This window comes from Gemmatimonadota bacterium, assembly GCA_026702745.1.
Taxonomy (GTDB): domain Bacteria; phylum JAAXHH01; class JAAXHH01; order JAAXHH01; family JAAXHH01; genus JAAXHH01.
Genome location: JAPPBT010000016.1, coordinates 1 through 52180, shown reverse-complemented (window position 1 = coordinate 52180; position 52180 = coordinate 1). Strand labels below are relative to the sequence as shown.

Annotated in this window: 44 protein-coding genes and 2 tRNA genes; 24 read left to right on the top strand and 22 right to left on the bottom strand. The window is 62.4% G+C overall.

Going from position 1 to position 52180, the window contains the following annotated elements; all coding sequences use genetic code 11:
* The 3 genes from OXH56_02550 to lpxB all read right to left on the bottom strand — a co-directional run.
* The coding region (locus OXH56_02550) for a hypothetical protein (GenBank protein ID MCY3554180.1) at window positions 1-1190 on the bottom strand (1190 nt) is incomplete at its 3' end.
* Window positions 1191-1229: 39 nt separating this feature from the next.
* Window positions 1230-1889, bottom strand: a complete 660-nt coding sequence (locus OXH56_02545) for a lysophospholipid acyltransferase family protein (GenBank protein ID MCY3554179.1) — start codon at window positions 1887-1889, stop codon at window positions 1230-1232.
* Window positions 1876-3366, bottom strand: coding sequence for a lipid-A-disaccharide synthase (gene lpxB / locus OXH56_02540; protein ID MCY3554178.1), 1491 nt, complete (start codon window positions 3364-3366; stop codon window positions 1876-1878). The genes OXH56_02545 and lpxB overlap by 14 nt, the downstream gene beginning before the upstream one ends.
* Window positions 3367-3466: 100 nt before the next feature.
* Between lpxB and OXH56_02535 the strand changes: the two genes are divergently transcribed.
* The 3 genes from OXH56_02535 to OXH56_02525 are packed head-to-tail and all read left to right on the top strand — an operon-like array spanning window position 3467 to window position 6536.
* On the top strand, window positions 3467-4498 hold the full coding sequence (locus tag OXH56_02535; GenBank protein ID MCY3554177.1) for a beta-propeller fold lactonase family protein: 1032 nt from the start codon (window positions 3467-3469) through the stop codon (window positions 4496-4498).
* A 5-nt stretch (window positions 4499-4503) separates the two neighbouring features.
* Window positions 4504-5838, top strand: coding sequence for an HlyD family efflux transporter periplasmic adaptor subunit (locus OXH56_02530; GenBank protein MCY3554176.1), 1335 nt, complete (start codon window positions 4504-4506; stop codon window positions 5836-5838).
* A gap of 23 nt (window positions 5839-5861) precedes the next feature.
* Window positions 5862-6536, top strand: coding sequence for an ABC transporter ATP-binding protein (locus tag OXH56_02525; protein MCY3554175.1), 675 nt, complete (start codon window positions 5862-5864; stop codon window positions 6534-6536).
* A gap of 104 nt (window positions 6537-6640) precedes the next feature.
* Here the strand turns inward: OXH56_02525 and OXH56_02520 are convergent, their stop codons facing one another.
* From OXH56_02520 to OXH56_02500, 5 genes are all read right to left on the bottom strand, one after another.
* Window positions 6641-8419, bottom strand: coding sequence for a peptide ABC transporter substrate-binding protein (locus OXH56_02520; protein ID MCY3554174.1), 1779 nt, complete (start codon window positions 8417-8419; stop codon window positions 6641-6643).
* A gap of 100 nt (window positions 8420-8519) precedes the next feature.
* Window positions 8520-10130: a peptide ABC transporter substrate-binding protein gene (locus OXH56_02515; protein ID MCY3554173.1), complete on the bottom strand. Its 1611-nt coding sequence runs from the start codon at window positions 10128-10130 to the stop codon at window positions 8520-8522.
* A gap of 218 nt (window positions 10131-10348) precedes the next feature.
* Window positions 10349-11332, bottom strand: a complete 984-nt coding sequence (locus tag OXH56_02510) for a M23 family metallopeptidase (GenBank protein ID MCY3554172.1) — start codon at window positions 11330-11332, stop codon at window positions 10349-10351.
* A gap of 186 nt (window positions 11333-11518) precedes the next feature.
* Entirely contained in the window at window positions 11519-15607 is a 4089-nt protein-coding gene (locus tag OXH56_02505) for an Ig-like domain-containing protein (GenBank protein ID MCY3554171.1), read from the bottom strand.
* A gap of 29 nt (window positions 15608-15636) precedes the next feature.
* Window positions 15637-16422, bottom strand: coding sequence for a phytanoyl-CoA dioxygenase family protein (locus OXH56_02500; GenBank protein ID MCY3554170.1), 786 nt, complete (start codon window positions 16420-16422; stop codon window positions 15637-15639).
* A gap of 190 nt (window positions 16423-16612) precedes the next feature.
* Between OXH56_02500 and OXH56_02495 the strand changes: the two genes are divergently transcribed.
* Window positions 16613-17788, top strand: a complete 1176-nt coding sequence (locus OXH56_02495; GenBank protein ID MCY3554169.1) for an amidohydrolase family protein — start codon at window positions 16613-16615, stop codon at window positions 17786-17788.
* On the opposite strand, the gene OXH56_02490 is transcribed toward OXH56_02495, so the two are convergent.
* Window positions 17785-18942, bottom strand: a complete 1158-nt coding sequence (locus OXH56_02490) for a Gfo/Idh/MocA family oxidoreductase (protein ID MCY3554168.1) — start codon at window positions 18940-18942, stop codon at window positions 17785-17787. The two genes, OXH56_02495 and OXH56_02490, sit on opposite strands and share 4 nt — an antisense overlap.
* Before the next feature lie 234 nt (window positions 18943-19176).
* On the opposite strand from OXH56_02490, the gene OXH56_02485 reads away from it, so the two are divergent.
* Complete coding sequence (locus tag OXH56_02485) at window positions 19177-19605, top strand: hypothetical protein (GenBank protein ID MCY3554167.1); 429 nt, start codon at window positions 19177-19179, stop codon at window positions 19603-19605.
* 49 nt (window positions 19606-19654) lie between these two features.
* Here OXH56_02485 and OXH56_02480 read toward each other — a convergent pair whose 3' ends face one another.
* Complete coding sequence (locus OXH56_02480; GenBank protein ID MCY3554166.1) at window positions 19655-20221, bottom strand: DUF1697 domain-containing protein; 567 nt, start codon at window positions 20219-20221, stop codon at window positions 19655-19657.
* Between the two features lie 255 nt (window positions 20222-20476).
* Here OXH56_02480 and OXH56_02475 point away from each other — a divergent pair, with 255 nt between their 5' ends.
* From OXH56_02475 to OXH56_02415, 13 genes are all read left to right on the top strand, one after another.
* Window positions 20477-21442: a hypothetical protein gene (locus OXH56_02475; GenBank protein MCY3554165.1), complete on the top strand. Its 966-nt coding sequence runs from the start codon at window positions 20477-20479 to the stop codon at window positions 21440-21442.
* A 4-nt stretch (window positions 21443-21446) separates the two neighbouring features.
* Complete coding sequence (locus tag OXH56_02470) at window positions 21447-22070, top strand: hypothetical protein (protein ID MCY3554164.1); 624 nt, start codon at window positions 21447-21449, stop codon at window positions 22068-22070.
* 190 nt (window positions 22071-22260) lie between these two features.
* Window positions 22261-23460: an MFS transporter gene (locus OXH56_02465; protein ID MCY3554163.1), complete on the top strand. Its 1200-nt coding sequence runs from the start codon at window positions 22261-22263 to the stop codon at window positions 23458-23460.
* 234 nt (window positions 23461-23694) lie between these two features.
* Window positions 23695-25155 carry a hypothetical protein gene (locus OXH56_02460; protein ID MCY3554162.1) on the top strand — a complete coding sequence of 487 codons (1461 nt, stop codon included), beginning with the start codon at window positions 23695-23697 and terminating at the stop codon, window positions 25153-25155.
* A 59-nt stretch (window positions 25156-25214) separates the two neighbouring features.
* Window positions 25215-26417, top strand: a complete 1203-nt coding sequence (locus OXH56_02455) for a Gfo/Idh/MocA family oxidoreductase (protein MCY3554161.1) — start codon at window positions 25215-25217, stop codon at window positions 26415-26417.
* A 93-nt stretch (window positions 26418-26510) separates the two neighbouring features.
* Entirely contained in the window at window positions 26511-27875 is a 1365-nt protein-coding gene (locus OXH56_02450) for a hypothetical protein (protein MCY3554160.1), read from the top strand.
* 150 nt (window positions 27876-28025) lie between these two features.
* Window positions 28026-29144, top strand: a complete 1119-nt coding sequence (locus OXH56_02445) for a hypothetical protein (protein ID MCY3554159.1) — start codon at window positions 28026-28028, stop codon at window positions 29142-29144.
* Between the two features lie 237 nt (window positions 29145-29381).
* Window positions 29382-30257 carry a phytanoyl-CoA dioxygenase family protein gene (locus OXH56_02440; GenBank protein ID MCY3554158.1) on the top strand — a complete coding sequence of 292 codons (876 nt, stop codon included), beginning with the start codon at window positions 29382-29384 and terminating at the stop codon, window positions 30255-30257.
* A gap of 74 nt (window positions 30258-30331) precedes the next feature.
* Window positions 30332-31132 carry a nucleoside-binding protein gene (locus OXH56_02435; GenBank protein MCY3554157.1) on the top strand — a complete coding sequence of 267 codons (801 nt, stop codon included), beginning with the start codon at window positions 30332-30334 and terminating at the stop codon, window positions 31130-31132.
* A 122-nt stretch (window positions 31133-31254) separates the two neighbouring features.
* Complete coding sequence (locus OXH56_02430; protein MCY3554156.1) at window positions 31255-32295, top strand: zinc-dependent alcohol dehydrogenase family protein; 1041 nt, start codon at window positions 31255-31257, stop codon at window positions 32293-32295.
* A 34-nt stretch (window positions 32296-32329) separates the two neighbouring features.
* A complete protein-coding gene (locus OXH56_02425) occupies window positions 32330-32932 on the top strand; it encodes a DUF899 family protein (GenBank protein MCY3554155.1) in 603 nt (200 codons plus the stop codon).
* 70 nt (window positions 32933-33002) lie between these two features.
* Window positions 33003-34109: an ankyrin repeat domain-containing protein gene (locus OXH56_02420; protein MCY3554154.1), complete on the top strand. Its 1107-nt coding sequence runs from the start codon at window positions 33003-33005 to the stop codon at window positions 34107-34109.
* Window positions 34110-34134: 25 nt separating this feature from the next.
* Window positions 34135-35079 (top strand): D-2-hydroxyacid dehydrogenase, encoded by a 945-nt coding sequence (locus tag OXH56_02415; protein ID MCY3554153.1) that lies wholly within the window; start codon window positions 34135-34137, stop codon window positions 35077-35079.
* An 83-nt stretch (window positions 35080-35162) separates the two neighbouring features.
* On the opposite strand, the gene OXH56_02410 is transcribed toward OXH56_02415, so the two are convergent.
* Genes OXH56_02410 through OXH56_02400 form a run of 3 tightly spaced genes read right to left on the bottom strand, consistent with a single transcriptional unit; the run spans window position 35163 to window position 37928 of the window.
* Window positions 35163-36248, bottom strand: coding sequence for a DUF3500 domain-containing protein (locus OXH56_02410; protein MCY3554152.1), 1086 nt, complete (start codon window positions 36246-36248; stop codon window positions 35163-35165).
* A gap of 45 nt (window positions 36249-36293) precedes the next feature.
* Window positions 36294-37193 (bottom strand): amidohydrolase family protein, encoded by a 900-nt coding sequence (locus OXH56_02405; GenBank protein MCY3554151.1) that lies wholly within the window; start codon window positions 37191-37193, stop codon window positions 36294-36296.
* Between the two features lie 12 nt (window positions 37194-37205).
* Window positions 37206-37928, bottom strand: coding sequence for a phytanoyl-CoA dioxygenase family protein (locus tag OXH56_02400; GenBank protein ID MCY3554150.1), 723 nt, complete (start codon window positions 37926-37928; stop codon window positions 37206-37208).
* Window positions 37929-38127: 199 nt separating this feature from the next.
* Here OXH56_02400 and OXH56_02395 point away from each other — a divergent pair, with 199 nt between their 5' ends.
* Both OXH56_02395 and OXH56_02390 read left to right on the top strand, forming a co-directional pair.
* Window positions 38128-38757 carry a dTDP-4-dehydrorhamnose 3,5-epimerase family protein gene (locus OXH56_02395; GenBank protein MCY3554149.1) on the top strand — a complete coding sequence of 210 codons (630 nt, stop codon included), beginning with the start codon at window positions 38128-38130 and terminating at the stop codon, window positions 38755-38757.
* 72 nt (window positions 38758-38829) lie between these two features.
* A complete protein-coding gene (locus tag OXH56_02390) occupies window positions 38830-39306 on the top strand; it encodes a hypothetical protein (GenBank protein ID MCY3554148.1) in 477 nt (158 codons plus the stop codon).
* A 63-nt stretch (window positions 39307-39369) separates the two neighbouring features.
* Here OXH56_02390 and OXH56_02385 read toward each other — a convergent pair whose 3' ends face one another.
* From OXH56_02385 to OXH56_02350, 8 genes are all read right to left on the bottom strand, one after another.
* On the bottom strand, window positions 39370-40254 hold the full coding sequence (locus OXH56_02385; protein MCY3554147.1) for a sugar phosphate isomerase/epimerase: 885 nt from the start codon (window positions 40252-40254) through the stop codon (window positions 39370-39372).
* 89 nt (window positions 40255-40343) lie between these two features.
* Complete coding sequence (iolD, locus tag OXH56_02380; GenBank protein MCY3554146.1) at window positions 40344-42233, bottom strand: 3D-(3,5/4)-trihydroxycyclohexane-1,2-dione acylhydrolase (decyclizing); 1890 nt, start codon at window positions 42231-42233, stop codon at window positions 40344-40346.
* A 92-nt stretch (window positions 42234-42325) separates the two neighbouring features.
* Window positions 42326-43489 carry a Gfo/Idh/MocA family oxidoreductase gene (locus tag OXH56_02375; GenBank protein ID MCY3554145.1) on the bottom strand — a complete coding sequence of 388 codons (1164 nt, stop codon included), beginning with the start codon at window positions 43487-43489 and terminating at the stop codon, window positions 42326-42328.
* Window positions 43490-43595: 106 nt separating this feature from the next.
* A complete protein-coding gene (locus OXH56_02370; GenBank protein MCY3554144.1) occupies window positions 43596-44828 on the bottom strand; it encodes an Nramp family divalent metal transporter in 1233 nt (410 codons plus the stop codon).
* The gene (locus tag OXH56_02365; protein MCY3554143.1) at window positions 44825-45757 is read right to left on the bottom strand and encodes a sugar phosphate isomerase/epimerase; all 933 of its coding nucleotides are present in this window, start codon (window positions 45755-45757) and stop codon (window positions 44825-44827) included. Before OXH56_02365 ends, OXH56_02370 begins: the two co-directional genes overlap by 4 nt.
* Window positions 45754-46839: a Gfo/Idh/MocA family oxidoreductase gene (locus OXH56_02360; GenBank protein MCY3554142.1), complete on the bottom strand. Its 1086-nt coding sequence runs from the start codon at window positions 46837-46839 to the stop codon at window positions 45754-45756. The genes OXH56_02365 and OXH56_02360 overlap by 4 nt, the downstream gene beginning before the upstream one ends.
* A gap of 81 nt (window positions 46840-46920) precedes the next feature.
* Window positions 46921-46994 (bottom strand) — tRNA-Arg (locus OXH56_02355).
* 73 nt (window positions 46995-47067) lie between these two features.
* Entirely contained in the window at window positions 47068-47811 is a 744-nt protein-coding gene (locus OXH56_02350) for an outer membrane beta-barrel protein (protein MCY3554141.1), read from the bottom strand.
* A 257-nt stretch (window positions 47812-48068) separates the two neighbouring features.
* Between OXH56_02350 and OXH56_02345 the strand changes: the two genes are divergently transcribed.
* Both OXH56_02345 and OXH56_02340 read left to right on the top strand, forming a co-directional pair.
* Window positions 48069-48422, top strand: a complete 354-nt coding sequence (locus OXH56_02345; GenBank protein MCY3554140.1) for a helix-turn-helix transcriptional regulator — start codon at window positions 48069-48071, stop codon at window positions 48420-48422.
* Window positions 48423-48435: 13 nt separating this feature from the next.
* Window positions 48436-49455 carry a hypothetical protein gene (locus tag OXH56_02340; GenBank protein MCY3554139.1) on the top strand — a complete coding sequence of 340 codons (1020 nt, stop codon included), beginning with the start codon at window positions 48436-48438 and terminating at the stop codon, window positions 49453-49455.
* Between the two features lie 137 nt (window positions 49456-49592).
* Here OXH56_02340 and OXH56_02335 read toward each other — a convergent pair.
* A tRNA-Arg gene (locus OXH56_02335) sits at window positions 49593-49666 on the bottom strand.
* 168 nt (window positions 49667-49834) lie between these two features.
* On the opposite strand from OXH56_02335, the gene OXH56_02330 reads away from it, so the two are divergent.
* Both OXH56_02330 and OXH56_02325 read left to right on the top strand, forming a co-directional pair.
* On the top strand, window positions 49835-50650 hold the full coding sequence (locus tag OXH56_02330) for a hypothetical protein (protein ID MCY3554138.1): 816 nt from the start codon (window positions 49835-49837) through the stop codon (window positions 50648-50650).
* 1 nt (window position 50651) lies between these two features.
* A partial coding sequence (locus OXH56_02325; GenBank protein MCY3554137.1) for a helix-hairpin-helix domain-containing protein occupies window positions 50652-52180 on the top strand: 1529 nt, incomplete at its 3' end.

Genomic DNA, 52180 nt, shown 5'->3' with positions numbered 1-52180 from the left:
ACGACCCTGCCGCCCCCGGTCCGCAGCAGGGCCGCGGCGCTCGCCCGGACGTTCTCGGTGTGGGGGCCGAAGAGGACCGGAATGCCGCATGCCGCGGGTTCGAGCAGGTTGTGGCCGCCGAGGGGAACCAGCGTGGCGCCGACGTAGGCCATGTCCGCGGCGGCGTACATGACCGCCAGTTCGCCCATAGTGTCCAGGATGATCACGTCGAGGTGACTGGAGACCGGATCGCCCGTGGCGAGCGGATCGCCCGTACCGTCCATATCACCCCCACCGTCATGACCGCCTACCCCGCGTGCTCCATCCATCCGCGTCCGACGGGCGAACTGCAGGCCGGCCGCCTTCAGCATCTGCTCGGCCGGGGGTATGCGCCGGAGGTGCCGGGGCGCCCAGATCATCTTTACATCCGAATACCGTTCCCGTACGCGTACGAAGGCCGCCAGTACGGCGCGTTCCTCTTCAACGGGCCGGGGGCAACCCGCCATGATGACCGGCTCGGACGCGGACAGGCCGAGTTCCAGGCGCAGCGCTTCCCGCCCGGGGTCCTTCTGATCGGCGGCCAGGTCGGACTTGACGTTCCCGGTCACGCGGACCCGGCCGGGGACCGCGCCGAAGGCTATGAACCGTTCCCCGTCGAGCGCATGCTGGACGCCTACGACGGCTAACTGCCGCAGCATGTGCCTGAACAGCGGCTTCACGAAACGGTTACGCGCGAGACTGCGATCCGACATGCGGCCGTTGACCAGGGCCACGGGGCAGTCATGAGCGGCAGCCGCTCCGAGCATGCCGGGCCAGAGTTCGCCTTCGAGCAGGACCAGCGCGCGGGGGCGTACCCGCCTGAACACCGGACGGACGATGAAAGGCGCGTCGAGGGGCGCCAGTCCGAAGTACCGGGCCTGGGGTACGTGCTTCCTGGCATAGTCCAGACCGGTTTCCGTAATCGTGGTGACCAGCACCTGGTAACCGGGGTGGCGTTTCGCGAATCCTCCAATCACGGCCGCCAGGCCGGTGGCTTCGCCCACGGACGCGCAGTGGAACCAGATTACCGGCCGGTTTTCTCCGTCGGGTACGAGGGGCCGCTGACCGAGCCGCTGGCGCATCCCGTACCGGTCCAGGATGGACAGGCAGACCAGGACCGGCGAGAGCAGCACGGTCAGCGCGGAATACAGTAAAGTATAGACAAAGACCATGTCAGGGACCTGTCGCTTCGTCACGAATCTGCCGGGTAATCAGGACGCGTCCAGGCTTCGTCCGGCGGTTTCCCTCGCTTCCAACAGGCGTCTCTGTAGTTCGGCCCGGTAGGGTTCGAGACGCTCGACCGATGCGTCTGCGGGTACGGTCAAGGGTTCTCCGAAGGCGATCGCCGTCTTGGAAAAGGGGCGTGGGACCATGAACCGGTCCCAGCTCGAAAGCAAGCACGCCTTGTGCGAAGCGACCGCGAAGGGCACGATGGGCAGGCCGGACCTCCCGGCGATGATCAGCGTGCCCGGTTTGACCTGGAGACGGGGACCCCGGGGACCGTCCACGGTTACCCCCAGGTCGTCTCCGGCCGCACCGACCGCCGCCATGCGGAACAAGGCGCGCGTTCCGCCCCGGGTAGACGATCCTCGAATGGTCCCGTATCCCATGCACTCGATAGCCCGGGCAATGAACTCACCGTCCCGGTGCTGGCTCACCAGTACCTGAATTCCCTGCCGGCGAAAAGCATAGGTGGCCACCAGCAGGCCCTCGTGCCAGAAGGCGTACAACACCTGCCCGCCGCCTTCCCGGGCTTGCTCAAGATACTCCGCGCCGATCCTGTGGATGGTGAGCGACCTTCCAAGCAGACCAATGGCGCCGGCGCTCAGTTTTCCGATCAGAGTATATACGGGGCTTTCAATGCCCGCCATCGGCTTTCCCTTCCCCGCACGGTCCGCTTTCCTCGCGGGGTCCACTTTCCCCGAGCGGCCCGCTTTCCTCGCAGGGTCCACTTTCCCCGAGCGGCCCGCTTTCCTCGCGGGGTCCACTTCCCCCGAGCGGTCCGCTTTCCTCGCGGGGTCCACTTTCCCCGAGCGGCCCGCTTTCCTCATCGTCCGGTTGATGCTCGCCCGTGCCGCCCGCCATGTCCAGGGCCAGATCGGCGACGCGCGACGATGCGCCCGGTGTTCCCAGCCGGCTTCGTACTTCCCGGAGTTCGCGTGCCATGGCCTGCCGTTTCGCCGGGTCCTTCAACAGCTCCATGACCACGGGCGACAGCGATTCCGGTTCGACGTCGTCCTGGAGAAACTCCGGAGCGATTCGCCTTCCCGCGACCACGTTCACCAGGCCGATGTCCGGTATGCTGACCAGGCGGCGGGCGATCCACCAGGACGGGCGGGACATGCGGTAGAGGACCAGCAGGGGCGTGCCGAAGCAGGCGGATTCCAGGGTTGCCGTTCCCGACGTGACGAGCAACAGGTCGGCGTGGCGCATGACCTCGTAGGTGCTTCCTTCCACCACGGGGACCCTCCCTGCGTCTTCTTCCAGGTCCGCATTCCCCGCGAGACACGCCGTCAAGTCGGTCCTGGAGACGGTTGGCGCCAGTCCGATGACGCCCTGGGTCCCGGGTAGTTCCTGCTGGACGGACTTCAGGGTTCCCGCCATCGCGGGCAGCATGCGTTCCACTTCCATGACACGGCTGCCCGGCAGCATCCCGATGATCGGTTGGTCGGGATCGAGGCCCGCGGATTCGCAAAATTCGGTCCTGGATTGCCTGCTTTCGAGCACCTCCAGCAGGGGGTGGCCGACGAAGACCACGTTACCCCCGGCTTTCTCGTACAGTTCCACTTCGAATGGAAAGACCACGGCCATGCAGTCCACGTTACGCACGATGGCGTGGATCCGCCGCGGCCTCCAGGCCCAGACCTGGGGACTGATGTAGTATAGGACGGGTATGCCCCGCTTGCGCGCCTTGCGGGCGAGGCGGAGATTGAAGTCGGGATAGTCGATGAGGATGACCAGGTCGGGACGCCGGGATTCGAGGAGCCCGTCCAGCCGCCGCAATGCCCGGCGAATGAAGGGCAGATGCCGGACGACCTCGGTAAGACCCATGACCGAGAAGCGTTCGATGTGGTAGACCAGCGCGCAGCCGGCCCGCTCCATGCGTTCCCCGCCGACGCCGAATACATCGGTTTCCGGTCGCCTGGCCTTGAGCGCGGCCACGACTCCCGCTCCGTGCATCTCACCCGACGCTTCGCCGGCGATAATCATAATCCGCAACGGCTTCGACTCCTCGGTTTGAACCCGGCGTACCAGGCCCGCTGGATTCTGCCCGCCCCGCCTGCCGCCCTGCCCGCCGCCCTGCCCGCCGCCCTGCCAGGCGTGCGGTACGGTAACAGCGACGGGCATCTTAAATCCAAAATACACTTTGAGGACGCAACCTCGGAGTATATTTTGAAGTCTTACCCGTTACGGTAGTCTTTAACTAAAAACAGGAGATCGGAAAAGCATGGCTGATTCCCCGTCCGGACGCACCGTTGTTTTCGTCTCGCTAACCGGCGACGAGCAGGTGAAGGCTTACGACCAGGACCGGGAGACGGGCGCCCTGACCCTGCGGTCCACCAGCGACGCCCACGGTCCGTCCGGGGCGCTGTGCCTGCATCCGGCGGGCAATCTCATGTACAACGCCCACGTGGAATCCACCACGCTCGCGTCCTACCGGCTGGACACGGACTCCGGCGAACTCTCCCTCGTCAACAAGGTGGATACGGGCATCGAGATCCCCGCGCACCTCGTTACCGACCGTCGCGCCCGGTTCCTGCTGACGGTATACTACGGGGGCGGCGGCATCACCGTGCACCGGCTGGGAGGGGACGGCGCGATCGGCGAGCTTGTGCAGTATATCAACACGGGCGAGAAGGCTCATGCCGTCTGCCTGGCGGTCGAGGACCGGTACGTGATCGTCCCCCACGTCTGTCCCACCAACAAGACCAATCAGTTTCGATTCGACGCGGAAACGGGCCAGCTGACCCCTAACGCACCCCCGGTACTGAGTCCTCCGGACGATGAAACGGGCCCCCGCCATATCTGCTTCCGGCCCGGCGGTGACGTGGCGTACATCGTCAACGAACAGGGCAATACGGTGACGGCCCACCACTTCGACGCGGATCACGGAACCCTCGAGATCTTCCAGAACGTATCGACCCTGCCCGAAGACTGGGCGGAGGGTGGGGCTACTGCCCACGTGGAAGTGCACCAGAACGGGAAGTGGGCCTATGCCTCCAACCGGGGGCATGACAGCATCGTGGGATACGACGTTGCGGCCGACGGCGCGCTGAGCGCCTTCGGGCACGTTTCGGTTCCGGCCAGTCCACGGTCCTTCAACGTCGATCCGGATGGCCGGTTTCTCTATTGTGCCGGTGAAGCCGCGGGCGTGATGACGGCCTATCGCGTGGACCTCTCCGACGGAAGCCTGCATCCGCTACGGGATTATAACGTAGGTGACAAGCCATTCTGGGTAATGGCGACCACTCTGGGCTAAAGCGCATGAGCGACAAGCGTCAAAACGGCGAAGCATCCAAGGGCCTGGTGGGCATGTTCACCGCCGAAAGGCAGCGTGAGCAGGACAACACCATGGACCGCCGGATCGAGAAGAAGCGCTTCACGCCGCGCCGGATCGCCTTAGGCGGCCTGGCGGCAGCGGTGATCGCCTTCGGGGCCTACGCGCTGCTCAGCGTCAATCCGTCCTCGCTGAACGTGGACGCCGAGAAGCTGACCCTGGCCCCGGTGACCCACGGCCCCTTCCTCGAATACATCGTGGAGCAGGGCGCGGTGATGCCGCTTACGACGATCTACCTGGACGCCGTGGAAGGCGGGCGGGTGGAAGAGGTCTACGTGGAGCAGGGCTCCCACGTCGAGGAAGGCACGCCCATCCTGCGGCTGTCCAACGCCAACCTGCAGCTCAGCGTCATGCAGCGGGAAGCCGAGCTCTTCCGCGAGGTGAACCGGCTCCGGGAGACGCGGGTGACCATGGAGCAGCGTCGCCTGAGCATGCGCGCCGGACTGGTGGAGACCGAATACTGGCTTCGCCAGGCCGAGCGGGAGCATGCGCGCCAGGACGAGATGTTCAAGGCGGAACTGACCTCGCGGCAGGACTACGACGAGGCAAAGGACAACCTGGAGTACCTTACGCGCAGGCGGGACGTCACCGTCGAGACACTGCACCAGGACTCGCTTTTCCAGACGATCCAGATCCAGCAGCTCGAGGAATCGATCGACCGGCTGCGCCTGAACCTGGAACTCATCAAGCAGAACGAGGAGAACCTGACGATCCGCGCGCCGATCACGGGACTCCTGTCCTCGCTCATCGCCGAAGTGGGCGAGTCCAAGCCCGGCGGTGACCGGCTGGGACAGATCGACGTGGAGGACGAGTTCAAGGTGCGCGCGGCCATCGACGAGCACTACATCGCCCGCATCCGCTCCGGCCAGTCCGGGTCCTTCGATTTCGCGGGCGGGACCTACGACCTGGTGATCAGCCGGGTGTACCCCGAGGTGATCGAGGGGCAGTTCGAGGCGGACATGGTGTTCCCCGAAGGCATGCCCGAGGGGCTCCGCCGCGGCCAGACGCTGCAGGTGCGCATCGCGCTGGGCGAACTGGCCGACGCCATGCAGGTGCCCCGGGGCGGTTTCTACCAGAAGACGGGCGGGCGCTGGATCTATGTGCTGGACCCCACGGGCGAGTTCGCCGTGCGGCGGGAGATCCGGCTCGGCCGGCAGAACAGCCAGTACTTCGAAGTCCTCGAAGGCTTAGAAGAGGGCGAAACGGTCATCACGTCCATGTACGACAACTTCGGCGACATGGAAAGATTGGTCTTGCAGTAATCATCACAATACGGGAGCAAACCATGATCAGGACCGAGCATCTCAAGAAACTCTACGCGACCGAAGAGGTGGAGACGACGGCGCTGAACGACGTGACCATGGCCGTGGACCAGGGCGAGTTCGTGGCGATCATGGGCCCCTCGGGCTGCGGCAAGTCCACCCTGCTCAACATCCTCGGCCTCCTCGACAACCCTTCGGGCGGGGAATACCATTTCCTGGACCAGGAAGTGTCCGGCCACTCCGAGCGGCAGCGGGCCAACCTGCGCAAGGCCAACATCGGCTTCGTCTTCCAGAGCTTCAACCTGATCGACGAACTGACCGTGTACGAGAACATCGAACTGCCGCTGATCTATCTGGGCACCTCGAAGCAGGAGCGCAAGGAGCGGGTGGACGCGGCCATGGAGCACATGCAGATCCCCCACCGCCGGAACCACTTCCCGCAGCAGCTCTCCGGCGGCCAGCAGCAGCGCGTGGCCGTGGCGCGGGCGGTCATCGGCAACCCCAAACTGATCCTGGCCGATGAGCCGACGGGTAACCTGGACTCGGCCAACGGCGCCGAGGTGATGGAACTGCTGAGCGGCCTCAACGAGGCGGGCACGACCATCATCATGGTGACCCACGACCAGACGCTGGCCGACCACGCCCACCGGATCATCCGTCTCTTCGACGGGCGCATCGTGCAGGAAGCCGCGGCGTAATCGGGACCGGACCTGGCACTCGGTGATGAGCGTCCCGGGGATCAGGTGAGGTCACGACGAGGAAGGCCGCGTCCCGCGAATTCGCTGGCGACGCCCGCTGGGACCTACCGGGTGGTCAGCCAGTCCCAGAAGCCGGTGGGTTCTTTCTTCGGGGCCGCATCCTGGACTTCTTCCGATATATACAGGGTCGGCATCAGATTCAGCATCTGGTTGCCCCGCCACGCCCTGTACCCCCACTTGTTGGTCTCCAGCGCCGCACCGCGCACGTAGGGCCGCCACATTTCATTGATCAGGGTGTGCCAGAGGAACACGCCGCCCACGTCGCGGACAAGGATTTCCTCCGCTTCCTGGTATAACGCGTCGCGTCGGTCCGGATCTCCCACCAGTACATTAGCCCGAAGCACCAGATCTTCGAACCGCGCGTTATGCCAGGGATGCCTGCCGTTCGACAACCACAACGTGAGCAGGTTGCTGGCGTCGACGTAGTCATAGCGGTAGGGGATGAGCGCCAGGGTGAGTTCCTTGGCGTTCATCGTCTCCGTAAACACCTTCCTTTCCACGTTCCGCACCCCGACCTCGATATTCAGATTCTGCCTCAGCATGGCCTGGACCGCCTCGGCGGCCGTGCTGTGCACGATGGTTTCTCCCCGCAGCCAAATACTCACGGCCGGGAATCCCTCACCATCGGGATAACCAGCCTGCGCCAGGAGGTTACGCGCCATTACCGGATCGTAGGCCTGGATGGAAGCCAGCGCTTCGGAGTTGGCTGCGGGAAACCCCGGCGGCGACATGGCGGCGGCCGGCAACGCGATATCCCGCAGGGCCGAACTCATGAGCGAAGCCTGATCTACGGCGTGGCTGAAGGCCCGGCGCACCCGCCGGTCGTTGAAGGGCGGGTTGTAGGAATCCATCAGTAGATAGTAGGTCTGGAAATCCACGTAGGTGTTCAGGTGGTCCTCCAACGCGGGATTGGATTTGACGCGGTTGATTTCGGCCTGGTTGCTCAGCACGATGTAGTCGACTTCGCCGGCTTCATAGGCTGCGAGGTACGGCGGTTGAGCGGCGGCGTTGAAGAGTTGCGCCGTGATGCGTTCCAGGTAGGGCTTGTTGGGGCCCCGGTACGTGGGACTCGGCTCGAGGACGATGCGGTCGTTGATGGTCCATTCCTTGAGCCGGAAGGGACCGCTGCCCATGTGGGTCTCGGCCCGGGTCGACCAGGCCGGGCCATATTTCTCGAACAGGTGGGTGGGGGTCACCCAGCTGTAATTCAAAAGCTCCGGCGCGTAGGGCGTCGGCTGGGTCGTGGTGAAGGCGATGGTGTGCTCGTCCAGCGCTTCGACGCCCAGCGAGTCCAGGGGCATGCGGCCGGCCACGACATCTCCCCAGTTTTTGATGGGCCGGTAGTACCATTCGAAATCGAACCCGGTCTTCGGATCGGCCCACCGATGGAACGATGCCTCGTAGTCGTAGGCCGTTACGGGCCGCCCGTCGCCGAAAATCAGGTCCCGCTGCAGATGGAAGATCCACGTGAAGCCGTCTTCGGTCACTTCCCAGTGGGTCGCCGCGGCGGGGAGCAGGTTGAAGTCCCGGTCGACCCGGGTCAGCGGTTCGTTCGTAATGGCGAAACCGAAGACTTTCTGGTAAGAGGAAACGGCCCGGTCCATGAACCGGTTGTTCAATTCGAAGGTGCGCAGGTGCTGATGCTCAGGCGGCGCGGCGTCCGGGGGAAGCGTGACGCCCACGGAATTGACCTGAGCCGGTCCATCCTGGCTGGATGGGTCGGCTACGGCGGCCCCCAACAGCGTGACATACAGGAGCGCCGCCGAACCTGTCAATACAACCGCGAAGGCGAGAATACCCCGTATTCTGATGTTTGATGGCATGCCCATGCAGCGGACCGATCTGATGAGTGAAGCCGTGAGCAACTACACGTAGATGAGTGAAGTCGCAAGCACGGTCCCGTTAACGCTCAATCAGCCAACTTCAGCGTCCGGCCGGCCTGCGCGACGTCGTTCCCCTGGATACTTCCTCTGTAATATATATCGTCGTCATCAGGTTCAGCATCTGGTTTCCACGCCAGGCCCTGTATCCCGATTCGTTCGGTTCCAGGGCTTCGCCGCGGACATAGGGCCGCCACATCTCGTTGACCAGGTCGTGCCAGAGGAACACGCCGCCCACGTCGCGGACCAGGATCTCTTCCGCGTCATGGTAGAGTTGGGTTCGGCGGCCGGGATCGCCCACCAGGTGGTTGGCCTGTTCGACGAGTTCCTCGAACCGGTCGTTTCGCCACGGATGGCGGCCGCGGGACAGCCACAGATTGAGCAGGTTGCTGGGGTCCAGGTAGTCCCATCCATAGGCAATCATCGAAAAGGGGATTTCCTTGGCGTTCATGGCTTCCGTGTAGACCTTCCGTTCCACGTTCAGCACCTCGACCTCGATATTCAGGTTCTGCTTCAGCATGGCCTGAATGGCCTCGGCGGCCACTTTCCTCAGGTAGGCCTCGCCGCGCAACCACATGGACATTTCCGGGAAACCCCTGCCGTCGGGATAACCCGCTTCCGCGAGTAACTTCCGGGCCCTATCGGGATCGTACCGTTGAATGTGTGCCAGCGAATCGGGACGGGCGGCGGGGAATCCGGCCGGCATCATGGATACGGCAGGCACCGCGATGTCCTTGAGGGCGGATCTCATGATGGCCGGCTGGTCGATGGCGTGGCTGATCGCCTGGCGGACGCGCAGGTCGTTGAAGGGGGGAACGCGGGTATCCATGAAGAGATAGTACGTGGTGAAATTGGTATAGGTGTTGAGGTGGCGTCGCAGCACCGTATCGGACCGGACCCGGTTGATTTCGGCCGGATTGTTCAACAGGACGTAGTCGACCTCCCCCGCCTCGTAGGATGCGAGAAAGGGCGGCTGGGCCGCGGCGTTGTACAACCGGGCGATGATCCGCTCCAGGTAGGGCGTGCTGGGACCGGGGTAGACGGGATTCGGTTCGAGGACGATGCGGTCGTTGATCGTCCATTCCCTGAGCCGGTAGGGTCCGTACCCGATGTGGGTTTCGGGTCTGGTGGACCATGCGGCCCCGTGTTTTTCGAACTGGTGGGTGGGTGTCACCCAGCTGTAGTTGAGTAAATGCGGTGCGAATGGCGCGGGCCGCGTGGTCGTGAAAGCGATGGTGTGGGGGTCCAGCGCTTCTACGCCCAGCGAGTCCAGCGGCATCTTGCGCGCGACGACAGCGCCCCAGTTCTTGATAGGCCGGTAATACCATTCGAAATCGAAGCCGATGTCCGGGTCCGCCCAACGCCGGAACGTGTCCGCGTAGTCGTAGGCGGTTACGGGCTTGCCGTCGCCGAATTCCATGTCCTTCCTGAGGTGGAAGATCCAGGTCCGGCCGTCTTCGGTCACCTCCCAGTGGGTGGCCGCGGCGGGCACCAGGTTGAAATCTCGGTCGACCCGGCTGAGGGGCTCGTTCGTCAGGGCGAACCCGAAGGACTTCTGGTAAGATGACGTGGCCCGGTCCATGTACCGGTTGTTCAGCTCGAAGGTGCGCAGGATCTGCAGGGAGGGCGGCGCGGCGTCCGGAGGCAGCGTCACGCCGACGGAGTTTACCTGGCCGGGCGTCCCGGATGGCCCGGATCGTTCTGAGGAACCGGGTGCTCCGTGCGACCGCGAGTGATTGGAGGAACCGGACCACTCATGTGGGCCAGGCAGCCCGGGCCCATCGGAAGAAACGTCCGACGCCAGGGCGACGGCAAACATCACCAAAGAAGCAGGGAGCAACAGGCAGATCTTCGATCGCATGACAACCCCGTTCAGCCGTCATTCGGTTTACGTACCTCGACGGGTTTCCGGTACAGCATGGCGAGGATCTCGGTGAACTGGAGCGGACTGACCCCCACGCCGTCCACGCTCACCGTCCAGTGCAGGTGCGCGGCGGTCACCCGGCCCGTGGATCCCGACAGTCCCAGCAGTTGACCCCGGGACACCTCGTCCCCTTCTTTCACATACAGCCGGCTCATGTGTGAATACCCGGTGTGAATGCCCATGCCGTGTTCGATGAGGACATGGTTGCCCGAATAGAACAGGTCCTGCGCCAACTTGACCACGCCGGACTGGGCGGCGTAAAGGGGCGTGCCTTCGTAGGCCCGCAGGTCGAGGCCGCCGTGGTAGCTTCGAAGCTGTCCGTTAAACACTCTTCGAGTCCCGTACGGACTGGTGATAGTCTTCTTCTCCACGGGATAACGGAACGTGTCTTCCATCATCACCGTGTCCCGTACAGCCTCGTACGCCGCGGCGATGATCTTCTGTTCCCGCGCTATGCGCCGGAAGTCCGTGACTGAGGGCGTGACCCGGCTCTGCGGCACGCCGCGGATTTGTTCCGACCTGTACGGACCGGCGACGACCGCGAAGGGCAGTTCCCGACCGAAGACGCGGTCGCTCTCTGTCCATTCCACGTGCACGGTATCCGGTCCCGGTGCCGCGCGATAGGGAATGCCGATCAGGGTGAACAAGACACCGTCAGGCGCGGTTGGATGAGGATACAGGCGATGGATCCGGGCACCCGTCGAAATGGTCAGATCAGTTGCGCGACCGGCTACCTCGGCGAGATCGCGACCGGCTTCCTCGCCGGGACTGTCAGGGATGCACTCCAGTAATAGGGTGTGGCCGTGAGCCACCCGCTCATCGGAAAGTCGCAGCGAGAAAGCCCGCTCTCCCAGATAGGTCCGTGGCGCGTGGAAGAAGGTCTCGCCACCCAGGCAGACGGCGGTCAGGGCCAGAGTAAGTACGAAATTCATGGAACAGGGGTTGGAATCCGGGTCGATCCGGGTCGAACCGGGTTTACACAGGGACCGGTCTCGACGGCATCCCCGATCTGGACGAAACGACCGATCCGGGCTATACCCTAATCATAATACCCTATTACGCGATTCCCAAAAACGGTTTTTTGTACGGGCTGCCGGAGCCTCGGCAGGCAACCCTCGCTACCTGGGATTCGAATCCGGGATGCCGCGGCTGACCAGGACTTCGAAATCTCCATCCGGCAGCACGCGCCGGGCGAAGGTCGGAGAGCCGCCCTGGTCGAACCAGTGCCGGAGAATACCCCGGACCGCTCCGGTCGTCCGGTCCAACATGATCGCGGCGGCCGGTCCTCCGCTGCGATCTATCGTCATCACCCCTTCCGGACCGGTCAGCGCGATCTGTTGCAGTCGATCGAGCCAGTCCGTCTGGACAGGAAGCACGAAGGCGAAAACGCTCCCGGCTCCATCCGCGATTTCCGCCGTTCCGAAGGACAACGCAAACAGCGTGTTCCCCGCTCCGTCTTCACCGGCGAGACGATACGGACCGCCGGTCTCCGGCAGGAGGGGCGGGGCTTCGACCGTGAAAGCAGGATGAAGGACAGTTTCTCCGAGGTCGTTCACTTCGCCCCAGAGCAGCAGGCTGGTAGCGGAAACGGCACGCGCCGCCGGAACGGACATTTCTACGGACCGCCGATAGACCAGCGCCTTGACGAAGTGGAAGTCGCTGATCCATCCGGGAGGGCAGTAACTCATCAGGTCGTGGCTTTGCGGCGACACCAGCGATCCCGAAAGGATGTCGTAGCCCCATGTGCCGGTCGTCCCGTCGACGTAGGGATAGTCGGGGTCCAGCCCGGACGGTCCGCCGCACGGCGCATGCCTCAGGTTCATGTTGTGTCCGAGTTCATGGGCTATGGTGAATCCGTTCAGAGCCGACACGCCGATGCTACCGGGAATGACGGCGACGCCCACGCGTTCGCTGGCGGGAAGGATAGCCATATAGTGTCCCGGTGCGCCGTCCAGGATGCGGACCACAAAGACCTCGACCAGCATCGATATGGTGTTCTTCGCCTCGGATGCCACCGAAGTCCACACGGGTTCGCGCACGTTCAGGTGGAAATCACCTACCGGAAGCGTTTCCCGGGTCATCCTGAACAGTTCGTCATTCGACGACAGGCCCGCGGCGTAGTCCACGAGCGTCCAATCCGGATTCGACATCAACAGAAACGGGACCAGGGTGAGGTCGAGAGGCGGCACCTCCGCCACCTCCAGTGCCAGCCGTCCGGCAGGCGGCAGGCGGCGACCGGCGTCCGAAGCGGAATCCGGTGTGCTGCCGGGACCGATTTCTATCACCATTTCCAGGCCCGGTCGAACGACATAGGCCGGAATATGGGCGTTGGATGACGCCGCGAGGTCTCCCTCCTCCGGACGGTCCGGAAGGCTGTAGTCTCCGCCCGGTATCTCGGCCGTGTACACCGGAAGATTGTTCTGGTAGAACGTTGCGCGTACCGGCGGCCGCCTGGCGTCGGCCATGCCGCCGCTCGTCAAGAAGACGCGAAGGAGCGCGGGCTTGCCGGCAACCAGCGGCACCGGGTTATCGAGGGACTGCACCGCCTGCGTGAGATACGCCGACGCAACGCGCGCGACGGCGTCGCCGCAGCCGGAAACGCGCCTTTCGTCTATATCCAGCAACCACGTCTGGGTCTCGGCGTCCCGGGACGCGCAAAGTCCCGTGCCGGCCAGCAGCAGGGAGGCCAGGTCGAGGCCCAGGAACGTGCGCGGCAACGGCCCCGACAGCCCGGCGTTGTGGGAGAGACTCAGCGTCTTGAGCTTCCCGAGCGCTCCCAGTTCGGACGGGACCGGCCCGCTCAACCGATTCGACGCCAGGCGCAGCGTGACGAGGTTCGCCAGTCTTCCCAATTCCGTCGGGACGGGACCCGCCAGCCCGTTGGTGGAAAGGTTCAGTTCCTCGAGGTTTGGCAGATGTCCCAGTTCGGGTGGGACGGGGCCCGTCAACGCATTGGTGGAGAGATCCAGTTCTTCGAGGCTTGCCAGCTGTCCCAGTTCCGGGGGAACGGGGCCCGTCAGCCCGTTTCTAGCGAGGTCGAGTGTGACGAGGTCTCGGAGTTGCCCCAATTCGGGTGGAACGGCGCCCGTCAGCCCATTGACGGAGAGGTTGAGGACGGTGAGCGCTGCAAGTCCTCCCAATTCGTTTGGAACGGGGCCTGTAAACTCGTTGGAGGAGAGCGTGAGTCGCTCGAGGCTGCGGAGGTTGCCCAATTCCGGAGTAAGGGGTCCGTGTAACCGGTTGAGCCCGAGATCGAGGTCGGTGAGTCGGTCGAGTCGTCCCAGTTCGGCCGGGAGGGCACCGGTCAACCCGTTTGCGGAGAGATCGAGGACGGAGAGGTTTTCCAGTTGTCCCAGTTCCGGTGGAATGGGGCCCGTCAGCAGGTTCACCGAGAGATCCAATGCGACGAGTCGATCAACGCGCGCGAATTCCGGTGGAATGTGCCCCGCCAGGCCGTTGCCGATAAGACGCAACGTTTCCAGCCTGTCCATCAGCGCCAGTTCAGAAGGCAACCGCCCCTTGAGGTTGTTGTACCCCAGGTCGAGGGAGATCACATGCCCTTCGGCGTCGGTCTCGACGCCGTGCCAGTCTCGCAACGGCGCTTCGCTGAGCCAGTTGGCGGCCTCCTTCCAGTACGCGCCGCCCGTTTCGCCGTACAACGTGGTCAACGCCATCCGGTCGGGGCCGAGGGTGGAGGGACAGTTGTCGACCCGTATGTCCCCGATGGTGGCCAGCCAGGCCTGATAGGCGGGGTCGGGCGGCGCGCAAAGACTCGTTCCGCCCAACCTGAGGACCGTTGGGCCTAGACCAACCAGCGACGCAGGCAGCGGTCCCGACAGCCCGGAGTTGTTCGACAGGTCCAATACCCTCATAGACCGGAGATCGCCCAGCCGGGACGGCAGCGTTCCCTTAAGATTGTTGTCCTCGAGGTCCAGCCCTGTTACCTGACCCAGGTCATTGGTCGTGACGCCGTGCCAGGCGCTCAGGGGCGCGGCGGTGAGCCAATTACGTCGTACGGTCCAGTTCCCCCCGTCCGCCGCGTTGTACAAAGCGATCAGCGCGCTCCGTTCCATGTCCTCGCAGTTGTCCACTTCCACGTCGTCAATAGCACCGAGCCACGCCTGGAAGACCGCGTCCAGCGGTGCACACAGGAACGTTCTATCAAGCCTCAGTCTTTCGAGATTGCCGAGATTGGCCATGGCCATGGGCAACGGTCCGTGTGAGAAATTATTGCCTCTGGCGCCGAGTACCCTGAGCCTGACGAGTCGTCCGATTTCGGGGGGTATGCTTCCCGTCAACCGGTTATAGGAAACCTCCAGCACCTCCAGACTGGCCAGCCGTCCGATTGCAGGGGGTATGCTCCCGGTCAACCGATTGCCCAGGAGTGAGAGAGACCTGAGCCTTTCCAACCGGAACAGTTCCGTGGGAAACGCGCCCTCCAGACCGTTCCGATCGAGCGCCAATTCGATCACTCTTCCTTCGGCGTCGGTCGTCACTCCCTTCCACTCGTCGAGAGGCGCGTCGCTCGACCAGTTGGTGGCGAGCGTCCAACCCGGTCCGCCGGTGCCGTTGAACAGGGCCACCAGGGCGGCGCGGTCCAGCGCATCCGGTCGGAAACCCGAGACCGTGACTTCCACGCTTGTCGATACATCCCCAGTAGATACGGTGATCCGGGCGTTTCCGTTCGACCATGCTTCGAGGTCTCCCAGGGCGTTCACCGAGACGACGAAAGGATCGCTGCTGGCCCAAATGAGCCGCGCGTTGGGCACCGGGTTGCCGTTCCTGTCCTTCGCCACGGCGTCCAAGCGCAGAATCCTCTCCGTCATCGTCAGCATCACGCTGGCGGGCGCGATCTCGATGCGAGCGACCGCCTGGGATACCGTGACGCTGGCGTTCGCATGGAATGGCCCCGAAACGGCCGTGACGACCGTGGAACCGTTCTTCCGGGCCGTGACCAGGCCCTCGTGGGTCACGCTGGCCACTTCGGTGTTTCCGCTGGTCCACGTCACGGCCGCGTCCGCAATCACCCGATCGTTCCCGTCCCGGACCGACGCGGTGAACTGCACGGTCGCGCCGATTGCGTCCAACTCGGTCTCGGAGGGCGATATCGTGATGCTGGCCGCCTGCGGCGGACCCGTGGGGTTTTCCCTGCCGCACGACAAATAAATGATGATCGAGAGGACGACCGGAACGAGAAGAAACCTCATGGTCCGATTCCGTTGCGAGACGCGTCGGCTCAACCCCAGCGGTACTCAGGCGGATCGAATACGAAACCGTGGAAGAAGCGCCGGTGCCGGGGCGTCAGGCTGTTCAGGAAATCCCTGTCGTACCGCCATTGTTCCGCGCACGCCAGCATCCACGGGTGTTCGTAGCCGTAGTAGAGGATCACCCGCTTGCCCCCGTGGCGCGTGAACGGGCCGGCCGAATGCCACACCCCGTTGTGGAAGAGCACGGCCGTACCGGGCCGTCCGCAGACCTGCACGGCACCGGGCATGCCGTTCTTCCCGTCCGGCTCGACCAGGGACTTGTGGCTGCCCGGTACCAGCGTCAGGTTGGCCTGGTCGGGTTCGGTCATGTCACTCAGGTAGTACCCCACCTTGAACTGCAATAGCGGGATGTGCGGCCGGAAGTCGCGAAACCCGTCCTGTATCCCGTCCGTGTGCCAGCCTTTTCCGTGGTGCTCTTCGGGTTCGATCTCGTAGATGGCGTCGGTCGAGTGCAGGTGGGGCATCTCGTTGAACAGACCGCGGACATATTCCATCATCGGCTCGTAGTCGAGCATGTCCAGAAAGAGCGGATCTTCGGCCAGCAGGTGCATGACCCGCGCATTGGCCGAATCCAGTTTGTCGGAGAAGGCCGGCTCGTGCGTTCGATGGAACCCTGGGGCGCGGCGGTGCGCTATCGTCCGCTCCAGTGCGGCGTTGAGCGCGTCGACCAGGGAATTCGGAAGGAAATCCTCCAGCACCAGGTAACCGTTCGTGTCGAATAGGAAGCGTTCGGCGTCCGTGGGATGTGCTGGCATTTTAATGATCCCTCCGCATGTTGTCCGTCGCAATCAATCGTCCAACATCCTTAACGCCATGGTAATTTTCCGTCAAGTCCATTCAGAACTGACAAGCGGGAATGAAGTTGCGGTCTCGCAACCATACCTGTTCATTATGCGTCTTCCAGGGATTCGAAGGTCCATTCCAGGTGAACTACCGAGGCTTTAAATGATCTACGACGGACACGCCTATTGCTTTCCTCCACCGCGCGAAATCGACGGCTTCGACGATCGTGCCGAATTCCGGCGCCATCTGCAACTGTTCATGGCCCAGGCCCGGCAGCAACCCGTCTGGCGGCGCGGCGACCGCGCGCCTGCCGACGCAACGGCCGACGCTCCAGCCGACGCCACGGGGCTCTACGACCCCGATCGTCCCTGGCGCTTTGAGGGCCTGCGGGACGCGGACTTCCGCACCGGAAAACATGGCCTGGCCGAGTGGACGGTCGATGGCGTGGATTATGTCAAGCAGGCCCTGCCGCCGTGGACGGAGGACTTCTCCTTTCCCGTGGAGTACCTGGTGGCGGAGATGGACTACGCGGGCGTCGACCGCGCCCTCCTGCACCGCACGCCCTACATGGGGCTCGACGACGGTTACATCGCGGAATGCTGCCGCCGCTACCCGGAGCGGATCCAGGGACTGGTCCAGGTGCCTGAGTGGTGGATCCCCGACAGGACCGACGAGGCCATTGCGAAACTGGAACGGGCGATCCGCGTTCACAGGCTTTCAGGCCTTCAGTTCGCGCCCTTTCACCGGCCGCTTTATGACCTATCGCCCGAATGGACCGGGCCCGATTTCGACCCGTTCTGGACAGCGGTCGCCGGCCTGGATATACCGGTGTTTTTCACCCTCGGCGCGGTCGGATCGCAGTCCGCATACATCGAAGAGCTACGTCCGTTGCGTACCTGGATGGAGCGATTTCCCGATGTCGACGTGATCGTGACGCACGGATTCCCCTGGCGGATGTTTGCCGAACGCGACCGGCTGAACGTCCCCGACGAAGTGTACGAAGCCGCGCCCGCGGACCACCCCCGCTTCCACATCCAGGTCCTATTCGCCGTGTTCCTGCAGTCGCGCTGGGACTACCCCATGCCCCAGATGCGGTCCGTCCTGGAGAAAATGGTCGATCGTTTCGGCGCCGACCGCATCCTGTGGGGAACGGACATCCCCATCGTGCTGCTGCACTGGACCTATCGCCAGAGCCTGGACTATGTGAGGCGCTACTGCCCGTTCCTGGACGAGGGCGAGATGGTGGCGATCCTCGGTGGCAATATGGCGCGGATCATGGGAGTGGGCAGGTTGGCCGGGAAGGGACGAGGCGGGTTTGTCGGAAACCCCGGCGACTAGCTCGCGGTCCGGCCCAAACGCCCGTCTTCCGCGGCGAGCCATTCCGCATAGGGACGCGGCATTGGATCGGGCAAGCCCAGGCCGTGTTCCTCGCGCCAGCGGAGGAGCGGGTGATCGCGTTCGGCTTGCGGCAGATCCACGCGCCGACCGCGCGCGCCTGACTCGAAAATCCCCATCAGTATCTCCAGCACGTGGCGGCCGGCGTCACCCGAGCACTCGTGTGCGCGATCCTCGTCGAGCGCCTGCACGTACTCATCGGCGAACTGGTAGTCCTCCACGGAAGCCGGACCGGCCGGATCGTAGTGCTCCGGCACGATGGGAGCGAGCGGTTGCCACTCGGTCTGGCCGGGAGCGAAGTGCGGCGTGGATAAAAACCAAGGGGCACCGCTCTTCCAGTAGAGCTTGCCCTCGGTGCCGTAGATCTCGATCATATAGGCCGTTGAATCCATCTTGGGAAAGCGGTGCTGCAGGAGGACACCCGAAACCCCGCATTCAAAGGCAAGCGCCGCGGTCAAGTGTTCACCGGAGATGTAACCCATGCCACTCGGCGACGGCACCACATCTTCGGGCGTGATTGGACGGCCATCGGTCAAGGCCACGGCCTGCACGCTTCGCACCGGCCCGGCCACGCCGAGCATGGCATTGAGCGAGTGCGTGGCGATATTCATCAGGCCGTAGCCGCCGTAGTAGCCTTTGCCGCTGCCCTGCACAAAGCGCAAGTCGCCGATCCGGCCCTCGGCGATCGCCGCTTTGACCGCTCGTAGCGCGCCGCCGGTGCGCCCCTGGTGATGCACGGCCACTTGCACCCCTTTCTCCGCGGCCTTGGCCAACACCGCGTCGGCCTCGGCCAGGGTCGTGCATATCGGCTTTTCTATGTCGATGTGGACGCCGTGTTCCAGCACGCGCATCGCCAGCGGATAGTGGAACTCGGTGCCCGTGGGTATGGCGACGATGTCCGGGCCCTCGGCCTCGATCATTCGGTCGAGATCGTCGTAACGAGCGGTAACCCCGAGTTCGTCGCCGAGGGTCGCCAGCAGTTCGGGCACAAGGTCGCATAATGCCACAACCTCGGTGCGGGGATGCTGGTGGTACGCGCGGCCCGCTGCCGTGCCCCGGCCACGGCAGCCCAGTATAGCGACCCGGTACTGTTGCATGGTGCGATCTCCTTTTTGTTACGGAACTCGAGAACTGAAGGTGTTGATGCTACTATATAAATTATCCGGGGGATTCACACGTTGTATCGAATGAAAAAACGTCACCCGGACGGTTAGATAATGAAGTCGCCAGCAATGTAACTCGACGGATTCGGAAGGGGAACCGTTCGCGAATTGAAACGTTCTCCAAAGTGGGAAGTATGGCTTTTGTCTGTGTTCTATGAAAGGAAAACCATGCGATACCTGGTTGCGGTGTTATGGATCTCGTTTTTCCTCCTTGCGTGTGACGACCGCGATCCTGTCGTTGCACCTGACAACAATGGCGAACAGCCAGTCGAGGAGGAGGAACAGCGGACTGAGGAAGGCGACCGTGCACAGCTTGAGAAGATGCGACAGGAAATCGACGCGCTCATCGGCGACGCTGCGGGGGCTTCGATTGCAGACTGTCGCAGCGCGGCCATTGGTTCCAAACCATGCGGCGGTCCATGGGCGTACATCGTTTACTCCGCCTCATCCACCGATCCCACGGAACTGGCCAACCGGCTGGCGGAATACAATGCCTTTGAAGCCGAGATGAATGGGCTCTACGGGTACGTTTCCGACTGCTCGATTCCCAACCAGCCGGTTCTGGTGTTTAGAAATGGACGGTGCGGCTCGGATTGACGACTCGCCTTTGAACGACGTCGAACAACGTCGAACAACTAACCGGGATTCAGTCCTTTTCCATAAGCTCAAGCAACCGGGTCGTCGTGTTCCAGTTGCGGACGGTAACGCGCTGGTACACGGGCATTGACGCGAGACGGCTTAGATAGCTCCGCGAAGCCTGGTCGATACGCCTGGAGAAGTAGAGCACACCGCTGCCCACCCAGGCTTCATCCACGCCGGGCCTGGTCGGGACGTTCTCCATGGCGGCATTTGCCGTGAGCGGCGCCTTCACAAAGATAACATCATAGCGATATGTCTCCGGCCGTTCTCCAAAACCCGCCGGTGCATCGGAAACCACTGCCCGCATCTGCCTTCTTGAGCGCATCACGACGCTCGCTTCGTAGTCGAACGCCGCAGAAAGTGTCTCCTCGATTTTCTTCGTCAAGGTCCTGAGCCCGATGGAAGGCGAACGGAAGATCACGTTCCCGCTCTGTATATAGGTAGCGACATCGAGGAAGCCTTCGGCCTCGAAACAGCTCCGAAGATCCGCCATCTTGATGATGTTCTTGCCGCCGACATTGATACCGCGCAGCAGGGCCAGGTAGGTCTCGTCCGGATTCTTGCGTTCAGCCATAGTCCGCCTCTTTTCGGTCCAGCTTATGCATGCAATGTAATCGTTGAAAAGTGTTGAGAGAACGTTTTAAATTGGCTAAATGTTGTATTGGGTGAAACCATATCTACGACCATGGAAGGGGACCGGATAGTGGCGAAAATGGTAAACGATGATTCACTGCTAGCCCATCTTGCCTGGATGCTGTCATCGCGTCACGAGGATGTCGCTGTTGAAGCACTAGGGTACATTCTGAAGTCCGCGTCGGCGCGGAGGGTCTTGGAATACCTTATGAAGGGCGGCGGTACGAATACGGGAGAAATAGTCAGTGTCCGGACACAGGTTGGCGGCGAGGAAGGGACGCGACCAGACTTGGTCGGATTTGATGGAAACAGCAACGAGTGCCTGATCATCGAAGAGAAGTTCTGGGCTGGACTGACCGGCAATCAGCCGATCGCATACCTAAAACGGCTGCCGTCGGAAAAAGCGCTCCTGTTCGTCGTGCCAATTTCCAGGATCGAATCCCTCTGGACCGAATTGAGGCGTCTGGCAAGCACCTATGGTTCGATCAGTATCTTTATGAATTCAACCGAATTCAAGAGTGCCAATGTAAGCAGGGATGATTACGGTACGAAATACCTCATGTTGATTAGTTGGCAGAGTTTGCTGAATCACTTGGAGAATGCCAACGACTTAGACATGATCGATGAGATCGGGCAACTCCAGGGATTTGTCAACCGGATCGACGAGAGTGGATTCCCGCCGCTCAGGATGGAAGAACTCGGACCGGAGTTTCCACGACGTTTACGTGGTTTACGGCAACTGATTAACGATGCGACAAACCGTTCGGTAGAGTGTCAACATGCTGATTTAGCAGGGCTAAGAATCACACCGAGGTATCGGGGATATGGTAGGTACCTTCGAATTGCCGGTGCTGGAGTCTGGCTTGGCGTTGACTCTGTTCGATGGGCTAAGGGTTCCTATCCCGATACTCCCATTTGGCTAATCTTCGAACAATGGAAGTCGGATTCGTCGATCAGACTGGATCAGACTCGAAAGGCACTTGTGTCGCTTGAACATTCGGATCCAAAGGAATGTTACAACGAAGTTGATGAGGTGGTTGTTCCGATTCCACTTCCTGTTGGGGTCGATTATGAGTCGGTGTTAGAAGCAGTGGTGGGTCGAATCAAGAGGGTTGCCGAACTGATAAACGCGCACACCCAAACTATGAAGAATAGAAGTTAAGCTCATGAAAACAGCGAACTTTGGTCATTCACCTGGATTAAGGTCATGTAGAGAAACCTTCAAAGTAAGAGATGAATCGGCCGGATTTTCGTTGTGTGATTACTGGAAATGGTCAGGCTCCGATCTGCTGAGTAATGCTCAGCGGGGCGTGATAGCGGAGTTTCTTGTTGCCAAAGTCTTGGGGGTGAACCATTCTCCTCGCCTTGAGTGGGGATGGTATGATCTGGAGACCGAAGACAAGAAAAAAATAGAAGTTAAGAGTGCAGCTTACTATCAGAGTTGGCCTCAAGATAAACCGTCCGAGATTAGATTTGATATTGCACCTAGAAAGTGGTTCTGGGATCCCGTTTCAAATAGATCTGAAAGTGTTGAAACACCTGAACGTCGCAGTGACGCATATGTTTTCTGCCTTCTTGGTGATCCAGCTGATCTAAATCCAGATCCCCTCATTCTAGATCAGTGGTCGTTCTACGTCATCAGAACATGCAGCATCAACGGGTTGTTGGAATTGCAGAAAACAATAAGGCTCGAACCTCTGAGAAAGTTGGTGAAAGAGGTAACAGGTCGGTGTGAGGTGAAGTATCCCGGTTTAGCTGGTGTTATTTCTGAACAGTTAGCTATCACCTAGAAACTGTTAATGCCATAATCCAAGCCAATGGAAATTGCAGAGAGTACTGAGGCGGGCGTACCTCAATCTGAACCTTTACGAATAGCTACTCATTAAGTGATTCGGACCAATTTCACCTAATCTTCCATTCCTTACTCGACACACCCGGCCCAACACAACCGCAGGACCGGATGTAGCCTGGCTCGCGGGATTGAGCTCCACACTATTTCTCATCCTGCTGTCCTCGTCCAGCTACGTTGCTTCCCTTCCTTTCATTCGCGAGGCGTGGGGACTGAACAACACACAGTCGGGCGTGATCTTTTCCTCGTACCTGGCCGGCTATGCCGTTTCGTCTCTGCTCCTTGTACCTTTCACCGATCGGTTCAATCCATTTCGGATTCTGTTTTTTGGTGCTGTATTGACGGCGTGCAGCGGATTCCTGTTTCCTATTCTGGCCGAGGGGCTGTGGACCGCGTGCCTGTTGCGATTCGCCTACGGAGTCGGCCATGTCTGTGTCTACATCACAGGTATCCGCCTGGCGTCGCACCGGTTTGCCGGCCGTAGACGGGCCACGGCCGTCGGCGTCTTCGTGAGCTCAGGTTACGCCGGTACGACTGTTTCGTATGTTTTCATGGGCATCTTGCTGGACTGGTTGGACGGATGGGAGCCAGCTTTTCTAACGACCACGTTGCCCGGTCTGGGAAGCATCGCTATCGCAGCATTTCTGGTTTCAGGACGGAGTGCAGGTTCGACGAAAATCGAAGATGGCCGCGGGAAGGTCGGCTGGCTGTCCCTCGCGCCGCTTCGTGACCGCCGGCTGATGCTGGTGATCATGGCCTATGCGCTGCACACCGCCGAGCTCTTCGTGGCCCGCCTGTGGCTGCCGCTGCTTCTCGTCGCCGCACTCATGATGACGGGATTTGATTCGGAAGCCTCAGCATCGCGGGCCGCCACCCTGGCCGGATTCATGTTCATGACGGGCATTTTCAGCGTGCTGTTGGGCGGATGGATGTCGGATCGGTTCGGGCGAAACAGGACGGCCACTTTGATCTTCGCGGTAAGCGGTCTCTGTTCTTTTCTCGCCGGGTGGCTGGTGGGACTTCCTATTGCCTGGCTTATTGCGCTGGGTTTCTTTTACGGGTTCTTCACGGCGGCCGATTCCGCCATCTACTCGACGGCCGTCACGGAACTCGCCCCGAGGAACCTGGTCGGTTCCGCGCAGGCCGTGCAGTCCTTCATTGGGTTCGTCGTGGGAACCGGCGCACCGGTGGTCGCGGGATCGATTCTCGACCTCTCCGGCGTGCAGTCTGCGTGGATTCTGGTATTCAGTTTCAACGGCGTATTGGCCATGGCGGGCATAGCGTGCCTGTTATGGCTCCGGCGCATTCCGGCCTCGAGCGTTACTTCCTAGATTACCGCGCAACACGCAGCTTGAAAGGCGTACAACACACAGGTTGATAGGCACGCAACAAACGGGTTACAAGGGTCGATTACTAAAAAAACACAACAATTTTGCCGGCTACGGTAATTGTTGCTTTCTATCTTCGTGCCCGAACCGTAAATTACCTGCCCGCCGACATACCAGGCGTACACCGTACGGTACGAAGCTATTTACATACCTGTGCACTTTCCGCCGAACCAGCATATGCGCCCATTTGAGAATCCATCGCGGTCTGCATCCATCTCCAGCCCCGGATCGACAGGCATCGGATCAGCGGGCTTCCGCCTGCGCATTCTTGCTCCGGTCACGCTGCTCCTTTCGCTGGCCGTCCTGGTTGCCTGCGGCGGAGACGGCCCCACGTCGCCCGATCCCGTGGATCCGCCCCGGGCCGCCAGGATAAACGTCGTTTCCGGCGACGGGCAGCGCGCGCTCGCCGGATCGAGCCTGCGGGAACCGGTCGTGGTCCAGGTGCTCGACGAGGAAGCACAGCCCCTGTCCGGCGCACTCGTCCTGTTCTCTCCCAACCACGGCGTTACCGAACCGACAACCGTCGGAACCGGCCCGGACGGCATGGCCGCCACCCACTGGACGCTGGGTTCGACGACCGGACTGCAGACGCTGACCGTTACCGCTTCGAGCGCGACCGCAAACGTGAGCGGTCACGCGATCTCCGTGGAAGACTCGCTCGACGTCCTGTTCGCCCCGGCCGAGGAGGACGAATTGTCGGCGGTCCGTGCCGACTGGGCCTCGCGGGACTTCTCGGCGGCCGGTGGGATGGTAGAGCTTGAAGAAGTCTACAACATGGGCGAACATCCGACCAGCCTGCGGGTCGTATCGCACCAGGTCGATGGTTTGCGCCATTTCGGTGCCATCATCGTGCCTGACGGTGCCGGCGCCGGGGAACTCCCCATCTTGGTATACGCCCATGGTGGCGACGGCGGCGTGACGGTGGAAAGCATGCTTTTGATATTGACCGTCGCCCTCGGTGAAATGACAGGCGACTTCGTCTACGTGATCCCTTCGTTCCGCGACGAACCACTCAGATACGATGACCGGTCCTGGTTGTCGGATGGTCCGGCCAGTCCGTGGGACCGCGACGTGGACGACGCGCTGGGGCTGGTCAACCTCACCATGGAAACGATTCCGGAAGCCCAGACCGGCCGGTACTTCGCAGTGGGCGCCAGCAGAGGAGGCGGCGTGGCCATGCTCATGGGGATCCGGGACGAGCGTATCGCGGGCGTCATCTCGTTCTTCGGACCGACGGATTTCCAGAACGAATGGGCGCGGGGCATCGCCAGTCTGCTGGTTAGGGGCGTGACCGTCGATCTGCCCGGCGTCGAACACCTGCGCGCCACGTACCTCGTACCCTGGTGGACCGGAGACGTAACGCTCCAGGATGCCCGGCTGGCGCTTATCCGCCGGTCAGCCGTCCTGTTTGTGGAGGATATGCCCCCGTTGCAGATCCACCACGGCGATATGGACGGCGTGGTTTCCGTCACCCAGGCGGAATCCATGATCCGGGCCATGGCGGAGATCGGTCGCGGACCGCCAGAGTTTGAGTCTAATATCTATCCTGGTGCAACGCACGAAATCACGTCAATGCCGAGTGCGATTCCCCGTGCCGTGGCGTTCTTGCGCAATCTCCTCGGAACAAGTGGCGAATAAGCCGGGAAACGGCTAACGAGGCGGCCTCCAGGCGCGTCTGGGAAAGTCATGAGGTGGACATGGGGCTTCAGGTCGGTATTGTCGGCACGGGTGCTTTCTCGCAGTCGTTCATCCCCCTGTTCAAGGCGCATCCACAGGTCGGTAGGGTGGTGCTGTGCGACCTGGACGACGAAAAAAGGGCGCTTGCGGCTGCCCGTTTCCAGATCAGTGACTCCAGTCCCTCCCTCGATACCCTCTGCGAGTCCGCCGTGGACGCCGTGTGTCTCTTTACCCAGAACTGGCTTCACGGTCCCCAGGCCGTCCAGGCCCTGGAAGCCGGTAAACACGTGTACTCGGCCGTGCCGCCGGGGATCAGCGTGGCCGAAATCGAAAACCTGGTGGCCGCTGCCAGGACTTCGGGCGCGGTCTACATGCTCGGCGAGACCAGCTACTATTATCCCGGCGTGCTGTACTGCCGGGAACAGTACGCCCGGGGCGCTTTCGGCCGGATCGTCTACGGCCAGGCGGAGTACTACCATGATTGGGACCACGGCCTCTACGACGTGGCACGATGGCGCGGTGGCGAGAACTGGAGGGAGACGGCCGGCATCCCGCCCATGTACTACCCAACACATTCGACGAGTCAGATCATATCCGTTACCGGCGCGCGCATGACCCGGGTATCCTGCCAGGGATATCGAGACGCCCACGAGGACGGGATTTACGGGGCCAATGACTGGAACAATCCCTTCAGCAACCAGAGTGCATTGTTCAGCATGTCCGACGGGAGCGTCTGCCGCATCAACGAGTTCCGGCGCGTGGGCCATCCAGGATGCGTGCGCATGGGCCTGCAGGGGACCGAAGGCGGCTTTGAGCAGACCGCCGCCGGTGCGTCGTGGCTTCAAAAAGACGGGACCCATGTGGAACCCCTCGACGACCTGCTCAACTGCACCGGCCAACCCGTGCAAGGAAGCGATTCGATGGGAAGCGATCCAATGGACAGGGTGACTGCGTCTGACGGCACCCATTTCGGGGTTTCCGCTTTGCACCCCGTCGAACGGCTACCGGAGGCTTTCGCCGGGCTGCCCAATGGCCATGCGGGCAGCCACCAGTTCCTCGTCGACGACTTCGTGATGGCCTGCGTGAACGGCACAACGCCCCCCAACAACGTCTGGGACGCGGCCCGGTACATGCTGCCCGGACTGACGGCCCATGAGTCCGCGCTCCACGGGGGAGCCCTGCTTCAGGTACCTGATCTCGGCGATCCGCCGGGTATAAACTGACTCCGTCCCGGAACATTGCATGGCGCTCTGCGTTAGCATCCAATACGGAGTAACGCATGGTTACGGGATATCCAATTCCCCAGGGCCAGGATCTTGAACGAATCCAAGATTGAAAACGCGATCGCGCGGTGGCGGGTCTACGTGGAGCGGCACGGAACGCTTCAGGCGACCGAACTGGATGCGCTCGAAGTACAGCTGAGGGTCCAGGCAGGCGATTTGCTGCGGTTCGGTCTCTCGGCCGAAGAAGCCTTTCAGGTCGCGGTTAGGCGGGTCGGCAGCGACGACGCGGTGACACGTGCTTTCGTCCAGGATCACGCGGCGCAGTTGATGGGTGCTGCAGCAGACGAACCAGCCACCGCCCCTCGGATCGCCAGGCACCGGCTGACGGAATTCGTCTTCGTCCTTTGTCTGGCCGCCGGCGCGGCGCTGGCGATCAAGGTCCCCGCGCTGTTCGGCTACGCATTCGACGACGATGACGTCAACCAGTTCTATGCGCTGAACATCAGTTTCTTTGCGTTTCCGTTTGTGACGGTGTATTTCGCCTGGAAACGCGGGATGGACTTCGTCCGGTGGGGCTGGTTGATACCGCCTTTCTTCGTGGCCATGCTGCTGTGTAACGTCTTTCCCATCGAACCCGGCGGCGACACCGCGATACTCACCACGCTGCATGTGCCCATCGCCCTGTGGCTCGTCGTGGGCTTCGCATACGCCGGGGGAGACTGGCGGACGCGCGGTCTGCGCATGGATTTCGTGCGGTTCAGCGGGCAGCTCTTCATCCTGTACGTACTCATCGCCCTGGGCGGCGGCGTGCTCACCGGCATAACGCTGACGGTGTTCAACGCCCTGGGCGTGAACCTGCGATGGGCCGTCGCATCGTGGATCATTCCGTGCGGGGCGATGGGCGCGTTTGTCGTAGCGGCCTGGCTCGTGGATACCGGGCAGGGCGCCATCGAGCAGGTGGCGCCGGTGCTCACGCGGATTTTCACGCCGCTATTCACATTAATGCTTCTGTCCTTTCTCGCGGTCCTGGTATGGACCGGCAGAGGGATCGACGTGCAACGCGAGATGCTGATCGCCTTCGACGCGCTGCTCATCGTCGTCCTGGGTCTCGTACTGTATTCGGTCTCGGCAAGAGACCCCGTGGCGCCGCCTGGCGTCTTTGACAGCCTGCAGATCGCGCTCATTTCAGCCGCCCTGGTCGTAGATGTCCTCGTGCTGGCGGCCATGACGTCTCGCATCAGCGATTTCGGGGTCACGCCGAACCGAATGTGGGCTATAGGACTGAACATCATCCTGTTCGTCAACCTGGCGTGGACAGCCCGCCTGTACATCGGATTCCTGCGAAGGCGGGCGCCGTTCTCTGCCGTGGAACGCTGGCAGACGGACTATCTCCCCGTATTTTCCGTATGGGCGGCCTTTGTCGTGGCTGTTTTTCCGCTGATATTCGGGTATCGTTGACACGCTGGCAGACCGAGGGTGCGAGTCACACGCGCTCCACGGATCGTTGACGCTCCGGCACACCACGGGACACGGCACCTACGCTTCGTGAATCAGCACGCATCGCACGCACCACGGATCAAGTCTTCGCAAAGAGCATCGGAGAATATGATGGATAACCGTACTGGAAAACTGACGGCCGGCCTGGTCAAGCCCTATGACCAGAAAACTCATTTGAATGCCCTGTATGAAAACGTATCAGGAACGTACGCCTTCAGGGCGACGGACCCGGAAGGCCTGTCCGCCTGGCAGGCCGCCTTTCGCCCGAAACTGCGGGAAGTCCTGGGCCTGGACAACATGGAAGCGGACCTTTCGGGTCACGTGCCGAAGGCGGAGCGGCTGGAATCTACCGACCTGGGCAGTCATGTCCGGGAACGCTGGTATCTCTGGGTTGAACCGACCGTGCCGCTGCCATTCTACCTCCTGTTGCCGAAAAGTGTGACGCCCGAAGAGGCAGGCAAAGAAGGGATGGACCGTGGCGGGAAGCTCCCCCTGGTCCTCGTGCCTCATGGCCATAATCACCCCCACATCTACGTCGGCATTTCCCGGGACGCGGCGGAAGAGGCGCACATGATGGAAGGCGAGCGCGACATCGCCCGGCAGGCGGCCGCCGAGGAGGGTTACATCGTCATCGCGCCGACCACGCGCGCCTTCGGGGAAACACGCACCGCAAAAGACATCAAGGCCGGCAAAATACACTCCTGCCGCGACCAGCTCGTCCACGACCTGCTGCTCGGTAGAACGCCCATCGGCGAACGGGTGTGGGACACTTCCCGCCTGATCGACTGGGCGGTCGTCAATCTGCCCGTAGACGCCGGCCGCATTGCCATCACGGGCAACTCGGGCGGCGGTACGATATCACTCTTCGCCTCGGCCTGCGACACTCGGATCGCCCTCTCCATGCCGGGGTGCTATTTCTGCACGTTCGTGGGCAGCATCGGGACGATCCACCATTGTGAATGCAACTACGTGCCCGGCCTGCTGAGGCTGGGAGAAATGTTCGACGTGGCCGGTCTGATCGCCCCCCGCCCCTTCTGCGCCATTGCCGGCCGGCACGACCCCATCTTCCCGATCGACCACGTCCACGCCGCCTTCGACCGGCTTAAGGCCGTCTACGCGGTCGCCGGTGCGTCTGACAAATGCGAGCTGGCCGTCGGTGAAGGCGGACACCGGTTCTTCAAGAAGCCGGCCTGGGATTTCGTGCGGCGGCATTTCGGTGCGCGAGCGTGAATCAGGAAAGCTCGTAACCTTGCTGGCACATGGCTGGCCCACGGCTTGCACCAGGCGGGTACCCGGGCATAACACGCGGCGAGGCAATCCTCAGGCCAGCGCGGACGACCGGTCAAGGACTACGTACGGACTACCGGTCGCAGACTGTGCGCGGAAAACGCTTGAAAATGATAAGGCAGAGCATATAGTTTCCACAGACACCACGATAGCAGACGATCGGTCATCAAGGAGCGCATCATGGAAAGCGCCACGGTCCAAATCGATCCCCGGGAAGAAATCGGATTCATGCACGTCGACGAGACGGACTTCGGGTCATTCACGACGGCCCAGCGCATCCGTCACCTTGAGGTCGAAGGCTACGTGCATCTTCCCGACATGCTCGACGCCGGCCACATCGCGCGTCTGAAGGCCGAACTGGCCGCCGTGCCCATGGAATGCAAGGACTACAGCGACTGCCAGACTTACTGCCTGGAAGCCCAGTGGCGCAGTCCGGCCATGTGCGCCTTGATCGGGCATCCGCCCATGATCTCGTTCCTCGAGGCGCTGATGGGACCGGAAATCGTGTTTACGCGAGGCCTGTTCACGCGGACCCTGTCGGGTTCCCCGCCCATTTCCATGCATACGGACGGCCAGCCCTACGGCTCCTCCATTTTCAGCTACGAAGGCAGTTCGCCGCGTCTGGTCCGCGTACTCTACTACCTGGACGATCTGCCGCCGGAAAGGGCGCCGTTCCGGGTCGTGCCGCGTTCGCACCTGTCCTTTCACGCCCATGGCAACCCGTATGTGCGCTACAAGTCCCATCCCCAGGAGGTGACCCTCTGCGCGAAAGCGGGATCGGCCCTGGTGATTCCCAAGGACGTCTTTCACGGCACCCATCCGAACCGCGACACGGTACCCCGGGAACTGATCCAGTTCGGCTATCGGCCGGCCTGGTCCGGACCTGTCCAGCCCATGGAAGAGTGGGATCCCAACGACGTCGCCGCCGCACCCGCACAGGCCAGGCCCTTTCTGCAGAGCCTGAACACGACCGGCCTGGACTGGCAGCAACCGCACAAGCCGAAGGGGATGAAGAGCGAGGCGCCGGGGATCAATCCCGACCGATGGGAAGATTGATCGAACTTGATACTTCCTGCCGGTCAATATTCGAAAGAAACGGGAGGCGGTCGTCTCCGGACAAGGACAAAGGGATGAAGTGTAGCGTCTACAGCAGTATCAAACGATTCGCGGTATGGACGATCATGTCGTTGGCTGCGGCGTCCACGGTGCTCACGGCCTCCGCCCAGACCGAATTCCACCTGCAGGCTGGCAAGCTGAGGAATCCCTTCGCGCAAAAGAGCGTACAGTCCCTGGTGCTCACCGTACAGCAGGCATCCCAATGGAAGCTCGGGGACAGCTTCTTCTTTCTCGATTATGTAATCGACCGGGAGACGGACGGATTCAACGACCGTGATTTCTACGCCGAGTGGTATCCGACGCTCAGTATCGGCAAAATGCAGCAGTCCGATGCCAGTCTTGGACTTATTGCCGACCTGGCGATCATTGGGGGAATCAACATGGGCGGCGACGCGAAACTGTTCAAGTTTCTGCCTGGATTCAGGGCGTCCTGGGATATCCCGGGATTCTTGTTCCTGAACACCGATCTCACGGCTTATATCGACCAGAACTTCGGCGTGGCAAAGGGCGGTGCGCCGAAGGAAGGGCACAGTTTCATGTTCGACGTCAACTGGGCCGCCCCTTTTGATATCGGCCAGCATTCCTTTGCCTTTATGGGTCACGCGGAATATATCGGAAGCCGGTCCAACGAACTCGGCGGCCGGCACGACGCGTCGATTCTCGCACAGCCGCAGTTCGTCTGGGACATCGGCCGGGCCGCTGCTGGCGAACCCAATCAGTTGCTGCTTGGATTCGAGTACCAGTACTGGAGAAACAAAATCGGCACGGACGACGACGAAAACACCATCCAGTTCCTGGTGGTCTGGCGTCTCTAGGTCTGGCGTCTCCAGTTCTGCCTGTCGTGCCGATTTCATAGTCAACCAATCAGATTCACGAGGCGGGTACGTCCGAAGGCCCATCAGTCACCGGAACGCCCGCCAAGTCTTAGGACTGCTTGATGAAAGCCGCTGTAATGGACGCCTTCGGATCACCCCTCGAGGTGCGGGAAGTTCCCGATCCCGTGCCGTCGGAGGACGGCGTCGTAATCGAGGTAAGGGCCAACGGGATCTGCCGGAGCGACTGGCATGGATGGATGGGGCACGACCCATCCATCAAGCTGCCTCACGTACCGGGTCACGAATTTGCCGGCGTGGTCGTCGAGAAGGGCAGCCTGGTGCGCAACTGGCAGGTCGGCGACCGGGTGACCGTGCCCTTTTGCGGAGGATGCGGCACCTGCGAACAGTGCCTGGCCGGCCATCACCACATCTGCGACAATGAGTACCAGCCGGGGTTTACCGGTTGGGGCGCCTTCGCCGGCTACGTGACCATGCCCTACGCCGACGTGAATGTTGTGGGCCTCCCTGATGACCTGGACTTTGTCGAGGCCGCAAGCCTGGGCTGCCGGTTCATGACGGCGTTCCGCGGGGTGGTGGACCAGGGCCGGGTCACCGGCGGCGATTTCGTGGCCATACACGGATGCGGCGGGGTCGGGTTGTCGGCGACCATGATCGCTGCGGCCGTGGGGGCCGAGGTGGTCGCCGTGGACATCGACGAGACCCGGTTGCAGCTGGCGAGGGACTTCGGCGCACGGATGACGGTGAACGCAAAGACGAGTTCCGACGTGGTGCGGGAGATTCGGCAGAAGACAGGCGGCGGCGCCGTGGTCTCCATCGATGCCCTCGGGAGCAAAATCACCAGCCGCAATTCCATCCGGTGCCTGCGTAAGCGGGGCCGCCACGTGCAGATCGGATTGACCCTGGCAGACGAGGCCGACGTCCCGATCCCCATGAACGCGGTCATCGCAAAGGAACTTGAAATCGTGGGCAGCCACGGCATGCCGGCCCACCGGTTTCCCGACCTGCTGCGCATGGTTACCTCCGGCGCGCTGCAGCCCGGCCGCCTGGTCGGCAAGACCGTCGCGCTCGAAGAGGCCGGCTCCGAACTGGAAGCCATGGGCCGGTTCAGCCAGACGGGCGTCACGGTCATCGACCGGTTCTGACGGTCATCGACCGGTTCTGACGAAAGGAATACGCGTGTCCGAGCAGGAAATCGTTGCCCTTGAACGGCAAATCTTCGAACTCACCGCAAAGTTGAACGAATTGCGGCGCGAGAACGCTCCCCGGCCGGTTCCGGAGTACAAGTTCGACACCCTGACCGGAGAGATCGCCCTGCTCGACCTTTTCGCCGGCCGCGACCGCCTGCTGGCCATCCACAACATGGGACAGGGCTGCCGTTACTGTACGCTGTGGGCAGATGGATTCAACGGCATGCTGGCCCATCTCGAGGACGCCGTGTCCGTCGTGCTCCTTTCCGGCGATCCCCCCGCCTTGCAGCGTGACTTCGCCAATTCACGGAACTGGCGCTTTCGACTCGCTTCCCACGGGGGCGGCGCGTATATCGTGGAACAGACGGTAATGGCGGGCGTGGAGAACATGCCCGGTGCGGTGCTCTACGAACGGCAGGGCGACCAGGTACTGCGGAAGAACAGCTGCGTATTCGGCCCCGGCGACCTGTACTGCTCCCTCTGGAGCCTGCTGGGCCTTGCGGGTCTCGGCGAAGCGGAATGGACACCGCAGTACCGTTACTGGCGCCTGCCCGAGAAGATGGACGATGGCGGCGCCAATCTGCTCGAATAGCGGCTAGCCCGTTTAAGGGGTTCATGCTTCAGCGGTCGCTGCAGTGCGCAACAGGGCTGCGGGAGGCGTGGTGCGCGACAGTCCAGCCATCAAACTGTTCCTCGGAAACTGGTTCCTTCGCGAAGCGCAGTTGCCGGAGCTTACCCGGGCGGAAGCGCAACTCATCGAAGCCGCTACCGGACCGGACCCGGGACGATGGGATGGCCGGCCGGATCTGTCGCGGATGAACGCGATCCTTGCCGAAAACCCGACCGTACTCAATCGCATCGGCGCCTACCTGCTTACCGTCGTTGTCGGCATGCGCGGCTGTGGAGGCGCGGTATCGCTTCTGCTTGATCGCGGCGTGCCCTTCAACATCGATACCCGTTCCCACAACGTACTCCACGAAGCGGCCTGGGCGGGTTCCGTCGATACGCTCGAAGCCGTTTTCACTTCGGGCGCGGCGGATGCCACACCGGTGTCCGTCGAAAAACCCCATACAGGCTGGCCCGCGAACCTTTCCCTCATGTACTGGGCTGCCTGGGGCGGGTTTCCCCTGGTCGCCAGCCTCCTGATCGATTACGGCGTCGGGATACACCACGAACTGCCGATCAAGGGCAACGGGGAGCGGGGCGAAACGTCCCTGCACGAGGCCGTGGCCCCGGGACGCTGGGGCGACGACGATGCACCCAGGAACCGGGGCAAGCGTAAAGTCGCCCGCATGCTCATCGAGGACGGCGCGGCCTACGACGCTTGCGCGGCGGCGGGAATGGACGACATCGCCCGTCTCGAGGCGATCATGACTACCGATCCCGAACATGCCGTGTCGACGGGCGCCTACGGGATGACTCCCCTGCACTGGGCGTCGAGGGCGGGTTCGCTGGAAAGTCTGCAGTGGCTGCTGGACCACGGCACCGAGGTCGATGCTCGAAACGACGCCCATCGCACGTCCATGCAGCTTGCGGCCGAAAGCGGCCGTCCGGAGGCCGTGAAGCTGCTGGCGGCGGCCGGCGCCGACCTGAACACGCAGGATCGCAAAGGTCGCACTCCGCTCCATCGCGCAACGTACGAAGGACACGCCGAGGCCGCGGAAGCACTGCTCGCCGCGGGTGCGGACACGACCGTGCGTAACAGGAACGGAAAAACTGCCTTCGAAATAGCCAGGAAGAGCGCTTCCTATCTCAAGAAACGAACCTGATTCCCGACTCCCCCGAGGTGCAGCCATGAATGTCCTGCTCAGGATGAATCTGATCGAACCCCTCGTCGACGAGATCCGCCAGGTCGACGAGAAAGTACGGGTGGTAAGTGTGGATTCGGAAGAGGAGGCGCTGGCCGTCATGCCGGAGATCGAAGTGGTCTGCGGCGAGATCACCCGGGCCCTCTTCGCGCGAAGGAGGAAGCTCGCCTGGATCCAGAGCTGGGGCGCCGGCGTGGACGGACTGCTTTATCCCGAACTGGTGGAGAGCGACGTGGTGCTATGCAGCGCGAAGGGCTTCGTGGGCGTGCACCTGGCCGACCACGCCATGGCACTTCTGCTCGCGCTGACCCGGGGCATCCACACCGCGATCCGCAATCCGGGCTGGGATCCGCGCTGGCCCATCCGCGACGCCTCGTGGGAACTGGTGGACCGGACCATGGGCATCGTGGGTCTGGGCGGGACCGGCCGTGAACTGGCCAGGCGGGCGGCCGCCTTCGGCATGCGCGTCGTCGCCGTGGATCCGGAGGACGTGGAGGTGCCGCCCGAGGTGGAAGCCTGCTGGGGCATGGATCGGTTCCACGCCCTCCTGGAACAGTCGGACGTCGTGTCCGTCTGCGCGCCGTTGACGGCGGAGACGGATGGATTATTCGACCGGACCGCCTTCGCCCGCATGCCGGATCACGCGCTGTTGATCAACGTCACCCGGGGCAGGATCGTCGACGAAGCGTCCCTGCTAGAAGCGCTGGAAGGCCAGCGGATCGGCGGCGCGGGCCTGGACGTGGTGCCCCAGGAGCCGCTGCCCGGCGACCATCCGCTGTGGAAGATGGACAACGTGGTGATCACGCCCCATACCGCAGGGGGTTCTCCCAACCGGGACGGCCGGTGCGTGGCCCTGTTCTGCGAGAACCTGCGTCGTTATCTGGATGGACGTACGCTGAAGAGCGTGATCGACAAGCGCAAAGGGTACTGAATCCGCGTCCGCCGGCGCTCCGCTTCCCCCGAGAGCTCTTCAGGAAATCCGATCGGGCCACGTCCGGGAATCACGCCACCCGATCAGTGGCGGTGTTCCACCCCGTGGTCGTGCGCGGTGTGGTAGTGGTGGGCGAGCAGGTCCGCGCCGAAGTCGTTCGTCGGGTTGCGCCATACCGTGTGCACGTGGTTGGCGTCGTTCTGCACGTTGTCGTATTCCACCAGAAACCGTCCGCCCTGCAGGCGGTAGTAGTGGGGTTGCCGGGCTTCCAGGCCGCCCGCCCAGGCCAGGTGGACGTCGCCCACGCCGTGCTTCCTTAACAGGTCGGATTCGATCTCGGCGACGGCGTCGGGCATGCGTTGAATGTATTCGCCGATGAGGGTCTCCAGTATCTCCCGCTGCCCGTCGTTCATGCCTGCCCCGGCGAGGCCGCGGGGCGTTTCCGTATACCGCACCACATCATAGGGCACGTCCGTTCGGGCCAGCCGGTCCGGTTTCTCCCTGTTTTCCTCTATAAATCGCTGATTCACCGTGACGATGTCCCCCGGCGGAACCGCCGCGATCAGCGCGTTGTGCCTTTGTTCTTCGTCCAGGGCGCGCACCAGTTCCCGCGCCAGGTCTTCCACGTTGCCCAGGGGCCGGAGCGCACTGACGCCGTTGAGCGCGGCCGATGCCGGATTCGCCCCGAAGAAGAAGGGCGTGGGCGCGACGATCTTCCCCCCGGCGATGGTATAGTTGATGGAAACGTGATGCCCCTCGAATTTCCAGCCCCAGGGATCGCGGTCCGATGGCGTGCCGAATAGGGACACGTAGTAATCGGAAGGATCCCGCCAGTTGCCCGACGACCATCCCTCCCGGGCATCCAGCGTGGCTTCCAGGCCCATGATGGTCGTCGTCGTAGCGTAACCCGTTCCGCTCAGACCGGTGGCCACGAACTGCAGGGCCCGGCGCCGCTGTCCCCGGTCCATCTCCCCGAGCGGCAGGCCTTTACGCGCCAGGGGCACATAGTCCCAGAAGGTGCGTGCGTCATCGTCTTCGAAGGGAAAGAGCGCTTTCGCCCGCTGATCCGGGGCCAGGACGGCCGTGAAACTGGCGGCCGCTTCTCCCATCCGTTGAACCAGGGCCTGGATGTGTGCGTTAGTCAATAAACCGTTATGCTCGTCGCTCATTTTGGTCTCCGATCGGAACGTAGACGCATAATGTTGCGATCCGTATCACTTCAGATCCGGAAAGCGCAGGAACCGCCTGGCCGTGCCGCCCATGATCGCCTCGTACTCATGGGGCTTGATTTCGGGCATGGTCTCTTCGATCAGATGCGCCAGCTTGTCGTACCCCGGCTCCTCGTAGATCCACGGAAAGTCCGTGGCCCACATGAGCCGGTCGGCTCCGAAAGTGCCCAGGAAGTTCCTGTGCCATCCCGCCAGATCGGGGTAGGGGTATGGTTCTTTGCTGAAGGCGTAGTGGCCCGACAGTTTCATCGTCACGTTTTCGTAGGTACTCAGCCGGTGCGTGGTGTGAAAGGCCGGATTGTACGGCACGATGTCGATCTGCGGCCGTCCCCACTGGTCCGTTCGGCCCTTGCCCAGTCCCGGACAGATGCCCAGGTGGTTGATGACGACGCGCACCTGGGGAAAGGCGTCGACGAGCCAGGCGATCAGGTGGGCGTCCTCCGCCCGCACGTACAGCCATAGGACGAGGTCTTTCGCCGCCGCGTGCCGCCAGATGGGGTAGGTCGTGAACGTGCGTACGTCTACGGGATCAAAGGGATCCGGGGGGCCGCCGACCATGCCGAGACGAAAACCCACGATCCCCGTTCCGTCCGTCAACCGGTCCATGTGCTCCTCCGGCGCGCCGTAGACCGGTTCGGGAATGAGCCCGATGCCCAGAAAGCGATCGGGATAAGACCTGAGGCAATGGAGCAGGTAGGCGTGCTGCGCCACGCTCGTGCCGCCGATCTGTACCAACATGGCCTGGTCGATGTCGCTGGCGGCCATGTAGGACATCAGCTTTTCGACCGTTTCCTCCCGTTCCGGAGGCGTACTCCCACCAGCTTCTCTCGGAAACTCGCGGGTCACCTTCGCGAATACGTGACCGTGGGCATCGATACGTGGCATGCGGCTCCCTGCTTATGATAACCCGAAAAACCGGCGCCGGTCCGGCGTGTTCAGCGACGGGGCAAGGTGGGCGTACCTATCGGGATCGATCTTCCCGGGCGTACGCTTTTCGTAGGTGAGGATGATCGACTTACGCGGGATTCCAGTCTGGTTATGCATGGCCACGTGCCATCCGTAGGTATTGAACATGATGGCCGTTCCCGCACTGCCCGGAAACCGCTTGTGGCCGGGCATGGCTTCGAGGTTCTTTACGCGGGGGTAGGGCCCCGCGCCGGGCCGGTGGCTGCCCGGGACGTAGGCAAATTCCCCGCCGCCGCGCTCGACGTCGTCCACATAGACCTGCACCTTGATATGGAGCGGATGATCCGGGGGGACGTCGGGATGCCATCCCGTGTAACCCATGGGCCAGATCGGCGTCGTCCGGACCTGCTCGCCGATGAAGATCATGTCGTCTTCGGTAAAGGCCCTCACGAATTCGAAGTAACGCGGCTGGTCGAGGATGTCGATGAAGACCTCGTCCTTTTCCAGCACGTTGGGAATGTCGAAATAGGTCGCCGCGAGTTCCCCCCGGGCGACCCTGTCCAACCAATCTGATTTGCAGGCGGCGGCCCAGTGGTCGAAAGCCTTCTGGAGGCGCTCCAGCATATCGCCCTGAATCGCGTCCTCGAAGACGAGATATCCCTGTTCCTCCCACTGTTTCCATTCCGTCGGGGTGGGACCGGATTCTGCGGTCATTCGTGACTTCTTTCTTCTCGATTCAGGATAGTGGCGCTGGTGTATTCGGGAATCAACAGCAACGATCCGACGCTGTCAAGCGCGACGGACTTACGGTGTCAGGCATGACGGTGTAGCACGCAGGATTTCCTCCTTGCCCGGATCTTCCTCACCGGTCTATCTTCAGCGTGCGTACGAACGCTCAAGAAAGGAGAAGCACTTGAAGATCGAAACCGTTGAATCCCTCGTGATCCCCGAGTTGAAAGTAGTGCGCTTCGGCCGCTTCAGGGATGACCGGGGGTACTTCACCGAGTCCTACCGGCTGGGGGATCTTTCCAGCAACCCGGAGACGGCGTTTCTCCGCGATGTCCGGTTTCTACAAATCAACGAGAGTTTCTCCCGCGCCGGCGTGGTCCGAGGCCTCCATTTCCAGTGGAACCCCCACATGGGAAAACTGGTCCGCGCCGTCAGGGGCCGCATTGTGGACCTGGCACTCGATATCCGGCTGGGTTCGCCCACCCTGGGCAAGATCGTTGCACGTGATATTTCGGAAGAACCTGATGTGGATCATGCCGAGTGGATCTGGGTGCCGCCGGGTTTCGCCCACGGTTTCTTCTGCCTGACCGACTGCCTCCTGGAGTACCTGTGCAGCGGGGAGTACAGCCCCGGCAACGAGGCCGGCATTTCGCCCCTGGCAACTGACCTGGACTGGTCGCTTTGCGATCGCGCGATGAAGCGCGCATTCGACGAGATCGTCACGGGAGAACCCATCCTGTCCGAAAAGGACCGGGACGCGTTTACCTTGAACGGCTGGCTTGCGGATGCACGGTCCTCGAACTTTATGTACTGAACGCGCAGCAATGTCGTCGTGCAACAGCAGTACCACGGCGTAATGCATGCTTCAATGAATGGGAGAACCTTTATGACATCGGATCAACCGTCGCTCTGGTCAGACATCCGCGGGCTCGTTTTCTTCGGCTGGATCGTCGCGGCGACGCGCCTGCTGCTGGATTTCGTCGCGCCTGAACAGTCCATGTTCATCGGCGTGTACTTCCTGATGCCCCTGGCGTACCTTTACTACGGTCTGAAAGGCAGGTGGGACCATCTGGCCTGGAGGCGGGTGGCGGGGTCGCTGCTCGTCGTGGTATTCCTGGTCTGGTTCATTCCAAACCTGGTTTCTTACAGTACCGCGTTATTCGCAGGCCTGGATCACGGACGGTTCTCACCGCAGAACTTCGTGAGGGTTTTCGATGATGAGGGACCGGTCATGACCATTCTGAACGGCGCCATGGTTGCGGGGGGCACCTTCCTCGCCGGATCGGTCTGGAGCGTCTCATTGGGTACGCTGTTCATCTGGCTGCCGGGGGCGATGCGAAGGCGGCAGGCTCGAGCCGGGTGACCGGACCTGTAGATCAGGCCCGCCGCGTCCCTGGAATCGCCGTTCGTAAGGCCCGCCGCGTAGCTAAAACCCGATTTCCCGCAAATACTCGAGCGTACGCTTCGCGATCGGGAAGGGTTTGTCGAAAGGCGCCGGATACATGTCCTGTTCCACGATAGCGTAACCGTCGTAGTCGATGCGCTTCAGCAGCCTAAGCAGTGCCGGAAAATCGACCAGACCCACCGAAGGTTCGCAGAACAGGTCCATGGCCACCGCGTCGGCGAAGGGGATGTGCTCGGCTTCCACCTTCCGCTGTTTCTCCGGATCCACGCTTTTGAGATGGAGGTAGGGGATCCGGTCGCGATGTTTTTCGAGGAAGGCCACCGGATCTCCGCCGCGGTAGGCGTGGTGGCCCACGTCGAAACACAGCGACACGCGCCCGCGGTCTGTATCCGCCAGGAAGCGTTCGATCTGTTCCTCGTATTCGACGTGGGTCTCCGCGTGGGGGTGGAACACGAGATGGAGTCCGAATGAGCTGCGGGCGAGATCGGCCACGCGGTGGGTCGTGTCGATAAGGCGCCGCCAGTTTTCGTCGTCCAGGGTCCGGGGTTCGATCAGTTCGCCGGTGAACAGGTCGGAGTAGGTCCCGTCGATCAGGACGAGAAAACCGGCGCCGGTGGCGGCCAGCAGTTCTCCCGCGCCCAACACCTGCTGCTCCAATTCGTGCCAGCGGTCCGGATCCTCGAGGTTCCCCATGGCGAAGGCGCTGGTCACCTTCAGGTTATGCGCCGCAAGCTCCCGCTGCAGCCGGTCGATCTCCGTGGGCAGATAACCATAGGGCCCCAGCTCGATCCACGTGTAGCCGGCTTCGGCCACCTCGTCCATGAATCGCCGCCACGGAGTCTGCCTCGGATCGTCGGGAAACCAGACGCCCCAGGAATCCGGCGCGCTGCCGATGCGGATGTTCACGGAATCCTCCTCATATCCTTCTCCCTTAGGACGCCGCATCGTGAGCGCGGCGAAGCAAGCGCGTTAAATGTGGCGTCGCGGAACTATCGCTAGTAGTGGAACCGCTGGCTGGTGCGCCGTTCGGCCTCGTAACCTTCGCGTAGTTTCCGCGTCATGGGATCGTTGGTCGCCTCGGCGGAAGCGATGTCCCACCATACGTCGGACGGCGGCAGGTAGCGGTGTTTCTCGGTCTCGCACACGATTACGCAGGCCCGCGTCTCCGCCCGGGCTTCCCGGAGCGCCTTCTGCAGCTCGTCCGGTGACTTCACGTGCCACGCCCGTGCGCCGAAACTCCTGGCGTTGGCCGCGAAATCGATCTCCAGGTATTCCCCTTCGAGACGGTCCGAACCGGCGTCCCGACCGCGGAACTCGTTGCCGAAGGACCGGCCCGCCCGGGCCATCTGCAGGGCCCGGATGATCTGGTAACCGTGGTTCTCGGAGATGACGACGGTCACCTTGAGGCCCTCCTGCATGGCGGTCATGAGTTCGGTGGGATTCATCAGGTAGGTCCCGTCGCCGATGTAGACATAGATTTCGTCGTGTGTCCCGGCCATGCGGGTGCCCAGTCCGGCCGGCAGTTCCCAGCCCATGCACGAATAGCCGAATTCCAGGTAACAGGCCGCGCCGCCCGTCACGTCCCACAGCCGGTGCAGGTCGCCCGGCGGGCTGCCGGCGGCGGCGATGACGCAGTCGCCTTCCCGGGCTTCGCTGTTCAGGGTCTGGATGAGCCGGGCCTGGCTCATGGCCTCACCGGGATGGTCGACGTACACTTCTTCTTTCAGCGACCTGTGGTAGGCGTCCATGTGGCGGCCGATCTCCGCTTTGTACGTGTCGTCGGGCCGGATGCCGGCTTCCCTTGCGGCTTCGGCCAGGGCGGTCAGCGCCTCCAGGGCGTCGGCCGTGACCGGCAGGGCGCCCTGCTTGTAGGCGTCGTGGCCAGCCACATTGATGCCGATGAACCGGACGTCGGGATTCGCAAAGACCGACTGCGATCCGGTGGAAAAATCGGTCAGCCGCGTCCCCACGGCGATGACCAGGTCGGCCTCGGCGGCGATTCTGGCACCTGCGGGTGTGCCGGTCACGCCGAACCCGCCGATCGCCCAGTCCGAGGCTTCGCGCATGGCGCCCTTGCCGCCGAAGGTCTCTCCCACGGGGATGCCGCAGGTCTCGGCGAAGGCCGCGAGGGCGTCCCAGGCTTCCGAGTAGTGGACGCCGCCACCCGCGATGATCATCGGCCGCTTCGCCCCTTTCAGCAACTCGACCGCCTCCGCGATTCGCGCTTTCGTCGGCGGCCTGCGCTCCACGCGCCACACCCGTTTCTCGAAGAAGTGGGCCGGGTAGTCGTAGGCGTGGGCCTGCACGTCCTGGGGCAGCGAGATCGTCACCGCGCCCGTATCCGCCGGATCGGTAAGGACGCGCATGGCTTCCGGCAGGGCGGTCAGCAGTTGTTCGGGCCGGTTGATCCGGTCGAAGAAGCGGCTGACCGGGCGGAAACAGTCGTTGACGCTCACCTCGGCTGACACCGGGTGCTCGAGTTCCTGCAGCACCGGACCCTGGTACCGGGTGGCGTAGTAGTCGGACGGCAGCAGGAGCACGGGCAGGCGGTTGATCGTGGCCGTGGCCGCGCCGGACAGCATGTTGGTCGATCCCGGACCGATAGAGGCCGTGCACGCTATGGTGGCCATGCGGTGGTTCACCTTGGCGTATCCCGAGGCCGTGTGCACCATGGACTGCTCGTTGCAGGGCTGGTGGTAGGTCAGGTCCTGTCCGTACTCGAAGAGGGCCTGGCCCAGCCCGGCCACGTTCCCATGGCCGAATATGCCGAATATGGCGGGGATGAAACGACGCTCCACGCCGTCGCGCTCGCTGTACTGCACGGACAGGTACTTGACCACCGCCTGCGCCGTGGTCAGGCGGACCTTATCGTGGGGATATGCCATGATCTGCTCCTTCGTTTAGATACCTGGTCCCGGTCGATTCGGGCGGTGCCGGCCGGCCGCGATCGATCAGTCGATAGCCGGCGCCAGGTAACTCAGCCGATTTCCTGCACCGTTTCCCATCGGTCGGACGACCAGGAGCGCTCCACTGCGGCCAGCACCTCGGCCACGGCCCGCGCTTCACTGAAGCCGGGCTCGCCCTGCCTGCCCGCCGCGATGGACTGCAGGAAGTGAGAGGTCTCGATCGCCTTGAGGTCGTTGTATCCGAGTCCCACGGCCGGCCCGGGGTTGAAGTGTACATGCCCGGGATAGGCCGGGCCGCTCTGCAGCGTGACGAACCCGTCCTGCGGACCGTCGACCGTGTACCACTGCAGTTCGTTCATGCGCTCGAAGTCCCATCGGACCGCGCCCCTCGTGCCGTGGATCTCGAAGGCCATCTGGCATTTCGTTCCCTGGATCACGCGGTCGACTTCGAAGGTCCCCCGGGCGCCATTCTCGAACTCCACCAGTGCTCCGGCGTAGTCTTCATTCGTCACGGGTTCGCGCTGCCCGCCGGTCCCGACGGAGAAGTGGGTTCCCTCGCCGGCCGGCGCGACAGGCCGGTCTTCGATGATCAGCGCCTTCTGCCCCACCACGCGTCTGATGGGACCCGCGAGGAGGTGGGCCATGTCGACGACGTGGGACATGAGATCGCCCAGGGCGCCGCTCCCGGCATCCTCTCTTCGGAAGCGCCAGGAGAGCACGCCGTCGGGATGGCTCGCGTAGCCCGCGAAGAACCGGCCGCGATAGTGGGTGAGGTCGCCCAGCGCACCGTCGGCGACAAGCGTTCGCGTATGCTGCACCAGCGGCGCCCACCGGTAGTTGTAACCGACCCAGCTCAGCACGCCTGCTTCGGCGGCTGTCCGGGCGATTTCGGCCGTTTCCGCGGGGGAGCAACCCACGGGCTTCTCACAGAAGATATGCTTGCCTGCCGCTGCGGCGGCCCGGACCATGTCCAGGTGGAGATGGTTCGGCGCGGTGATATTGACCACGGATACGTCCGGGTCTTCCATGACTTCGCGCCAGTCCGTCGTGGTCCTGGTGAATCCCAGCATGTCCCGGGCCTGCTCGCATCGCGCGGCCACGTCGTCGGCGCAGACGACCAGTTGCGGTAACAGCACGCTTTCGGGAAAGCGCTGCCGGACCTGGTGGTAGGCGCGGCCGTGTACCATGCCCATCCACCCCATGCCGATGATGCCGATGCCGATTTTCGAGGCCATGGCCGCCGCTCCGGTTCATCGATCGACCGATCGCCGGGGTCGGGTGCTCCGCAAGATCGCGAGGACCGGCCGCCTAATCTCAAGGTCGGCCGAATGATCGCCCGGGTCAACCCACGGCGTCGATCAACTGATTTACGCCGAGATACAGGAAGAGGACCAGTGCGAGGACGAGGAGTACGTTCAGCAGCCACCCCGTCTTCAGGTTTCCGACCCATTCACGTTTCGAGTTCATGTACAGCAGGGTGCCGGCCAGGAACGGCATGAAGAAGGCGCCGACCACCGTATAGATGATGACGATGGAAACCGGCCGGTCGAAAAGCAGCAGGACCATGGTCGGAAAGGTCAGGAACAGCAGGAACCCGCGGTAGTACCGGGAATCGGTCCGGACCATGGCCTCCCGGGCCTCGCTGGACGCCCTTTTGAACAGCGCCATGAAATCGGCGAACAGGTAGGGGATGCCTTGCCAGACCCCCAGCACCGAGGTGATGACCGCGGCCCAGAAGCCCAGGTAGAGGGACCACCGCCCGAAGGGTCCCAGTGCCAATTCCAGCCGGTCCGCCATGCCCAGGACGATATCGATGCCCACGGCTTCGGGACGTATCTGCGCGCCGAGAATCATGACGGCTATGCCAAAGAACCCCGTCAGGATATAGGCGCCGCCGAGATCGATCCGTATGCCCTTGAGCCACTCGCTGCCCTCGCGGCCGGCTTCCCGGATCCAGTACCCGTAGCACATGACCGACAGGCTGCCGCCCACGCCGCCCAGGACGCTCAGAACGGCGACCACCGAACCCGACGGCGCACTCGGCAGGGCGATGCCGCGCAGGAGGTCGCCGAGATCGGGGCGGAGGGCCCAGGCGCTGATCAGGAAGCTTACGAACATCAGGCCGACGAGCACCTTCATGACGGTCAGGAAGAACCCGAAACGGCCCGCCCAGACCATGACGCACGCGGCCAGGGCGTGGATGACCCCCCACTGCGCAACCGAAAGCCCTGGAAAAACCGTGTGGCCGGCGATGCCGGAGGCCGAAAGCAGTCCCCCGCCGACCAGGAAGGACCAGATGAGGAGATAGAGCAGGAAGAAATACTGGACGGGCCTGCCGAGGCGCTTTACCCAGCCTTCCAGGAGTGTGGTGCCCGTCGCAAGCTGCCAGCGACCGACTCCTTCGTTCAGGGCGAACTTGAGCACGGCGCCCCAGACGAGGGCCCACAGCAGCACCGTGCCGAAATTCGCGCCGGCATTGGTGGCCGAAATCATGTCCCCGGCGCCCACTCCCGTGGCTGCGACAGCGATCCCCGGTCCCATCAGGGCGAGCATCTGGAAGAAGTTCAGTTTCAAATCTCGTCCCGCATCATTTCGTCCAGGTATTGCTTGCCGGACAGGATCGCGTTGAAGGGATCGGCTCCGGTGGCCAGCTCGATGCTGATGTACCCGTCGAAGCCGCCGTCCCGCATGATCCGGAGTGCCCGGCGATAATCGATCATGCCTTCGCCCAGGGGCGCGTTGATGTGCTGGGCGCGGTCTTCTTCCTGGAAGTAGATCCGCTGGATATTCTTGACGTGCCAGAAGTTGGTGTGGGGCGCGAGCAAGCGGCACACGTCGTCCCATCCGCCTTCGGGCGTCGCGTAGGCGAAGTAGAAATTGCCGAGATCCGGGTTCGCCTTGATCAGGGGATGGCCGACCAGGTCGATCAGCCGCAGCATACCCTCCGGGGTGTCCACGATGCTGTTCTGGTGGAGTTCCAGGGTCAGTTCGGTGCCCTCCGGTTCGGCTTCCCGCGCCAGTGACCGCAGCACGCTGGCGGCCTCTTCGTAGTCCTCGTCCCGCGCCCGCATGCTGCTGCCCACTGGATCGGACTGCCCCCGGAGGTCCTGCTCGCGCACGCCCACTTCCCAGGGTTGGGGCGAGATGGACATGTTGACCAGCGGCGCGCCCGCGAGTTGGGCCGCCTTCACCGCCCTGTACAGCAAGCCCCGGTTCGTCGCCCGGACCTCCTCGGGCGCCGGCCAGGTGATGATCTTCCGCAGCACGGTCAGCCCGCCGATTTCGAGTCCGTGGCTCCGCGCCTCCTCGCCCAGTTCGACGAGTGCGTCGTCCGGCGCGTCGTAGAAATTGAACCAGGTCTCGCCCAGGTCGATCCCGTCGAATCCGTGGCGTACGAGCCAGTCCCACACCGGCTTTCGTTCTTCGGCGAGGGGATAACCCCGTTCCGCGGCTTCCGGCGAACGATAGCCACTCAGCGTGAGGGTACAGAAGACGATTTTCATGATGGATTCGCTCGCAGGTAGGCGTGAACGATGTCGCGGCACAGCGCGTGGTCCTGCCGCGCGCCGTAACCGTCTGTGACGGGTGGTTTCCCGTTCACGACGCAATCGTGGAAATGAACTAGCTCCAGCTTGAAGGCGTTCTGCTTGTTGACCACGAGTTCCTTCTTCCAGGGCTGTTCGCCGTCCATGCCCATCACCGTGACCGGCGACGGCAGTCCCCGGTCGAACCCCGTGGGGAACCGGATGCCCACGCGGCGCCCCGCACCAAAGACTTCCAGGGTCTCCCGGAAATCGTGGAGTTCGGGCAGGCTGGTCCAGGACGCCACGCACCGCGCGTCGTTCTCGTAGGCCAGCACGGTCGTCACACTCGTTCCTCCGCGCCAGACTTCGGCGCTGACCACCCGGTCCGGCGGACCGAAGAGGCCCCGCAGGCTGCTGATGTCGTGGATCATGCTGCCGGAAAGGGAGAAAAAGATCCTTCGTGCGGCCTCCGGCACGTCGCCGATGGCATCCTGGACGGCGCGCTCCCTTCTTTTCGTCGTATCCTCGATGACGTCCGGCGGTATGTCGTCGAAAGCATACAGCGTGTATTCACTCAGGTGCCGGTCGTTGCCGCAGTGAAGGTGGTTGGCCTGAATGAAGCGGATATCGGGCATGGCAAGCACCTCGTCCCGGGCGAAACGGTACCCTGGATCGTGCTGTTTCATGTACCCCACCATCAGCGTTTTGCCCGAAGCCTCGGCGGCCCCGATGATCCGGTCCGCTTCCCGCACCGAGTAGCACATGGGCTTTTCGATGAATACGTGCTTGCCCGCGTCCAGCGCGGCGACGGCCGCTTCGGTCTTGGGGTCGGCGAAACAGAGTAGCACGGCGTCCAGGTCGATGCCCAGGAGGTCCTCGTACCGGGTGACGCGGCTGTGTTTGGGTACGTGGTACATTTCGCCGATGAAGTCGACCAGCTTCGCGGAAGCGTCGCAGAGTCCGGCCAGTTCGTAACGGTCTCGAAGCTCGGCGATATTGGGCAGGTGTTGGATCTGGGCGATCGCGCCGCAGCCGACCACGCCGATCCTGATGCGGTCCATGGATACGCCTTTCCGGCCATCGATACTCTGGAACCGATGCCCTGCAGTCCATACTACAGATGGGGAAGTCGAAGAAGAGAATACGCCCGGAGGGATTCGAACCCCCGACCTACTGATCCGAAGTCAGTTGCTCTATCCAGCTGAGCTACGGACGCACGGGGAACCCACTGAGGCCAGCATTCGATATACGCATTGGGCGGTATGATGTCAACGAAATCAAGCGGCCATTCATCGGCCCAGACTGCGAACGAGGATAAGACGGAGGAAGGCGAACCGTTGATCGATACTATAGCGGCAAGGGCTCGAGAGACCGGCGGGTCCGCAAATGCCCGCGTTGACGCCAAGCCGGTTCGGGGCCTGGTGGTCAGTTGCTCCTGTATCCACGTAAAGGCCTTCGAAGCGGATGTTCCACGCACCGGTCACCTGCATCTCGATTCCTGAGCCCAAGACCCACCCGACGCGCGTCAACTGATCGTCGAATGAATCGTCGAGATCCACCTCCATCCGTCCGTCCGCTCCCGGGTCGAGATCGATGAACGAATTCGATATGCCGGCAATCGACACGCCGCCGTCGAGGAACACGCCGATTCGCCCGAAAGGCTTCCGAATGCCTATGCGCGCCGTACCGACCCAACGCAGATCCGACGTGGCCGTTTCGTCCATTCCGACGGGGTCCATCTGCCGGGATGCCGACGGAAGTCCGACGAACGTTCCGTCCATTTCGATTCGGATCGGTAGACGCCCCAGATGAAAGTGCCGCCCGGCCACGACACCGGCCGGGAATCCGGAATCGTCGTACTCGAACGTCTGCCCGGGGACGCCTTGTGATCCCGTAAAACCGTCGATGTCGGTGGATCGGACGTCCATTATACCCGGACCCGAGAATACGCCGATGTAGAAACCGATCGGGTTTTCCTGGGCTTGCGTGGTTCCCGCGGCGGTGATCAGTGAAGCGAGTGCAATAGCAAGCATACGCCAGCCACACCGCACTGTGCCTGGCCGGGATGATGCGGCCCGTGTGACAGGTTTTCCATGCGTTTTCTTCAGATTTCGTAAGCACCCCATGTTACGACTCATCCTTGTGCCTGATTCCAATGTGGAAATCCAGATGGATCGATATTACGCTTTCAAGGACTATTTAACAACTAATACGTACAAACCGGTGTTTCTTCGGAACTTTTTTATCAAAGAGGCTTGACAAGTGCCTGAATGTGTACTATATATAACATATGACACATTTTGGTAAACACATCCGTTCCCGCCGCGAGGCCCTGCGGAAGCAAGACAGGCGTTACTCCCTGCGCCAGGTGGCGCAGCGCATCGAGGTCGAGCCGGCCTACCTGAGCAAGATCGAGCGCGGCGATGTGGCGCCGCCTTCCGAGGCCACGACGCTCAAGCTGGCACGGGATCTGGGCGAGGACCCGGACGTGCTGCTGGCCCTGGCGGGCAAGGTGTCGAGCGATCTGCAGGAGATCATCCGCAAGCGGCCGAGGTTGTTCGCAGACTTGATCCGGAAGATGAAAGAGACTCCCGATCACGCCATCCTCAGGATAGTTCGCGAAGTGCGGGACGGTGAATGGTAACAGGAGGAAAGTGATGATATACCTTGAGCACGACCAGCTGGAAATACAATGCCCGGAAGTCCACGATCATGCACGGTGTTCGATCTCCTTTCAGCGTACGCTGCGCATCCCGGACGATGGGCAGGATTACCCCTTGCCCCCGGGCCTGGGTTGTTTTCCCCTGCGCCACCTGGATGACTACGCGGATCGCCTGCCGAACACGTGGGGCCGCAGGGGTGGTGTGATCATGCCGATGTTCCAGGCCGAAGCGATGTGGCTGAACTTCGACGGCTACCATGCTTATCCTTTTGCATTGAAGATCGCGACCGGTAAAATCTGCGCGGTCACTGGCGAAGACTGGATAAACTATCTGAATACCGATCCGCAAGACTACCTGGTATTGCCCGAACAACCGTGGCTTGATGGGTATTGCGTAGAAAAAGGCGTGATCCGCCAGTTCGTGGCCATGCCGCTGGGCAAGGGGTACACGGTCGAAGAGCAGTTGACGGGCTCGGCGCAGCATGGCGGCCTTCAGATAACGGCCTATCCCATGAAGGCGGAGCGCTATGAAGCGATGAGGGCGCGGGACGGACAATATCCATCGAACTACCCGAAACTGATGGAAATGCAAAGTCCCCAGGATGAGGGCATGGGACTAGCGCCCGGCGGCCGGATGCGCCAGGAGATCTACGAGGACGATTATGGCCTGGATGCCTGGGACCAGCGGCATCCCGTCCGGTGTTTCATTACCATCGCCAATTCGGCCCAGTGGATGGCGATAACCGGTGAGCGTCCGCCCATAGAACCGCCTACGGCCCAATACTATACCGAATCCGGCCTGCCCTGGTACGACTATTACGATGCCGATCACGAGGCCGTTTCGGGCAGCGATATCCTGAAGTCGGTGAAGAGTGTGGCACAGACCGGCAAGGAGAAAGGCGAAACGGCGCTGCCGGACAACGAATCGATCAACGGAACCCGGGTCGTATCGCTCCGGGACACCAGAAAACGCACGGTTCGGGAGTATACCGCCAGCGAATCGCAGGATTCGTGAGGACTGGTGTGCTCAGGAGGGGTCGTTGTCTTCGCCGGATGAAACGACGCCCCGGGATTTCATCTCTAGGTTCAAGCGGTATGATCGGAGAGATAGTTAGTCGAAGCCCGGTAATCCCGGAAGATGCGAGGTTGGTATACCCCAGGCAGGATTCGAACCTGCGACCCTCGGATTAGAAGTCCGATGCTCTGTCCAACTGAGCTACTGGGGCGAACCACCTTCAATATACGGGATCGGAGGTCTCTGTCAACACGAGAGTGGGACGTACTGGGATCGACTTTTTGCGGTAGAAAACGAGATTTCAGAAACGGCTTCCGACTGTTGAGATATGCCGCATTGAAGCGGTCACTCAACAGTTCATCTTCACATGGGAGCCAAAATGAAAAGATCTCTGATTCTACCGCTTTTGTTGTTACTCGCGACGCCGGGAACGGCATGGAGTGCTTTCGAACCGGTCTACGCCGGTGCCAGACCCGTCGGCATGGCGGGCGCTTTCGTGGCCGTCGCGGACGACGCCGAAGCGTCCTTCCTGAACCCGGGCGGTACGCCCAGGGTGGGCCGGCTTGCCTTGACGAGCTACTATACGCGGCTCTTCGGCATGAAAGAACTGGCTCAGTTGGCCGTCTCCGCCATCGCGCCGACCAGTCTCGGGCATTTCGGCCTGTTCTATCACGGACTGGGTAGCTCGCTGTACCGGGAAAGTATCTTCGGTCTCTCCTACGGACGTTCCATCGGCAGGCGGTTCCATGCGGGGCTCGCCCTGCGCCGATTAAGCCTTTCCATTAAAAACTACGATGGCGCTTCCGCCGTTGCGATGGACGCGGGCATCCTCCTGGATCTCCCCTTCGAACTTCGTCTCGGCGCGATGGCCCATGCCGTCGGCCGCTTCTCGGAGACCGGTTCCGCCGCGGAAAGCCCCCGCATCATCCAGGCGGGCTTGAGCAGGACGGGGGACCGTCTGACGGTTTCCTTCCAGCTCGACCGCCATCCGCGTCATGGCTACACCACGCGAGTGGGCCAGGAGTTTCGCCTGGCCGAGTCCGTTACGGTACGTGCCGGTCTGACCACCGATCCTTCCCTGTTCTACGTCGGCCTGGGCCTGGCGATGGGACGGGTCAAAACGGACTATGCCCTCTCGTCCCACGCCCTGCTGGGCATCACGCACCGGTTTTCCCTTACCATGGAGTTCGGTTGAGATGCGCCTGTTCATGAAACCGATATGGCGCATGCTGGCCGCCACGTCCCTGGTGGCGATGATGGGCTTGCCTGAAGAGCGGGCGGCCCAGGATCTGGACTATTCGATCGATGCACTGATAGACCGGGAAGCCGCCGATATCGATCCGGAGGACATCGCACTGCTGGTATCCCTGCGGCGCGACCCGCTCGATATCAACCGGTCGGGCCGTACCGAGTTGGAACAACTTCCGTGGATCACGCCGGCCCTCGCCGGCGCGATCGTGGCCTGGCGTGAAAGGCACGGACCCTTCGGCAACGCCGGGGAACTCGTACGGGTTCAAGGTTTCACGCCTGCCCTTGTTTCCCGGATCAGTCCCTTCGTTCGCGCGGCAGGAGGCGGCGCAGGGGACGATCCCAGTTTCGAGACCACCGGGCGACTGCGCCTGGCGCGAAGCCGCACAGACCGTCCCGACACGCCGGGAAACGGCATCCTGGGTATGCAGGCGGATATCGGCCTTGGAAGCAGGTTCAAGCTGGGTGGCCGGGGCGAACGCCGGGACCGGGGCGGCGAAACCCAGTGGCGGTCCGGATACGTGGATTTCGGCGGTTCGGCTACTTCCCGCAGACTGTTACTCGGATACTTTGAAATGGATTTCGGGCAGGGACTGATATGGCGCAGCCATTCGATCCGGCCTTCCACGGCCAGTCTCAGCGCGTCGGTGAAACGCCGCATCCGTGGCCTGCGGCCCGTGCGGACGACCTATGCATCCGGTGCCCGGCGCGGCGCAGCGCTGCAGATCGACCGTCGAGGTTTTCGCCTGACGGGGATGCTTTCGCGGGCCGATTCGGGAAATTGGGAACCAGGGGGCCGCATCGGCTGGAGCCGGAATAGTGGACTGGTCGGCATCTCGGTCCTTCAGTCTGAAGGAAGCCTGCGCGTGGGCGCGGACCTGGACTTCCTGTACGGCGGCACGAACCTGTTCGGTGAATTGGCCATCGACGACAAGGGTTACCAGACCGTTCAGGGAGGCATGGTCTGGAGCATGGAGGGCGTGGAAGGTGGGCTGACTTTCCACCGCCAGCCCGATGCCAGGTTGATAGAAAAGTCGGAAAGGTCGTGGCAGAGCCTGCTACTGCGCTGGCGGCCGGATCGCCGCACTACGCTTCAATTGAGCGTGGAACCACGGTTGACCTACCTGGAATTGTACCGGCGCAACACCCTACAGTTTCGCCGCAGAATGGGGCGCGGTGTCATAGCCTCCGGAGTGTGGCGCCGTGACATGGATGAAAGACAGACCACCGGGTCCGCTCCGCTGGATACCTGGCGGGGACAGGTGGCCTGGCGGACGCCGGCCCGGGTCCAGTGGCGAGCCCGCTATGAGCGACGCGGCCGGTCCGGATTGAAGCCCGAACACGATCTGCGGCTGTACATGCGGTACCGGTCCAGGGACCGCTTCAGTATGTCCGCGCAGTGGGAATATCGGCTCTCGGGGTTTTCCGCATCGGAGGACACGCTGGCCGGATTTTTCGGTCCGGAATCTTCGGTATC

Excerpts from the sequence above, each read along its gene's own strand:
- OXH56_02545 (MCY3554179.1), bottom strand. The coding sequence starts at position 1,889 with ATGGCGGGCATTGAAAGCCCCGTATATACTCTGATCGGAAAACTGAGC.
- lpxB (MCY3554178.1), bottom strand. The coding sequence starts at position 3,366 with ATGCCCGTCGCTGTTACCGTACCGCACGCCTGGCAGGGCGGCGGGCAG.
- OXH56_02535 (MCY3554177.1), top strand. The coding sequence starts at position 3,467 with ATGGCTGATTCCCCGTCCGGACGCACCGTTGTTTTCGTCTCGCTAACC.
- OXH56_02530 (MCY3554176.1), top strand. The coding sequence starts at position 4,504 with ATGAGCGACAAGCGTCAAAACGGCGAAGCATCCAAGGGCCTGGTGGGC.
- OXH56_02525 (MCY3554175.1), top strand. The coding sequence starts at position 5,862 with ATGATCAGGACCGAGCATCTCAAGAAACTCTACGCGACCGAAGAGGTG.
- OXH56_02520 (MCY3554174.1), bottom strand. The coding sequence starts at position 8,419 with ATGCCATCAAACATCAGAATACGGGGTATTCTCGCCTTCGCGGTTGTA.
- OXH56_02510 (MCY3554172.1), bottom strand. The coding sequence starts at position 11,332 with ATGAATTTCGTACTTACTCTGGCCCTGACCGCCGTCTGCCTGGGTGGC.
- OXH56_02505 (MCY3554171.1), bottom strand. The coding sequence starts at position 15,607 with ATGAGGTTTCTTCTCGTTCCGGTCGTCCTCTCGATCATCATTTATTTG.
- OXH56_02500 (MCY3554170.1), bottom strand. The coding sequence starts at position 16,422 with ATGCCAGCACATCCCACGGACGCCGAACGCTTCCTATTCGACACGAAC.
- OXH56_02495 (MCY3554169.1), top strand. The coding sequence starts at position 16,613 with ATGATCTACGACGGACACGCCTATTGCTTTCCTCCACCGCGCGAAATC.
- OXH56_02490 (MCY3554168.1), bottom strand. The coding sequence starts at position 18,942 with ATGCAACAGTACCGGGTCGCTATACTGGGCTGCCGTGGCCGGGGCACG.
- OXH56_02485 (MCY3554167.1), top strand. The coding sequence starts at position 19,177 with ATGCGATACCTGGTTGCGGTGTTATGGATCTCGTTTTTCCTCCTTGCG.
- OXH56_02480 (MCY3554166.1), bottom strand. The coding sequence starts at position 20,221 with ATGGCTGAACGCAAGAATCCGGACGAGACCTACCTGGCCCTGCTGCGC.
- OXH56_02470 (MCY3554164.1), top strand. The coding sequence starts at position 21,447 with ATGAAAACAGCGAACTTTGGTCATTCACCTGGATTAAGGTCATGTAGA.
- OXH56_02460 (MCY3554162.1), top strand. The coding sequence starts at position 23,695 with ATGCGCCCATTTGAGAATCCATCGCGGTCTGCATCCATCTCCAGCCCC.
- OXH56_02455 (MCY3554161.1), top strand. The coding sequence starts at position 25,215 with ATGGGGCTTCAGGTCGGTATTGTCGGCACGGGTGCTTTCTCGCAGTCG.
- OXH56_02445 (MCY3554159.1), top strand. The coding sequence starts at position 28,026 with ATGGATAACCGTACTGGAAAACTGACGGCCGGCCTGGTCAAGCCCTAT.
- OXH56_02440 (MCY3554158.1), top strand. The coding sequence starts at position 29,382 with ATGGAAAGCGCCACGGTCCAAATCGATCCCCGGGAAGAAATCGGATTC.
- OXH56_02435 (MCY3554157.1), top strand. The coding sequence starts at position 30,332 with ATGAAGTGTAGCGTCTACAGCAGTATCAAACGATTCGCGGTATGGACG.
- OXH56_02430 (MCY3554156.1), top strand. The coding sequence starts at position 31,255 with ATGAAAGCCGCTGTAATGGACGCCTTCGGATCACCCCTCGAGGTGCGG.
- OXH56_02415 (MCY3554153.1), top strand. The coding sequence starts at position 34,135 with ATGAATGTCCTGCTCAGGATGAATCTGATCGAACCCCTCGTCGACGAG.
- OXH56_02410 (MCY3554152.1), bottom strand. The coding sequence starts at position 36,248 with ATGAGCGACGAGCATAACGGTTTATTGACTAACGCACACATCCAGGCC.
- OXH56_02405 (MCY3554151.1), bottom strand. The coding sequence starts at position 37,193 with ATGCCACGTATCGATGCCCACGGTCACGTATTCGCGAAGGTGACCCGC.
- OXH56_02400 (MCY3554150.1), bottom strand. The coding sequence starts at position 37,928 with ATGACCGCAGAATCCGGTCCCACCCCGACGGAATGGAAACAGTGGGAG.
- OXH56_02390 (MCY3554148.1), top strand. The coding sequence starts at position 38,830 with ATGACATCGGATCAACCGTCGCTCTGGTCAGACATCCGCGGGCTCGTT.
- iolD (MCY3554146.1), bottom strand. The coding sequence starts at position 42,233 with ATGGCATATCCCCACGATAAGGTCCGCCTGACCACGGCGCAGGCGGTG.
- OXH56_02375 (MCY3554145.1), bottom strand. The coding sequence starts at position 43,489 with ATGGCCTCGAAAATCGGCATCGGCATCATCGGCATGGGGTGGATGGGC.
- OXH56_02365 (MCY3554143.1), bottom strand. The coding sequence starts at position 45,757 with ATGAAAATCGTCTTCTGTACCCTCACGCTGAGTGGCTATCGTTCGCCG.
- OXH56_02360 (MCY3554142.1), bottom strand. The coding sequence starts at position 46,839 with ATGGACCGCATCAGGATCGGCGTGGTCGGCTGCGGCGCGATCGCCCAG.
- OXH56_02350 (MCY3554141.1), bottom strand. The coding sequence starts at position 47,811 with ATGCTTGCTATTGCACTCGCTTCACTGATCACCGCCGCGGGAACCACG.
- OXH56_02345 (MCY3554140.1), top strand. The coding sequence starts at position 48,069 with ATGACACATTTTGGTAAACACATCCGTTCCCGCCGCGAGGCCCTGCGG.
- OXH56_02340 (MCY3554139.1), top strand. The coding sequence starts at position 48,436 with ATGATATACCTTGAGCACGACCAGCTGGAAATACAATGCCCGGAAGTC.
- OXH56_02330 (MCY3554138.1), top strand. The coding sequence starts at position 49,835 with ATGAAAAGATCTCTGATTCTACCGCTTTTGTTGTTACTCGCGACGCCG.